Annotated in this window: 35 protein-coding genes (1 of these 35 cut by a window edge); 8 read left to right on the top strand and 27 right to left on the bottom strand. The window is 69.7% G+C overall.

All coding sequences use genetic code 11. The features are described from left to right. Together PV734_RS43410 and PV734_RS43405 are read right to left on the bottom strand one after the other, a co-directional pair. Positions 1 to 5,263 (bottom strand): polymorphic toxin-type HINT domain-containing protein (locus PV734_RS43410; protein WP_319294812.1); only part of this gene is annotated, 5,263 nt, incomplete at its 3' end. A gap of 15 nt (positions 5,264 to 5,278) precedes the next feature. Further along, the gene (locus PV734_RS43405) at positions 5,279 to 7,807 is read right to left on the bottom strand and encodes a hypothetical protein (RefSeq protein ID WP_319294811.1); all 2,529 of its coding nucleotides are present in this window, start codon (positions 7,805 to 7,807) and stop codon (positions 5,279 to 5,281) included. Between the two features lie 488 nt (positions 7,808 to 8,295). On the opposite strand from PV734_RS43405, the gene PV734_RS43400 reads away from it, so the two are divergent. After that, positions 8,296 to 11,868, top strand: coding sequence for an FG-GAP-like repeat-containing protein (locus PV734_RS43400; RefSeq protein ID WP_319294810.1), 3,573 nt, complete (start codon positions 8,296 to 8,298; stop codon positions 11,866 to 11,868). Positions 11,869 to 11,930: 62 nt separating this feature from the next. Here the strand turns inward: PV734_RS43400 and PV734_RS43395 are convergent, their stop codons facing one another. From PV734_RS43395 to leuA, 6 genes are all read right to left on the bottom strand, one after another. After that, positions 11,931 to 13,163 carry a sialidase family protein gene (locus tag PV734_RS43395; protein ID WP_319093404.1) on the bottom strand — a complete coding sequence of 411 codons (1,233 nt, stop codon included), beginning with the start codon at positions 13,161 to 13,163 and terminating at the stop codon, positions 11,931 to 11,933. Between the two features lie 169 nt (positions 13,164 to 13,332). Continuing rightward, positions 13,333 to 14,001, bottom strand: a complete 669-nt coding sequence (locus PV734_RS43390) for a response regulator transcription factor (RefSeq protein WP_319093405.1) — start codon at positions 13,999 to 14,001, stop codon at positions 13,333 to 13,335. Continuing rightward, positions 13,998 to 15,287 (bottom strand): sensor histidine kinase, encoded by a 1,290-nt coding sequence (locus tag PV734_RS43385; RefSeq protein ID WP_415924372.1) that lies wholly within the window; start codon positions 15,285 to 15,287, stop codon positions 13,998 to 14,000. Before PV734_RS43385 ends, PV734_RS43390 begins: the two co-directional genes overlap by 4 nt. Positions 15,288 to 15,355: 68 nt before the next feature. Then, positions 15,356 to 17,398, bottom strand: coding sequence for an MMPL family transporter (locus PV734_RS43380; RefSeq protein ID WP_319294815.1), 2,043 nt, complete (start codon positions 17,396 to 17,398; stop codon positions 15,356 to 15,358). Positions 17,399 to 17,653: 255 nt separating this feature from the next. Next, entirely contained in the window at positions 17,654 to 18,367 is a 714-nt protein-coding gene (locus PV734_RS43375) for a TerB family tellurite resistance protein (protein ID WP_415924371.1), read from the bottom strand. A gap of 221 nt (positions 18,368 to 18,588) precedes the next feature. Continuing rightward, entirely contained in the window at positions 18,589 to 20,319 is a 1,731-nt protein-coding gene (gene leuA, locus PV734_RS43370; protein WP_319294809.1) for a 2-isopropylmalate synthase, read from the bottom strand. Between the two features lie 360 nt (positions 20,320 to 20,679). Here leuA and PV734_RS43365 point away from each other — a divergent pair, with 360 nt between their 5' ends. The 4 genes from PV734_RS43365 (at position 20,680) to PV734_RS43350 (ending at position 24,846) form a co-directional block, all read left to right on the top strand. Then, positions 20,680 to 21,762, top strand: coding sequence for a M4 family metallopeptidase (locus PV734_RS43365; protein WP_319093408.1), 1,083 nt, complete (start codon positions 20,680 to 20,682; stop codon positions 21,760 to 21,762). Positions 21,763 to 21,846: 84 nt separating this feature from the next. Further along, positions 21,847 to 22,113 (top strand): protealysin inhibitor emfourin, encoded by a 267-nt coding sequence (locus tag PV734_RS43360; protein ID WP_319093409.1) that lies wholly within the window; start codon positions 21,847 to 21,849, stop codon positions 22,111 to 22,113. Positions 22,114 to 22,201: 88 nt separating this feature from the next. Continuing rightward, positions 22,202 to 23,575, top strand: a complete 1,374-nt coding sequence (locus PV734_RS43355) for a GH1 family beta-glucosidase (protein WP_415924370.1) — start codon at positions 22,202 to 22,204, stop codon at positions 23,573 to 23,575. Beyond that, entirely contained in the window at positions 23,572 to 24,846 is a 1,275-nt protein-coding gene (locus tag PV734_RS43350) for an MFS transporter (protein ID WP_319093411.1), read from the top strand. The genes PV734_RS43355 and PV734_RS43350 overlap by 4 nt, the downstream gene beginning before the upstream one ends. 73 nt (positions 24,847 to 24,919) lie before the next feature. On the opposite strand, the gene era is transcribed toward PV734_RS43350, so the two are convergent. Then, positions 24,920 to 25,903, bottom strand: coding sequence for a GTPase Era (gene era, locus PV734_RS43345; RefSeq protein WP_319093412.1), 984 nt, complete (start codon positions 25,901 to 25,903; stop codon positions 24,920 to 24,922). A gap of 229 nt (positions 25,904 to 26,132) precedes the next feature. Between era and PV734_RS43340 the strand changes: the two genes are divergently transcribed. Both PV734_RS43340 and PV734_RS43335 read left to right on the top strand, forming a co-directional pair. Next, entirely contained in the window at positions 26,133 to 27,452 is a 1,320-nt protein-coding gene (locus PV734_RS43340) for an ammonium transporter (RefSeq protein WP_319093480.1), read from the top strand. Then, the gene (locus PV734_RS43335) at positions 27,449 to 27,787 is read left to right on the top strand and encodes a P-II family nitrogen regulator (protein WP_319093413.1); all 339 of its coding nucleotides are present in this window, start codon (positions 27,449 to 27,451) and stop codon (positions 27,785 to 27,787) included. The genes PV734_RS43340 and PV734_RS43335 overlap by 4 nt, the downstream gene beginning before the upstream one ends. On the opposite strand, the gene PV734_RS43330 is transcribed toward PV734_RS43335, so the two are convergent. The 18 genes from PV734_RS43330 to hrcA form a co-directional block, all read right to left on the bottom strand. Then, the gene (locus tag PV734_RS43330) at positions 27,681 to 28,724 is read right to left on the bottom strand and encodes a WxL protein peptidoglycan domain-containing protein (RefSeq protein WP_319093414.1); all 1,044 of its coding nucleotides are present in this window, start codon (positions 28,722 to 28,724) and stop codon (positions 27,681 to 27,683) included. The two genes, PV734_RS43335 and PV734_RS43330, sit on opposite strands and share 107 nt — an antisense overlap. A 132-nt stretch (positions 28,725 to 28,856) precedes the next feature. Next, positions 28,857 to 30,185 (bottom strand): beta-xylosidase, encoded by a 1,329-nt coding sequence (locus PV734_RS43325; protein WP_319093481.1) that lies wholly within the window; start codon positions 30,183 to 30,185, stop codon positions 28,857 to 28,859. A 255-nt stretch (positions 30,186 to 30,440) separates the two neighbouring features. Then, on the bottom strand, positions 30,441 to 30,938 hold the full coding sequence (locus tag PV734_RS43320; protein WP_319093415.1) for a hypothetical protein: 498 nt from the start codon (positions 30,936 to 30,938) through the stop codon (positions 30,441 to 30,443). A 271-nt stretch (positions 30,939 to 31,209) separates the two neighbouring features. Next, positions 31,210 to 31,569: a cytidine deaminase gene (locus tag PV734_RS43315; RefSeq protein WP_319093416.1), complete on the bottom strand. Its 360-nt coding sequence runs from the start codon at positions 31,567 to 31,569 to the stop codon at positions 31,210 to 31,212. Positions 31,570 to 31,860: 291 nt separating this feature from the next. After that, positions 31,861 to 32,220, bottom strand: a complete 360-nt coding sequence (locus PV734_RS43310) for an MmcQ/YjbR family DNA-binding protein (protein ID WP_319093417.1) — start codon at positions 32,218 to 32,220, stop codon at positions 31,861 to 31,863. Then, positions 32,217 to 33,530, bottom strand: a complete 1,314-nt coding sequence (locus PV734_RS43305) for a hemolysin family protein (RefSeq protein ID WP_319294806.1) — start codon at positions 33,528 to 33,530, stop codon at positions 32,217 to 32,219. The genes PV734_RS43310 and PV734_RS43305 overlap by 4 nt, the downstream gene beginning before the upstream one ends. After that, a complete protein-coding gene (ybeY, locus tag PV734_RS43300; protein WP_319294805.1) occupies positions 33,527 to 34,024 on the bottom strand; it encodes an rRNA maturation RNase YbeY in 498 nt (165 codons plus the stop codon). The genes PV734_RS43305 and ybeY overlap by 4 nt, the downstream gene beginning before the upstream one ends. 13 nt (positions 34,025 to 34,037) lie before the next feature. After that, on the bottom strand, positions 34,038 to 35,105 hold the full coding sequence (locus PV734_RS43295) for a PhoH family protein (RefSeq protein WP_319093420.1): 1,068 nt from the start codon (positions 35,103 to 35,105) through the stop codon (positions 34,038 to 34,040). Positions 35,106 to 35,258: 153 nt separating this feature from the next. Then, positions 35,259 to 36,386 (bottom strand): carbohydrate kinase family protein, encoded by a 1,128-nt coding sequence (locus tag PV734_RS43290; protein WP_319093421.1) that lies wholly within the window; start codon positions 36,384 to 36,386, stop codon positions 35,259 to 35,261. A gap of 111 nt (positions 36,387 to 36,497) precedes the next feature. After that, positions 36,498 to 37,493 (bottom strand): adenosine deaminase, encoded by a 996-nt coding sequence (locus PV734_RS43285; RefSeq protein WP_319294803.1) that lies wholly within the window; start codon positions 37,491 to 37,493, stop codon positions 36,498 to 36,500. A 20-nt stretch (positions 37,494 to 37,513) separates the two neighbouring features. Next, positions 37,514 to 38,422 carry a ribonuclease Z gene (locus PV734_RS43280; RefSeq protein WP_319294801.1) on the bottom strand — a complete coding sequence of 303 codons (909 nt, stop codon included), beginning with the start codon at positions 38,420 to 38,422 and terminating at the stop codon, positions 37,514 to 37,516. Positions 38,423 to 38,428: 6 nt separating this feature from the next. Continuing rightward, positions 38,429 to 38,782: a histidine triad nucleotide-binding protein gene (locus tag PV734_RS43275; RefSeq protein ID WP_319093424.1), complete on the bottom strand. Its 354-nt coding sequence runs from the start codon at positions 38,780 to 38,782 to the stop codon at positions 38,429 to 38,431. A gap of 116 nt (positions 38,783 to 38,898) precedes the next feature. Then, the gene (locus PV734_RS43270) at positions 38,899 to 42,132 is read right to left on the bottom strand and encodes a S41 family peptidase (RefSeq protein WP_319294799.1); all 3,234 of its coding nucleotides are present in this window, start codon (positions 42,130 to 42,132) and stop codon (positions 38,899 to 38,901) included. 69 nt (positions 42,133 to 42,201) lie between these two features. Continuing rightward, positions 42,202 to 42,798, bottom strand: a complete 597-nt coding sequence (locus PV734_RS43265) for a hypothetical protein (protein ID WP_319093426.1) — start codon at positions 42,796 to 42,798, stop codon at positions 42,202 to 42,204. Positions 42,799 to 42,891: 93 nt separating this feature from the next. Beyond that, on the bottom strand, positions 42,892 to 43,635 hold the full coding sequence (locus tag PV734_RS43260; RefSeq protein WP_319093427.1) for a 16S rRNA (uracil(1498)-N(3))-methyltransferase: 744 nt from the start codon (positions 43,633 to 43,635) through the stop codon (positions 42,892 to 42,894). Then, on the bottom strand, positions 43,632 to 44,708 hold the full coding sequence (locus PV734_RS43255) for a nitronate monooxygenase (protein ID WP_319294797.1): 1,077 nt from the start codon (positions 44,706 to 44,708) through the stop codon (positions 43,632 to 43,634). The genes PV734_RS43260 and PV734_RS43255 overlap by 4 nt, the downstream gene beginning before the upstream one ends. Before the next feature lie 55 nt (positions 44,709 to 44,763). After that, the gene (dnaJ, locus tag PV734_RS43250; RefSeq protein ID WP_006376132.1) at positions 44,764 to 45,900 is read right to left on the bottom strand and encodes a molecular chaperone DnaJ; all 1,137 of its coding nucleotides are present in this window, start codon (positions 45,898 to 45,900) and stop codon (positions 44,764 to 44,766) included. Continuing rightward, a complete protein-coding gene (hrcA, locus tag PV734_RS43245; protein ID WP_319093429.1) occupies positions 45,901 to 46,917 on the bottom strand; it encodes a heat-inducible transcriptional repressor HrcA in 1,017 nt (338 codons plus the stop codon). 285 nt (positions 46,918 to 47,202) lie between these two features. Between hrcA and PV734_RS43240 the strand changes: the two genes are divergently transcribed. Beyond that, positions 47,203 to 47,367, top strand: the 5' portion of a protein-coding gene (locus tag PV734_RS43240; protein ID WP_319294796.1) for an MBL fold metallo-hydrolase. Its footprint extends 630 nt past the window's final position; 165 of the gene's 795 nt are visible here — the first part of the coding sequence; its start codon is at positions 47,203 to 47,205; the stop codon falls past the right edge of the window.

The following is a 47,367-nucleotide window of genomic DNA, read 5'->3' as shown; positions in this document are numbered from 1 at the left end:
CCTTCTGCCTCTCAGCATCAGTGAAGTCCAAACCAGCTCTGTTGCAGTTATGGACAAGAACCGGTGTGTCCTCTGCCAGCACATAGTACGTGTGCAGGTTGCTGACAGTCAGGTTGTGGACGGTGGCGTCCTGTGCCGTCCAGCGCTGGATGGCGGTGATCTGAACGAGGGTGCCAGCTCCTGTCCGGAGCCACTGACCCGTCTGGAGGTCGGTGGCGTCGATCCACTCGCCGAGTTCGGGGACCCAGAAGGGGTGACCGTCGGTCGCGGTGACTTCTGCCGTATTCGAGCCCTTCGTCCCGTCGGTATCGATGGTGACGTTGACCAGGTGTTTGAGGCCCTCGCCCTTGATCTCGGCGGTGACCGTCTCGACCTTGGTCTCGCCCGTTTCCGGGTCGGTGGCCATGACCTCGTCGCCGACCTTGACGTCCCTGATCGCCTTGGTCGAGCCGTCGGCCATCAGGACCCGGGTCTCCGGCGTGAAGCTGTTGGGCGGGGCGATCGGGCAGCTGCCACCTTCCCCTCCGCCAGAGTCACCGCCAGACCCGCCGCCCGAGTCCGCGTCGTCCCGCCCCGACCCCCCGCGTGAGCCCCCCGACTTGGACTCCGCCTTCCCGCCACCGTCCGAGCCCTTCGACTGGGAAGACTTGCGGGCCTGGACCTGCGGAGCGTTACCCCGGGCGCCCTTCGACCCCGTGTGGGCCTTCTTCTTCGCGGCCTCCGCCGCAGCCTTGGCCGCTTCCCTCGCCTTGCGTTTCGCCTCGGCCGCAGCCGCCTCCGCCGCCTTCTTCGCCCTGACCAGCGCCGCCTTCGCCGCCTTGGCCGCCTTCAGGCCCGCTTCCGCAACCACCTTCGCCGCACGCCAGGCCTTCACCGCGCCCATGGTGGACTTGAAGGCCTTCCACATCTTCTTGCCCTTGGAGAAGACGCTCGACCACGGAATCGCGTCCATCAGCAGGCTGCCGCACGCCCACAGGTCGCCCTGGGAGAAGCAGCCCACGATGTCGTCCCAGCCGACGAACTCCTTGAACACCGCCCAGCCGACCGACAGGATCACATCACCGATCGAGCGGGACAACGTCTTCTGGTACGCCGCGATCTGCGCGTCCAGCGCCGCCATCGACGCGTCGAAACTCGACGCCGATGACGTCAGACCCGACGGGTCGGAGTGCGTGACCGGGTTGTTGTTCGCGTACGAGTAACCGTTCGCCTGGAGCGGGTCGCTCTGGTCCAGGACCGGGTCCGCCGACACGAACCGGCCGGTGGCAGGGTCGTACTCACGCGCCCCCAGATGCACCAGACCCGAACCCGCGTCGTCATCACCTGTCGCGTACGCCGTGCGCGAGCGCGACGCCACACTCGACGTACGGTCCTGGCCCCACGGGTCCTTCTTCGTCACACGCACCGACTGGTCGCCGTCCAACCGCACCTCGGCCAGCGGAGTGCCGTTGTGGTCGACCGCGTTGGCGAAGACCTGCTCGTCCGCACCGGACGTGGAGGACGCCTCGCGGTAGCGCGTCACCGTGGGGGCACCGTCGTGACCGTAGGAACGCTCCGCAGAGCGCAACTTGCCCGTGGCTGTTGCCGCGACGGTCGTGTCCGGCAGGTGCAGCACCGCACCCGCATTCGAACGCTCCAGCAGGCGGTTGCCCATTCCGTCGTACACATACGTCGTCTTCGACGCCGGCTTGAACACCTGGCCCGGAGCAGATGCCGAACAGGCCGCCAGGACCAGGTCGGTGCCGTTCGTCAACGACGGTGCAGACATGCACAGTTGGCTGTCCACGTGCTTGACCAGGCCCGTGTCCAGGGTCTGCCAGCGCTGCGCCGTCACCCCCTTGTCGCATGCCTGGACCTGCACCGCCGCGCCCGCCGCCGTACCGTTCGGCTGCGCGCAGCTCCCGCCCACCACGAACTGCCCGACGGCCGCGTTCTCCACCGTGCCGTTGTTGTCGGCGTCGATGGCCTTGAGGCGGAAGTTCTGCGCCTTGGTGCCGTTGCACACGTACAGCTGGAGGGCCGTGCCCGCAGCGGTGCTGGAACTGGTGAGGTCCAGGCACATCTCCGATGCGCCCACCCACGCGCCGGAACCCTCCGGGCCGAAGCCCGTCACCGACTCGACCTGGCCGTCCCACGTCCAGGTCAGGCCCTGCGCCGTGTCACCACCCGTCGTGCGGCTGTCCAGGCTGCCAGCCTCGTTGTACTTCTGCGTGGAGAGGGTCTTGACCTCGGCACCGGCCGGAGTCGTGGACTTCGTCGTGTACGAAGTCAGCGTGTGCGGCTGGTCGTTGAGGGCCGTGTCGCTCTTGCCGTAGGCGTAGTCCGTGACGACGTCGTTCTTCGTGTCCCGCGCACCCGCCGTGGTGAAGGTCGGGTCGGCCTTGAGAACCGACTTCGTCTCGCGGTTGCCCAGCACGTCGTAGGAATACGTCTGCCAGTAACCGTCGTTGTTCGACGAGACGTTGACCTTGCCGTCCGCGTACACCGGCTCGGCCGTCGACTTGCCGGCGGCCGTGCAGCCCCCGCCGCTCGGCGTCGTCCACGCCTGCCTCAGCTGTCCCAGCGTGTCGTACGTGAAGCACTGCCTGTCGGTGGGCTTCGTACCGATCTTGTCCGCGACGGACAGAATGTTGCCAGACGGGTCGTACGCGTAGGCACGCTGGCTCACCTCATGCTCGGGAACGACGGACGTGTCCGTCTTGTTCTCCCGCAGCAGCTTGCTGGTCAGCAGTTCACCGGTCGACTCGTCGAAGGAGTTGTCCTGCCACAGGCGGTGGCCGATCTCACCCACCGTGGAGCGCAACACCTGGCCGTAGGGCGAGTAGTCGGTCTCGGTGACGTACCAGTCGTTGCCGGAGACGGTGACCGGGAGGCCGGCCTCGTTGTAGCGGGTGATCACGGACTCGGCGGTCAGGCCGCCGACCTCGGGGGTGGTGTACTTCTCCAGCTGGCCGTCTTCGTTGTACGTGTAGTCGTACGTGAAGCTGTTCTTGAAGCCGTCCACCGTTGTCCCCGACGTCGTGCCGTCGGGCATCTTCAGCGTCATCGACATCGGCTGGTAGTCGGCGGTGTAGCCACCGATCGAAGTCGTGTACGACTTGCCGCCGTCGTTATAGCGGGTCGCCGAGGCCAACTGCCCCTTGCCGCCTGGCGACGAGTCGTACACGTACGACTGGACCGTCGTGCCCGAAGCCGCGCCCGCCCCGGTGAACTTGATCTCGTTCACGCGGTGGAAGCGCTCGTAGGAGTAGGAGAGCTTCTGCCCGAGGCCGTCGGTCGCCGTGTCCACCCGGCCGTACCCGTCGTAGACGGTGTGCGTGGCGCCCGTGTCGGGGTCGGTGGTGTCGGTGACCCGGCCGAGCGCGTCGTACTTCCAGGTGCGGGTGTGGCCGACCTCGTCCGTGGACGTGGTCATGTCGCCGCGCAGGTCGTAGTCGTACGTGGTGGAGATCGCGTCGGCATCGGTGAGTGCCGTGTCGCTGTACGTGTCCTGCTGGACCGTGCGGCCCAGCGCGTCCGTCCATACCCGGGAGTCCGGAGTGCCGACGGGCTGGCGGACGATCGTGTAGTCGAGGCCGTACTCGTAGCGGGTGCGGCGGTCCTTGCTCGGCACCGCCGTCCCGCCGTTGCTGTGGGTCACGCCGTCCTGCGCGTACGAGTTGTGGAAGGGCGTGACGGTCAGCACACGACCCAGGCCGTCGTACGTGTATCTGGTCTCGTTGGGGACGAGCGAGTCCGAGGCCGGGACGATTAGGTCGGTGCCGGGGTCACCGGCCATGTAGTAGGCGTTGCGGGTCTTGTTGACCTGCCCCGAGGCGTTGTGGAAGGTGTCGGTGACCAGCTTGCCGCCGCCCACCGCCGGGGTCTGGGACTGCCGTTCACGGCCCAGGGCGTCGTAGATCGTGGTGGAGTCCGTGTAGGTGGCGTCGCCGGCCGCCTTGCTGGGGTTCCTCTCCAGCGACTCGGTGACCACGGAAACCGGCTTGTCCGCGATCGTGTTGTACGTGTAGCGCACGGTGGGATCGTCCGTGGCGAGCTGGGTCGCGTCCCAGGCGGCCGTGGTGCGGCCGAGCGGGTCGTACGTGTACGACGTGGCCCGGTTGTTGGCGTCCTTCGAGGTCAGCGTCGCGCCACGGCCGGGCTCCACGGTAGTGATCGTGGTGAGGCCGAGTTCCACACTGCCCTCGACCTTGGTGCCCTGCACTGTCTTGATCTCGTAGACCTGGCCTGAGCCCGGCATATAGGTCGTCGTGTTCGCCAGGTTCGTGGCGTCGGCGACCTTGGTCACCCTGCCGAACTCGTCGTACTCCGTGCGCGACTCGGGAGCGGCCGAGTTCCAGCCCGTGCCGTCACCGAGCGGCGTCACCGTCCTGGTCGCCTGTCCCTTGGTGGGTGTGGCGGTCAGCGAGGTGGCGTCGTCGTAGAACACACGCGAGCCGGATATCAGCGTCTTCTCGGTCGCGGCAGACAGTTCGGTGGAGCAGGTGGTGGTACCGGTCGTCGTGATCGTCTGATTGACCAGCCCGATCAGGTAGGCATCGGTGTTGTGCACGTACGACGTGCGGGTGCAGGAGTCGTCGGTGGTCTTCGCGGCGGCCTTGTCGCCGTATTCACGGACTTCGGTCGGCAGGCCGTACGAGTCGTAGTCGGTCTGCGTCTCCACCGTGCGCAGGGTCGCCGAGTCGCCGGGGCGGGAGCCCGACGACTTGGTGATAGTCCTGACCTTGCCGAGAGTGACGCGTTCGGAGACCACGTCCGGGCCGTCGGTGCGGTTGCGGGTGGCCAACCGTACCGGAGTGTCGGGGTAGTTGACCGTACGGGAGATCCAGTCGGTGGCGCCGGCACCGGAGTCGGGGTAGGCCAGGGACTCCGCGACCATGCCCGCGTACGCCTTGCGGTCGTCGGCGATGTCCGCGCCCGTGACGTCCTTGACCTTGAAGGAACGTTTGGTGTCGTCGTCGGGTATGTCGGGCGTCTCGGGGTCCACGAGGACGTCGTCGCTCATGCCCCGGAAGTAGCGGGTGACCGACTTGGAGGCGGGGTTGCCCACAGAGGTCACGGTGGGACCGGTGAGCGTGGTGATGACCGGGTAGCCCCGCCAGTCGTCCCAGGTGCGGGTCTTGGGACGGGAGAACTCCGCCTGGTTCTTGGCCCACAGGGCGCCGACCGTCCGGTCGGCCGCGTTGGTCTCGGTCTCGTACTGGTACGTCGTCGTCACATCCGACGCGTCCACCAACTGCGCGTCCTCGGTGATCGATCCCACCACGTACTTGTGGAACTAGGAGATCCGCTTGTCGGTCAGCTCACCGTCGGCGTGCCAGTAGACCGGGTAGCAGCGCAGCGTGTTCTGGTCGACCGGAGGGAAGTTCGTGCCGGTGAGACATGCACCCTCGGGTGCCTTGTACGTGACTCGCGTGCTGCCGCCGTACTCGGAGACCACCGTCTGGATGCGTAGCCGGCCGAACAGCGGATCGGTGTCACTCGCCCCCTTCTTGACCCGGTTCGGCAACGGCTTGTCATTGTGGCCGAAGCGGACCGGGCTGAGCTGCGTGGTGTCGCCCTCCACGGCGTACCCGGTACGGGTGATGGACTCCAGCCAGAGCGCGGTGTAGTTGCCGGTCAAGCCCCAGGGGAAGGACTGGGCAAGGCTCCAGGAGTCCACCTTCGAGAGGAGGGTTGTGCCGAAGACCTCGTCGCCGTCGATGCCGCATGCGTTCCGGGAACCCGAATCAGTTGTCGGGTTGTACTCGGTGAGCTTGACACCCTGCTCGCGCTGAGTGCACGCGGTGACTGTTGCCAGGCGCTTGCGCGACCAGAACGTGGGAGCGTACGTCGAGCACTTGGCGCCCGCCTCGCAGGCGAGGTCGGCCGGAGTGTCGTACCAGGCCCGGGTGAGGTAGGACTGCTTGGAGTCGAAGTTGCCCTCGGTGCAGTCCGGCGTCTTGTCACCGGGCTCTTCGAAGCAGCGTTCCCCGGCCGTGAACTTCATCCGGCCCAGCGGCTCGGCGGAGAAGAGCGTGTTCGAGCGCTGGCCGTAGTCGATGCGGGTCAGGTAGCCGGCCCGGTCGTAGGCAACCGCGCTCCCTACCTTGTTGTTCTTGGCGTAGGCGTTGGTCTCCTTGCCCCACCACAGCGACATGGCGTTGCCGTTGAGGTCGACGACGTAGTCGAGCTGGAAGCGCCAGCCCTGGTCGCAGAAGGAGTCCTCGAACTTGGTGGCGTGGCACGGGTCGTCGCTGTGGTTGCCGGCGACCGGCACCTTCAGGACCGACTTGGTCTCCTCCTTGCCGGAGGACCAGCCCGGCAGGCGGTTGAGGCCGAAATAGTACTGGGTGCCGTCGCTGGTGGTGACCCGCCAGAACTCCCCGTTGTTGTCACCGTTGTTGGAGCTGGAGATGCCGGTGATACGGGTGTAATCGGCCGAAGTCAGCAGCTCCACGCGGGTGTTGTCGCCACGGGAGGTCTTCCAGATCCCGTCGGCGTCGCTGCGCACCAGCTCGGTGGTGGTGCCGTTGAGCGTCAACACCGCGTTGTTCGAGCCCCAGCACTGGTCGCCGGTGAAGTGCTTCGCGTTGTTGGCGTTGGCCGTGTCGGCCGCGCAGCCCACGAACGTGCGGGTGATCGCGCCGGGGTTGTAGTCCCAGCCCTCCCCGATCCACGAGACCTGATTGTTCGTCGCCGACGTACGGCCGTCCGAGGACTGCGAGTTGTAGCTCAGCGTCACGTTCGGCGACGGGCCGGAGGGAACCTCCGGGCCCGCCATCGTGTACGCGTACGTGAACGCGCCTGATGAACCACCCTGCGACCAGGAACCGGCCGATGACAACGGAGTCGCGCCGAAGTCGCCGCCGGAGCCCGCGCCGTGGGAGACACCCATCAGCAACGCGCCGCCGGAGGAGTCGGCGGCCTGCCGCACGCTCCCGGCCTGCTTGTCCCCACGCCACACGGCCGAACTCACCGACGATCCCTCGCCGGTGCTCGCGGCAGTGCTCGCCCCGGTGGCCGTGGCACTCGCCACCAACTTCAGGTCGGCCGTGTCCATCGTCAGGTTGAGGAAGGTCACCTGCGCCGGCTGGGCGGTCTTGGCGCCCTCGGCAGCTTCGTCGGGGGCAGTGTCGTCGCCCGGGTCCGGCTCCGAACCGGAGGAGTCGCCAGTGTCACCCACCGGCACGATCACCTCGTTGGCGGTGCGCTCGACCTCGGTGGACACGGGGATACCCGTCGAGCACCCCTCGTCGTCGGGGGTGGTGGCATAACAGGCGGGCATCAGGGCGAAGGACAGCCGGTCCAGCCACTGCGCGCTGTACGTGTCGGCGAAACGGGTCGCGTCGATCTGGACGACCGCGTCACCGGTGGCGGTGTCGGGGGCATCGACCTCCAGCAGGAGGCCCTGCGCACCCGTGGCCACGGCATCGGCCTCGGGCTCGACGGTGACGTTCCACGCGCCCTCAAGAGAGTCGGCCTGGGCCTGCGTCGCGCCCGCGGGCGCGGTGACGCCGACGGTCAGCGTGCCGTCGGCGGAGGCGGCGACCTGCTTGGGGGCGCCGCCCGCGGTCACGTCGGCGACCGGCGCGGCCAGGTCGACGGCCGCCGGGACCGCCGCCACCGCCGGCGGGTCATAGGCACTGGCCGGCTTGGTCGAGGGGACGCCATCCAGTTTCTCGAGTTCGTCGGTCCTGGTCTCGTCGAGGGGGACCGCGTCAGTCTGCTGGAGGTCGTCGAGTTCGACCTCGGTCGTACGGGTGTTGTTGTCGGGGCCCAGCGCCAACGCGCTTGGCAGTGCGGTGATGTTGAGGGCGAGAAACACCGCGGCGACGACGGCGAGTCGAGCTCTTCGGCGTATCAGGCGTTCACGAGACGAGTTGTTCGCCAGCGAACCTCTACCGCACCACGACATGCCCCCACCCACGGTCAACCGACCTTCCCCCAGCCCGAACCACAACCATCAGAGACGCTCAGACCGTTGGCACATGGCGATCAACGATGAGGATGAAATTTGAAACTTTGTGAAGATCGTCGTCAAGGAAAAATAAGTATGTGTTAGTTAAGTCACTGTATAAATCTGAACAAAGATCGGCAAAAAAACGTGCAAAGCCTTCAGTGCCCCCACCTCACCAGTTATCCCTCTCCACAAGGGTGTTGATCTCGTAGGGGCTGCCTGCCCATACTCCAACCGCCCGAGCACAGCGCGTCGCGCGTTCACACGGTCTGTCACCAGGCCCGAGGGCAACCCCGAAAGCCGCGCCGCAGCGACAGTGCCGTGACGCGGCCCATCCCGTGTTGGAGAAGGGCCCCTTGAGCGACCTCGACAGTGCCGCCGAACCGAGCGAGGCGGCCCCCGAAGCGACGTCCCCGCAAGCTACGTCCGGCAGACGGCGCGGACATGTCGCCCTTGCCGTGACTCTCGCGCTGACCCTGCTCGCCGGTGGTGCCACCGTCCTGGCCCTACGCGACGACAGTGGCACCGAAGCGCAGTCCGAGGCAGACGCCGACACCAAGCGCGCCAGCAAACTCAGCTACGAGGACGCGGCCCAGCAGAAGGCCCGCAAGACCGGCAGGAAGACCGAAGTCGCCTCACTCGCCGACGAGTTCTCACAGACCTTCGCCAACCCCGACGGCACCTTCACCTACAAGGTTTCCGCGCAAGCCCAGCGGGCGAAAAACACCAAGGGGAAGTGGGCCCCGATCGACACCTCGCTGCGGAAGCAGAAGGACGGCTGGGCCACCGTAAACAGCCTTTACCCCGTCACTTTCGCAACCGGCGACCCCGACCGTGTCCCGGGTGCCAAGTCCCGGGCGAGCGGCGGAAGCTCCGACAGCACCGGTATCCGTACGGCGTCGTACCGCACGACCAATCGCACCTCCACCCACACTGCCGTACAGGCCGCCGATGAGGCCGAGACCTCCTGGACCCCGCTCCTGACCATGACCGCCGAGGGGCACGAGGTCCAGGTCGAGTGGCCCGGCCCGCTGCCCGAACCGGTGATCGAGGACAACAAGGCGCTGTACGAAGGCGTGTTGCCGGACGTCGACCTGATGCTGACCGCACGGGACACCGGCTACACCCACGTCCTGGTCATCCACACCCCCGAGGCGGCCGCCGCCCTGGCCGCGGACCCGCCCCGCTACCGCTTCACCTCACCCACGCTCACCTTCTCCCTCGACCCGGCCACCGACGTCATGCGCGGCACAGACAGCGCGGGCGACGAGATAACCGTCTCCCCGACGCCCTTCATGTGGGATTCCGCAGGTGCGCACGGCACCGACACCCCGGCCGCCGACCCGGATGCCGCGACCGGCACCAACGAGAATCCCGAGGTCGTCGAGGAGTGGACCGGGGACGAAGGCAGTTCGGACAGCGGCGCTTCATCAGAGGACGGGGGGACCGACGACCCCATGGCCCCCTGGAACAACGCCCCCGCCGCCGGTGACGCCGACCCTGCCGCGTACGCCGTCCCCGCAGCCGCCGACGCCAACCCGACGCTGGCGCTGCCCTCCGTGCACGGCCCCGGCGAGGGCGCACACGCCATCACCGCCGCAGCCGCCCTGAACAACAACGGTGTCCTGACCATCGCCCCGCCCAGCGGTTACCTCACCGGTGACGAGACCCCGGTCTACCCGGTGTTCCTGGACCCTTCCACCGTCGGAATACGTGCGAACTGGACGACTGTCTACAAGAAGTACCCCAACTCCAGCTTCTACGACGGCGCCAACTACAACGAGGACACCAAAGAGGCCCGGGTCGGCTTCGAGCGGGACACCTGGGGCACCGCCCGGTCCCTCTTCAAGCTGAAGTTCCAGAAGAACATCACCGGCGCAAGCGTCACCAACGCCAGGCTGGAGATCCTGGAAACCCACTCCTGGTCGTGCGCCAAGCGCACGATGCAGGTGTGGCACACCGGCCCGTTCTCCTCCGGCACCACCTGGAACAAGCAGCCCACATGGAGCCGGAAGATCACGTCCAAGTCCTTCGCCTACGGCTGGAAGTCGAACAGCGCCTGCCCCGACACCAACGTCAACTTCACTCTTACCTCGTTGACCCAAGAGGCCGCCAACAACGGCTGGAGCACGCTCAACCTGGGCCTGGTGGCTTCCAACTCCTCCGCCGCCCCGACCTCCAACGCGACCGGCCTGGAGACTGACGCCTACTCCTGGAAGAAGTTCCAGGCGGAGGGTGACGGCTCCCCCGAGCTGTACATCGACTACAACCGCAGGCCCAACACCCCGACCTCGGTCACCATGCAGCCCGGCTCCTGCGACACCAGCACCAAGCCCTACATCCGTCTCGGCAAGACCACGCCGTACATCAGCGCCAAGGCGACGGACCCCGACGGTGTCCTCACCAAGCTGGAGTTCGAGATCGGCAGGGACGGAACGGACGACGCCGACAACTACAACAACACCAAGAGGAGCGCCTTCAGCACGATCAGCAACGGTGAGACCGGCTCGACCAGCCTCTCCAGCCTGGTCAACGGCGTCACCTACCAGTGGCGGGTACGTGCCTGGGACGAACAGTCCAGCAGCAGCTGGGGGCCCGGCGGAGGCACCAAGTGGTGCCGGTTCACCTACGACACGACTCTTCCCTCCTCACCCGAGGTCAGCTCGGCGGACTTCCCCGAGGACGTAGACATCAACGGTGACAGCGAGGTCTGGTCCAAAGACCCGTTCGGAACCGCCGGCGCTTTCACCTTCAAGGTGGGTGATCCCAAGGAGAAGGACATCGTCAAGTTCGTCTACTCCATCAACTCGACGAACACCGCCAGTTGGATCTGCGCCAACGGCACGAACGGCACCACGGACGGGCTGACGAAGTCCTGCAGCGCCACAAGCACCCCCGTCACCTCGCTCACCGTCACGGGCATCAAGCCCCCTTCCGCCGGTCCCAACCTCCTCTACGTCAAGGCCGTGGACGCGGCGGGCAACATATCCCCCGAGCGCAAGTACAGCTTCTACGTCACCCCACGCACCAAGGCGGACGCCGCAGGCGACCTCAGCGGCGACGGAGCCCCTGACTTCGCCTCCCTCTCCGCCGCCGGAAACCTGCTGATCACCGCGGTGTCCCGGAGCGGTACCTGGATCTCCGGCTTCTGGGGCATCCACGACAACCGGGACCTGCTGCTGGACGGCAGAACCGCCCCCCACCTCTGGGACGGCGCCTCCACCAACCCCCAGTACTCCCTGATCACACACAACGGCGACTTCGCCCCCGCCGACGGCGCGACCGACTGGGTGATCCGCACCCCCGACGGCGGACTCTTCATCTACCCCGGCGACGGCTACGGCGGCCTCGACGTCTCCCGGCGCATCGAGGTACGGCTTCCGGTGAACGCGCCCTCCCCCGCCACCTTCACCGAGATCAAGGCAGCGGGCGACATCACCGGCGACGGCCAGCCCGAACTCTTCGTCGCCGGTGGTGCGGGCGGGGCCGAGCTGTGGGTCTTCTCCGGGTACAGCGGCGGCTACTTCACCATCGCTACCCGGATGACCACCGCCGACTGGGGCACCCGGGACTTCGTCACGATCGCCGACTTCAACGGCGACAAGGCCGCCGACATGATCTACCGGATCGCGAACGGCACCCTCTACCTCCGTAAGGGCATCCCTGACGGCGACAGCGGCACCGTCCTCACCAGCCTGGGTACGTCCGGGGCCAGTCTGGACGGCGACGACGTCTACGCCACCGGTATGACGCCCACCGCGTTCCCGCTGCTTTACGGCGGCCCGGACAACACCGGTGACGGCATCCCCGACATCTGGGCGACGAACAGCGCCGGGGCCCTGTTGCTGTACCGCGGGGGCGCCACCGACCTCGGCAGTGCCGGCACACTCCGCACCAGCGGCTACAGCACCGTGAAGCAGTTGGGCTGACAGACAACGCGCCGGCACACGAGCTCCCGGCGGCCGCCGGCCGCCGGGGGCTCACCCCCGTCTCAGCCCACCCCGTCCACCGGCATCCGCCGGAACTCGATCGACTCGTAGGTCCCGGCGGTCCCCGTCTCGTACAGCAGCCCCACCGTCTCCGCGTCCACCCGTACCAGGTCCGAGTAGGCCGCCCTCCGGTTGGACAGCGTCAGCACCTTCTCGAAGGTTTCCCCAGCGTCCTCGCTTCTCCAGACGGCCATCGAACGCCGTACCGTCGGCTCCGACGGCCCCGAGAACAGCAGGGCGCCCAAGTGGTCCGAGTCGCCCGCCAGTTGGAGCACGCTTCCCTGTACGACCGGGACCTCGTTCAGCGTCGGCTGGACGGAGTACGGGCGGTCCAGGGACTCCGCGCCGTCACTTGAGTACGAGTCCAGGCGGTTGCCCGTCATCAGGCCGTTCTGGTCCCTGGACGAGAAGTACAGCCTGCCGTCCGGGAGTTGGGCCGCGCTCGTCTCGTTGGCGTTCTCGATGCCGTCGTACGAGTCGTCCACGAAGCCCAGCTGCCAGGTGCCGCCGCCGTTGTCGCTGTAGATCGCGTGGCCGCCGTAGTACCTGGACTCCTGGCCGGTGTCCGGTGACCCCGCGGGCGGGGCCGCCGAGTGGTTGGCCGGGATGACGAGCCTGCCCGCGTGCGGACCCTCCGACAGCTGGACGGCATGCCCCGGACCCGTCGCGTACCAGCGCCAGTTCGGCAGTTTCACCTGGGCCGTGATGTCGCGCGGGGCCGTGAAGCTGCGGCCGTCGTTCGTGCCGGAGCTGCTCTGGACGAAGACCCTGCGGCTCTGTTGCGGTGTCGCCTCGCCGCGCATGATCTGGGCCTCGGTCACCGCGCCGGAGTTGTACGACGTCACCAGCACGATGCGGCCCGTCGTCCCGTCCACCACCGGCGCCGGATTGCCCCGCGTGTCACCGTTCCCGGCCGCGACCACCGACAGCGGGCCCCAGGTGCAGCCGCCGTCCGTGGAGCGGCGCAGGACCACGTCGATGTTGCCGCTGTCACCGGCGCCGTTGTGTCTGCCCTCGGCGAAGGCAAGGAGGGTGCCCTTGCCGGTGGTGACGGTGGCGGGGATGCGGTAGGTGTCGTAGCCGCCCCGGCCCGCGACGTACGGGACGGACGAGGTGCAGGAGGCCCGGGTGGCCGCCCGGGCCTCCGTCGCGGTGAGGTCGGTGCCGATTCCGGTGCCGGTGATCAGGGCCGCGCCGGTGGTCGCGGCGAGCAGGGTACGGCTCAGGGGCGTCATGGCTCTCCCTTGCGGAGTGGGGTCCGTGTGTGCGGGTGCCGGGGTGCCGGTACTACAGCGACAGGAGCGACAGTAGCTCCGCTGACGGACCGTCACCACGCGTGGCGCGTACGGAACATACGTGCCCGCACGCCCACCCATCCCCTTTGCGCCACTCGCCCTCGGCTCCTCACCCGGCCCCCGGCGTCACCATCCCCGACTCGTACGCCACGATCACCAGTTGCGCCCGGTCCCGCGCCCCCAGCTTCCCCATGATCCGGCTGACGTGGGTCTTCGCGGTCAGCGGGCTCAGGCCCAGCGTCTCCGCGATCTCCGTGTTGTTGAGGCCCCGCGCGACCAGCCTCAGCACCCCGCGCTCCCGTTCCGACAGGCACTCGGGCCCGCCCGTCGTCGTCGGCGCCTCGGCGCTGCGCAGCAGACGGGCGATCAGGCGGGCCGTCGGGCCGGGCGACAGCAGGGCCTCGCCTGCCGCCACCGTGCGGATCGCGTCCAGGAGTTCCGCGGGCCTCGTGTCCTTGACCAGGAAGGCCGAGGCGCCCGCGCGCAGCGCCTCCACCACGTGCTCGTCCGTGTCGTACGTCGTCAGGACCAGCACCTTCACGCCCGCCAGATCCTCGTCGGCGGCGATCAGCCGGGTGGCCTCGATGCCGTCGAGGTCGGGCATCCGCAGGTCCATGACGACCAGGTCGGCACGGGCGCTGCGGGCCAGCTCGACGGCCTGCCGGCCCGTACCCGCCTGCCCCACGACCTCCATGCCCGGCGCCGACTCGACGAGCATCGCGAAAGCCGCCCGTACGAGCGTCTGGTCGTCGGCGAGCAGTACGCGTATGGCGGTCATCCGGTCACCTCCCGCTCGCTCTCCCTCGCCCGGTTCACCGGCAGTGGAAGTACCGCACTCACCGTGAAGCCCCCGTCCTCTCCCGGCCCGGCGTCCAGTGTGCCGCCCACGCTGCGCGCCCGTTCCCGCATCCCCACCAGCCCGAAGCCGCAGTCCTCGGGCGGGTCCCCGGCCTTCCCCACCCCGTCGTCCGTCACCTCGACGCGCAACGCGCCCTCACCCCCGTACAGCAGCACCCGTACCGTCAGATTCTGCCGTCCCCCGTGCCGTACGGCGTTCGTGAGCGCCTCCTGGACGATCCGGTAGGCCGCCGCGCCCACGGCCGGTGGCACCTCGTCCGCCCGTACCTCCAGTTCGACCTCGGCGCCCGCCGCCCGCGCGGTCTCCGCGAGGTCGGGCAGGCCGACGATGCCGGGGAGCGGGCCCCGTCCCTCGGCGCCGCCCTGGCCCTCCCGCAGCACCTCCAGCGTCGTACGCAGTTCGGCGCGTGCCGTGCGGCAGGTGTCGGCGATGTCGTCCAGGGACCTGGCCACCGCCGCGCGGTCCAGACGGTCCGGGTCGGCGGCCAGGACGTGTGCGGCCACGGAGGTCTGGACGCCGACGAGGGTGATGGTGTGGGCCAGCAGGTCGTGCAGGTCTCGGGCGACGCGCAGCCGTTCCTCGGCGACGCGGCGGCGGGCCTCCTCCTCGCGCGTACGTTCGGCCCGTTCGGCGCGTTCGACGATGGCCGACACGTACTGGCGGTAGACGCGGACGTCGATGCCGCAGAAGAGCACCGCGACGATCCAGCCGGAGGTCTGCAGCAGTTCGGCGGCCTGGTGCATGCTCACGGTGAGCATCACGCTCAGGGCGATCCCGAGGACCACGACCCCGGTCACGATCGTGCGCAGCGGGCGGCCGGTGACGGCGACCGTGTACAGCGCGATGTACGCGGCCGGGGTCGGCGCGCTGTGGTTGTAGTCGAGCGCGTGGTACGGCACGAGGAGCGCGACCACAACCATGAGCACCAGCATCGGACGGCGCCGCCGCCACACGATCGGCACGTACGCGCCGAGCAGCAGCACCCAGCCGAGCGCGCCGGGACGGCCGCCCTCGTCGAGCACGTCCGGGTGGGTGCTTCCCTCGCCGGTGAGCAGGGCGAGAAGCGCGCCGATCAGCGCGCCGACGAGCGCCAGCAGCACGTCGTTGCGGAACGCGTGCGGGGCGCCGCGCGGGTCGCGGGTGATCGCCGCCATGATCCGCTCGCCCCACCCGACGGGGGTCTCTCTTCCGGTGGTTGGCTGCACGGGGTCATCCTCCGCCTGCGGGCGCCCCGCCGTCAGGGCAGGGCGCACGCTGGTTCGTACGACGGATGTCATACGGTTTCCGGCTGCCGTTCCGGTCGTACGGCGTCCGGGTCGGGCCTGCGGGACAGCGCGCCCGGCCACCACACCCGCCGGCCCAGCGCCACGCTCGCGCTCGTCACCAGGTACGTCCGGACGAGGAAGGTGTCCAGGAGCACGCCGACCGCGATCACGAAGCCCAGTTCGACGAGTTGGACGAGGCCCATGTTCGTCAGCACCGCGAAGGTCGCGGCGAGGACAAGCCCGGCGGAGGCGATGACACCGCCCGTGGTCCGCAGCGCCGTGAGAGCCGCCGCCACAGGTTCCGCGCCCCGGAGCGCCTCCTCGCGCATCCGGTGCATGAGGAAGATGCCGTAGTCGACGCCGAGCGCGACCAGGAACACGAAGGACAGCAGGCCGAGTCCGGGGTCCGTGCCCTCGAAGCCGAACAGCGGGCCGAACAACAGTCCGCCGATGCCCAGCGAGGCCCCCCACACCGCGACCACCGCGACCACCAGCATCAGCGGTGCGACCAGCGAGCGCAGCAGCGCGACCAGGATCAGCAGCACGGAGAGGAGCACGATCGGGACGACGACCCACACGTCCCGCGCGTTGGTGTCGACGAGGTCGATCTGCTGGGCGCTCGGCCCGCCGACGTAGGAGCCCTTCAGGCCCTTCCTCAACTTCTCGATGGTCGTGGTCTCGGCCGCCGACTGGGGCGCGTCCTTCGCGAAGACGGTGATCTCGGTCCAGCCGCCCCCCGTACGTTCCTTCCGCGCGTCGCTGATCCCGTCGGCGCCCCGGATCGTGGTCAGGGTCCTGTCGGCCTGCCCGGCCGGGGTGATGACGCTGATGGGCTGGCTGCCCCGGTCGGGATAGGCCTTGGCGAGGGTCTGCATCGCGACGACGGACTCCGGCTTGTCGACGAAGGAGTCCTCCTGCTTGCCCGGCCCTGGCAGGTTCAGCATGCCCAGGGCGAGCGCGCCGAGCAGGACCGCGCCGCTCGCGAGGACCACCAGGGGCCGACGTCCGGCGGAGCTGCCCATCGCGGCGAACAGCGACATCCTGCGCACCTTGGGCGAGCTGCCGTACGCGGGGACCAGCGGCCAGAACACCCGGCGGCCCAGCAGTACCAGGATCGCGGGGAGCAGGGTCAGCATGGCGACCAGCGCGCACAGCACGCCCACCGCGCCCAACGGGCCCATGCTGCGACTGGAGTTGAGGTCGGCGGCGAGCAGGCACAGCACACCGACGGCGACCGTGCCGGAGGAGGCGAGGACGGCGGGCCCGCAGCCGCGCAGGGCGGCCACCATGGCGTCGTACGGCCGTTCCACGCGCCGTAGTTCCTCGCGGTAGCGGGAGACGAGGAGGAGGGCGTAGTCCGTGCCCGCACCGAAGACGAGGATCGTCATGATGCCCGAGCTCTGGCCCGAGACCGTCGTGCCGAAGGCCTGGTTGAGGCCGTAGGCGACGCCCATCGACAGGAAGTCGGCGATACCCGCGACGACCAGCGGGACCAGCCACAGCACCGGGCTGCGGTAGATGAGGATCAGGAGCAGGGCGACCACGGCGACGGTGGTGTAGAGCAGCGGGCCGCCGAGTGAGTCGTAGACCTCGCCGGCGTCGGTGGCCAGCGCTGCCGGGCCGCCGACCTCGACACTCAACCCGCCCTCGCTGTGGGCGACTTCACGCACGTCGAGGACGAGGGCGTCCCGTTTCTTCTCGTCGGTGCCGGGCTCGTTGCTGGTCACCGGGTACATGAGCGTGGCGCCGTCGGCGGACGGCACGCCCCGCGGGGCGGCGGTCAGGACGTGCTCGCCGGCGATCCGGTCGACCTGGTCGGCCGCCGTCGCCTTGTCGGCCGCGGTGAGTCCGCTGTCGCGGTGGTAGACGAGGACCAGCTGGGTGGTCTCGCCGCCCGGCAACTCGTCCTGGATTTTGGCTACTTGGGTCGAGTCGGCGTTCGCGGGCAGATAGTCGGTGATCCGGTCGTGCTGGACCTCGGAGAGCTTCGCCGCGAACGGTCCCACGATCGCGAGCACCCCGACCCACAGCCCGAGCACGAGCCAGGGCACGGCTCGTCTGCGACGCCGTACGCCCGCCGCCGGCCTCTCGGCCCCCTTGGACCTGTCGGCCCCTTCGGCCCCCTTGGCCTCCATGCTGAGGCCCTCCCCTCGTCCGGATGTCTGGTGGATGGATGACGCTCACCAGAATTCCGTCGTGCGGGGGCGAATTCGTCGCGCGGGAGGGCGAGTTCGGGGTTACTCCCGGGGGTGGCCCGGGGGCCGGACTACTCCCCGGGGAGTACGGACAGGATGCGGGGGGGCGGGCTAGGAATGCGCTCGCGCCGCCGCCATCAGCCGGGTCACGTCGTCCCCGCAGATCGTCAGCGCCGCGCCGACCGTCGCGAGCACATCGCGTTCCGCCGGTGTGTACGGGCCGTCGGCCAGCGCGATACGGGCGCCCTGGAGCAGGATCGATTCGCGGCCGGGGGCGGCGAGGTGGGGGGCCAGCGGGTCCAGGGCCTCGTGGAGCTCTATGGCGAGGCCTGGGCCGCACGGAGGGCCGAAGAGACGGCCCGTGTCGGCGGCCAGGGCCTCCACCAGGGCCTCCAGCTGGTCCTCCGTACAGTCGTCGAAGCCGGCCGCGCGGACGCCGGTCGCCGCCGTCTCCAGGGTGAGGCGGGCGTGGGTGCCGCCGGCGGCGAGGACCGCGAGGGCGACCGTGTGGACCGCGTCGCGGAGCATCGCGGAGAAGCGGGTGGTGGTGGGGTGGTCGAGGACGTCCATGCCGAAGTGGCTCTGGCAGGCCGCGCATTCGACGACCGGGCCGGTCTCGCCGCGCGGCAGAATCGGTACGCCGAGAAAGGTGAAGCGGCGACGGCCCGTCAGGCGCTGGTAGTTGCGGTCTCCGCCACAGCTCGGGCAGAAGAACTCGCCGTCACCGACCCCGGCCCAGACCGTACGGGAGCCCAGGACGCGTGCCGTCCGGCCTCCGCGCACGACTCGGCCGTCTCGGCTGTCTCGCCCCTGTCCTGAGAGCACGTAGCACCTCCGGTAACTCCCCCACTGCCTGTTGCAGGGCGCGAGAGTTACCCCCACCGGCAACACTGCCGCGCTGGCGTGATGTTAGCCACATTGTTGATGCGGAGTCAGTACCCAGGACCAGACCTGCCTGTGACCGGACCTTGGTTTGGCCGGTAAACGACGGCCGCCCCGTCCGCCACAGAGGGCGGACGGGGCGTGAAACCAGTCGGTCGGGTGAGTCAGCGGGCCGCGCGGTTGACGGCGGAGACGACCGCCTTCAGGGAGGCGCGGGTGGTGTTGGCGTCGATGCCGATGCCCCACAGGACCTTGTCACCGATGGCGACCTCGATGTACGAGGCGGCCTGCGCGGAGGCACCCTCGCTCATCGTGTGCTCGGTGTAGTCCAGGAGACGGGCGTCGATGTCCAGGCCCTGCAGGGCCTGGAAGAAGGCCGAGATCGGGCCGTTGCCGGAGCCGACCAGGGTGGTCTCGACGCCGTCGACCTCGGCCTCGACGGTGAGGGTGTCCACGCCGTCCTTGTCGGTGGTCGACTGGCCGGTCCTCAGCTGGATCCGGCCCCAGGGGTTCTCGGGGTTCGGCAGGTACTCGTCCCGGAAGGCCGCCCAGATGTCCTTCGGGGTGACCTCGCCGCCCTCGGCGTCGGTCTTCGCCTGGATCAGCTTGGAGAACTCGATCTGCATCCGGCGCGGCAGGTCCAGTTTGTGGTCGTTCTTCAGGACGTACGCGATACCGCCCTTGCCCGACTGGGAGTTGACCCGGATGACGGCCTCGTAGGACCGGCCGACGTCCTTCGGGTCGATCGGCAGATAGGGAACCGCCCACTCGATGTCGTCGACGGTGACGCCCTTGGCCTTCGCGTCGGCCTCCATGGCGTCGAAGCCCTTCTTGATGGCGTCCTGGTGGGAGCCGGAGAAGGACGTGTAGACCAGGTCGCCCACGTACGGGTGGCGCGGGTGGACCTCCATCTGGTTGCAGTACTCCCACGTACGACGGATCTCGTCGATGTCGGAGAAGTCGATCTGGGGGTCGACGCCCTGCGAGAACAGGTTCATGCCCAGGGTGACCAGGTCGACGTTGCCGGTGCGCTCGCCCTGGCCGAACAGACAGCCCTCGACGCGGTCGGCGCCTGCCATCAGCGCCAGTTCGGCGGCGGCGACGGCCGTGCCGCGGTCGTTGTGGGGGTGGATGGAGAGGACGACGTGCTCGCGGCGGGTCAGGTTGCGGCCCATCCACTCGAAGCGGTCCGCGTGCGTCGACGGGGTCGAACGCTCCACCGTGGCGGGCAGGTTGAGGACGATCTCGCGGCCCGGGCCGGGCTGCCAGACGTCCATGACCGCCTCGCAGACCTCCAGCGCGAAGTCCAGCTCGGTGTCGGTGAAGATCTCCGGGCTGTACTGGTAGCCGAAGTCCGTCTCCGGGCCCAGGTGCTTCTCGGCGTACTCCATGACCAGCCGGGTGCCGTCGACGGCGATCTGCTTGATCTGGTCCTTGGAGCCGCGGAAGACCACCCGGCGGAAGACCGGCGCGGTGGCGTTGTACAGATGGACCGTGGCGTGCTTGGCGCCCTTCAGGGACTCCACGGTCCGCTCGATCAGGTCCTCGCGGGCCTGGGTCAGTACGGAGATGGTGACGTCGTCCGGGATCGCGCCCGGCTCCTCGACGATCGAGCGGACGAAGTCGAAGTCCGTCTGCCCGGAGGCCGGGAAACCGACCTCGATCTCCTTGTAGCCCATCTTCACCAGCAGGTCGAACATCGCGCGCTTGCGGGCGGGTGACATGGGGTCGATCAGGGACTGGTTGCCGTCACGCAGGTCGGTGGAGAGCCAGCGGGGGGCGACGGTGATCCGGTTTCCGGGCCAGGTGCGGTCGGGGATGTCGACCTGCTCGTAACGGCCGTACTTGTGGATCGGCATGGAACTGGGCTGCTGGCGATTGGCGCTGTGGGCCATGATGCGTGGGCTCCTCGTGGTGTCCTGAAGGACGGCCGACGGCGCAACGCCAGACTCCGCGGGGAGGGGGTCGGCCTCTACTTACAGGCCCTCGCCGCGGCAGCTAAGGAGGAGCAGCCCGATACGCATGATGCTCCGCACTGTAGCCGAGCCGCGCCGGACGCGCGGGTCTGTATCACTATGCGGGACCATCAGTATGCGGGAGGGGGAGAGCAAAAGGGGCAAAAAGTGCGCCATCCCACTCGGCGTAACCCAGCTCATACCACTCAGTCACCGAGCGAGGGGGCCCTTGTCCCGGTATTTCACCAATCATGGTTGCGGGTGGTGACAGTCGTATGACTCGGTGCAAGGGTGCCGGGCATGACGACAAACGGGGGCTTTGAGCCCGTCTTCTGCACGATCGTCCCACCGCACATCCTCAACACGCTCGCCCGCCACGAGGACCCGGCCGTCTCCGGCCCCGCACTGCACACGCTGCTGCTCGACGCCCAGAAGCGAACCGAGCGCCGCCTCACCTCCGAGTTCCGCCTGGCCGGCGCCGCGGCCGTGAAGGCGCCCTCCGACCAGCCGCTGCGCACGATCTACGACGCCGAGCACCGCACCACGCTGCCCGGCACGAAGGTGCGCGCCGAGGGCTCGGAACCCGGCCGGGACGCCACCGTCAACCGCGCCTACGCCGGCCTCGGCGCCACGTTCGACCTCTACCTCAAGGCCTACCAGCGCCACTCGATCGACGGCGACGGCCTGCCCCTCGACGCGAGCGTCCACTACGACGAGGGCTACAACAACGCCTTCTGGGACGGCAGGCAGATGGTGTTCGGCGACGGTGACGGCGAGATCTTCGTCGACTTCACCAACTCCGTCGACGTCATCGGCCACGAGCTCACCCACGGCGTCACCCAGCACACCGCGAACCTCACCTACTTCGGCCAGCCGGGCGCGCTCAACGAGTCGATGTCGGACGTCTTCGGCTCGCTCATCAAGCAGTACTCGCTCGGCCAGACCGCCGCCGAGGCCGACTGGCTGATCGGCGCGGGCCTGCTCGCCCCGAACGTCACCGGCTCCGCCCTGCGCTCCATGAAGGAACCGGGCAGCGCGTACGACGACGACGTGCTCGGCAAGGACCCGCAGCCCGCGACCATGGACGGCTATGTCCGCACCGGCCGCGACAACGGCGGCGTCCACATCAACAGCGGCATCCCCAACCACGCCTTCTACCTCGTCGCCACCGCCCTCGGCGGCAACGCGTGGGAGCGGGCCGGGCAGATCTGGTACGACGTGCTGACCGGCGGCGACCTGAAGGAGAAGGCGTTCTTCGACGACTTCGCCCAGCTGACCGTCGCCGTAGCGAGCGAGCGCTACGGCGACGGCGAGGAACTCCAGGCCGTACTGAAGGCGTGGGAGCGTGTCGGAGTGCCCATCACACCCCGGCCCCGCCTGTAGCGGTACCGGCGGCGCCACTGGCCGCACTCGACACCCGTCACTGATCGCTCGTACTCGAGCCGTTCTCGTACTAGACAGGGACCCATGCGTATTCAGGTGACACGTACGGGCGGATTCGCGGGCATCGAGCGGCACGCCGAGGTGGACACCTCGGGGCGGCCCGATGCCCCCGGGTGGCACGCCCTGGCCGACCAGGCGGTGGCCGGCGGCCAGAGCACCCCTCCGGACGGGGTTCCGGACGGCTTCGGCTACGAGATCACGGTGGACGGGAAGACGGTGTACTGCGCCGATCCCCGGCTCACCGACGAGCAACGGAGACTGATCTCAAGGGTGTTGAAAGAGGGAGCGTAAAACGCGAAACGGGTGTCGCGGGTGTCGACAAAGGGCGCGTAACGGGTTGTTCACTCCCGGCCGTTGACACCCGTTACCCCCGGTACCCATGATCCGGCGCATGGCGACCAACCCGATACCCCAGTTCCCGGCCGGCTTCCTGTGGGGCGTGTCCACCTCCGCGCACCAGATCGAGGGCGCGGCGGACCAGCGCGAACCGTCCGTGTGGGACACCTTCACGGCCGAGCCCGGGCGCGTGAAGGACGGCTCGACGGCCGAGGTGGCCTGCGACCACTTCCACCGCTACCCCGAGGACGTGGCCCTGCTGGCCGGCCTCGGCGTCGACGCGTACCGCTTCTCCGTCTCCTGGCCCCGCGTGAACTCCCCCGGCGGCCTCGACTTCTACGACCGGCTGGTGGACGAGCTGTGCTCGGCGGGCGTACGTCCAGTCCCGACCCTCTTCCACTGGGACCTGCCGGCCCGTCTCCAGGAGAAGGGCGGCTGGCTGGAGCGGGACACCGCGTCCCGGTTCGCCGAGTACGTGTCCGTCGTGGCCGAGCGGCTCGGCGACCGCGTACAGAAGTGGATCACGCTCAACGAGCCCGCCGAACACACCCTGTTCGGGCATGCGTTGGGCGCACACGCCCCGGGGAAGCAGCTGATGTTCGACGCGCTCCCGGCCGCCCACCACCAACTCCTCGGCCACGGACTGGCCGTACGGGCACTGCGCGCCGCCGGCGCCACGGACATCGGGATCGCCAACTCCCACGGACCGACCTGGCCGGCGACTCAGGAGCCGGCAGACCTGGAGGCCGCCGGGTTCTACGACCTCCTCCTCAACCGGCTGTTCGCCGACCCGATCCTCCTGGGCGAATACCCCGACGGGCTCGGCGAGTTGATGCCGGGCGACGTGGAGGCCGACCTGAAGGTGATCGGCGAGCCGCTCGACTTCTACGGCGTCAACTACTACTCCCCGACGAAGGTGGGCGCGCCGCAGGGTGCCGACATCGAGTTCGGCGGACTGACGATCCCGGCCGAACTCCCCTTCTCCGTCCAGGAGATCGAGGGCGTGCCGGTGACGGACTTCGGCTGGCCCGTCGTACCGGAGGGCCTCACGGAGCTGCTCACCACCTTCCGTGACCGTTACGGCGACCGGCTGCCGCCCGTCGTCATCACCGAGAACGGCTGCTCGTACGAGGGGCTCGACGACCAGGACCGGATCGTCTACCTGGACGGTCATGTCCGGGCGCTGCACCGGGCGGTGGAGGCGGGTGTGGACGTTCGCGGCTACTTCGTGTGGTCGCTGCTGGACAACTTCGAGTGGGCGGAGGGGTACGCGCGGCGGTTCGGGCTGGTCCACGTGGACTTCGACGACCCGGCCGCGCTGACCCGGACACCCAAGGCTTCGTACGCCTGGTTCAGGGATCTTCTCGGCGCGCAGCAGGAGGAGCGAAGAGCGGGCGGGGCGGTGACTCAGGAATGACGACGACCGAAGGGGCGGAGGAGGCCCCGGGGTCGGCGGGGGCGCTCGCCGAGCCCGTGGAGCGGGTCGGGCGGGGGTGGACCGCCTCGCTCTCGCTCGCCAACGGGGCGATCTGGGTGGGCTGGTTCGGGCCGCTGCAGATCCTGCTCGCCTCCCAGGCCGAGGACTTCGCGCCCGGCACCGGGATGTCGAAGGAGACCCTGCTGGCCTGGGTGGCGGGCGCGGGCGCCCTGGTGTCGCTGGTGGCGAACCCGTTCTTCGGCGCGCTGTCGGACCGTACGACGTCCCGGTGGGGGCGCCGTACGCCGTGGATCGTGGCCGGCGCGGCGGGCGGTGCGCTGTCGTTGCTGCTGCTGGCGGGGGCGAGCGGGCTGTGGACGATGGTGGCGGGGTGGTGCCTGGTCCAGCTGACCCTGAACGCGGCTTTCGCCGCCGTCACGGCGGCCGTGCCCGACCGCGTTCCCAGGCTTCAACGGGGCTCTGTCGGCGGCTGGTTGGGCGTCGCACAGATTCTCGGTGTGGTCGGCGGTACGGGACTGGCGACGGCGGCGGGCGGGGTGGGCGCGGGATACGTGGCGTGCGCGGCGTTCACGCTGCTGGGGGTGGCGCCGTACGTACTGCGGCACAAGGATCTACGGATCACGGCCGGGGATCTGCCGACGTGGTCCTGGCGGACCTTCCTGGCCGGATTCTGGCTGAGCCCGCGCCGGTATCCGGACCTGGCCTGGGCCTGGCTGACCCGTTTCCTGATCAATCTGAGCAACGCGCTGGTGCTGCTGTACCTGCTGTACTACCTGCGCGACCGCCTCGACTACGCCGACCCCGAGGGCGGTGTCCTGATCCTGACGGCGGTCAACAGCGTGACGCTGGTCGCCACGGTGGTCGTCGGCGGGGTCTGGTCGGACCGGGTGGGCCGGCGCAAGCCGTTCGTGATCTGGTCGGGGGTGCTGATGGCGGTGGCGACGGCCGCGCTGGCGGTGTGGCAGACCTGGCCGGGGGCGATCGTCGCGTCGGCGGTGCTCGGCATCGGGTTCGGCGTCTTCACGTCGGTCGACTTCGCCCTGATGACGGACGTGCTGCCGAAGGCCGTGGACCGGGGCAAGGACCTGGGCGTCATCAACGTGGCCAACGCCCTGCCCCAGGTGGCGGCACCGGTCCTCGCGGCGCCGATCGTGACCTATCTGGGCGGCTACCCGGTGCTGTATCTGGTGTCCGCGGTGATCGGGCTGGCGGGGGCGGTGCTGGTGGGGCGGATCAGGGGGGTCGACTGACCGACGGCCGACTGACCGACGGACGAATTCCGCAACGGCACCCAGAAAACGCCGGACCAGATAGCCCCCGCCCTCAAAACCCCAGCTTCCGCAGCTGACGCGGATCCCGCTGCCAGTCCTTCGCGACCTTCACATGAAGGTCCAGGAAGACCGGCGTACCCAGCAACGCCTCGATCTGCTTGCGGCTCTTGATGCCGACGTCCTTGAGCCGCTTGCCCTTCGGGCCGATGATGATGCCCTTCTGGCTCGGCCGCTCGATGTAGACGAACGCGTGGATGTCGAGCAGCGGCTTGTCGGCGGGGCGGTCCTCGCGGGGGATCATCTCCTCGACCACGACCGCGATCGAGTGGGGAAGCTCGTCGCGTACGCCCTCCAGCGCCGCCTCCCGGATCAGCTCCGCGATCATGATCTGCTCCGGCTCGTCCGTGAGGTCACCCTCCGGATAGAGCGCCGGCCCCTCGGGCAGCAGCGGGACGAGCAGGTCGGCCAGCAGGTCCACCTGCTTGTCGGCGACCGCCGAGACCGGCACGATCTCCGCCCACTCGAACCCCAGCTCACGGCCGAGCTGGTCGATCGCGATGAGCTGCTCGGCCAGCGCCTTGCCCTCGACCAGGTCGGTCTTCGTCACGATCGCGATCTTCGGCGTCTTCTTGATCGCCGCCAGTTCCTTCGCGATGAACCGGTCACCGGGGCCGAGCTTCTCGTTCGCCGGGAGGCAGAAGCCGATGACGTCGACCTCGGCCCACGTCGTCCGCACCACGTCGTTCAGGCGCTCGCCCAGCAGTGTGCGCGGCTTGTGCAGCCCCGGGGTGTCGACCAGGATCAGCTGCGCGTCCGGCCGGTGCACGATGCCCCGTACCGTGTGCCGCGTGGTCTGCGGCTGGTCCGCGGTGATCGCCACCTTCTGGCCGACCAGAGCGTTCGTGAGGGTGGACTTGCCCGCGTTGGGGCGGCCCACGAAGCAGGCGAAACCGGCGCGGTGCGCGGCAGAGGACTGCGACGCGCCGGACTGCTCGGACGGCTCGGATGACGGGGTACGGACACTCATGGCGCCCATTGTCCCTGATCCACGGAGACCCACCGCACGCCGAGGCCCTCCGGGCACCCCTGGGGCACCTCCAGGGCACCCGCGGGCCGCTCCGCCGGAGTGACCGGTGAGCTTCCGGAAATGCCCGCGCAACACGAAACGCGCCGGAAACACCCCCGTACGGAACCCGAAACGCACACCGGTGACCCTCTGACGAGCCCCTGCCCCCGTTGGAGAGACCGGAGACACCGTGACGACCGTGACCCTGGCCGCCGCCCGGATCGACACCGGCGACACCGCCTGGCTGCTCGCCGCCACCGCCCTCGTACTCCTCATGACCCCGGGCCTGGCGCTGTTCTACGGCGGCATGGTCCGCACGAAGAGCGTCCTCAACATGCTGATGATGAGTTTCGTGTCGATCGCCCTGGTCACAGTGGTGTGGCTGGCCGCCGGTTACTCCCTCGCCTTCGGGGACGACGTCGGCGGCGGGCTGATCGGCGGGCTGAAGCACGCCGGGATGGCCGGGCTCGGGCCCGACAGCGTGCAGGGCACCGTGCCCACCCTCCTCTTCGCCACCTTCCAGCTCACCTTCGCGATCATCACCGCCGCCCTGGTGAGCGGCGCGGTCGCCGACCGGGCGAAGTTCGGGGCGTGGCTGGTCTTCGTACCCGTGTGGGCGCTGCTCGTATACGTTCCCGTCGCGCACTGGGTGTGGGGCCCGGGCGGCTGGATTCTCGACCGTCTCGGCGCCCTCGACTTCGCCGGCGGTCTGCCCGTCGAGATCACCTCCGGCGCCTCCGGTCTCGCCCTCTGCCTGGTCCTCGGCCCGCGCCTCGGCTTCAAGCGAGACGCCATGCGGCCGCACAACCTGCCCATGGTCATGCTGGGCGCCGGTCTGCTCTGGTTCGGCTGGTTCGGGTTCAACGCGGGTTCCGCGCTCGGCGCCAACGGGCTGGCCGCCGCCGTCTTCCTCAACACCCTCACCGCCGGCTGCACCGGCCTCCTCGGCTGGCTCCTCGTCGAACAGCGCCGTGACGGTCACCCCACGACCCTGGGCGCGGCCTCCGGCGCGGTCGCCGGTCTGGTGGCCATCACGCCGTCCTGCGGGTCGGTCTCGCTCCTCGGCGCGCTGGTCGTCGGGCTGGCCGCCGGTGTCGTCTGCTCGTACGCCGTCGGATGGAAGTTCCGGCTGAACTACGACGACTCGCTCGACGTCGTCGGCGTGCACCTGGTCGGCGGAGTCATCGGCACGCTGCTGATCGGCGTGTTCGCCACCGCGTCCATGACCGGCGGGGCCGAGGGGCTGCTGTACGGGGGCGGGCTCGGGCAGTTGGGCAGGCAGGCCGTCGCCGTGGTCACCGTGGGGGCGTACGCCTTCGCCGTCACGTACGGCATCGGGAAGGCGATCGACAAGATCATGGGGTTCCGGGCGAGCGAGGACGAGGAGCACACCGGTCTCGACCTTACGGTGCACGCCGAGACGGCATACGATCACGGCGTCCTGGGCCACGGCGCCCCGGTCTCGTCCGCCGCACACTCCTCCCACTCCTCCGCGCAGAAGGTCAATAGCCAGGAATGAAGCTCATCACCGCGATCGTCAAGCCGTACCGCCTCGACGAGGTCAAGACCGCGCTCCAGGAACTCGGCGTACAGGGTCTGACCGTGACCGAGGCCAGCGGCTACGGCCGTCAGCGCGGCCACACCGAGGTGTACCGCGGCGCCGAGTACCAGGTCGACCTGGTCCCGAAGGTCCGTATCGAGGTCGTCGTCGACGACGCGGACGCCGACGCCGCGATGGACGCCATCGTCAAGGCCGCGCGAACGGGGAAGATCGGGGACGGGAAGGTGTGGGCTCTTCCGGTGGAGACGGTGGTCCGGGTTCGGACGGGCGAGCGCGGTCCCGACGCGCTCTGAACCATCTGGCCCCCAGCACCGACCCCACCGCGCCGAACACCACCACGACCAGCGCCATCAGCCACGGCAGCGCGAAGAAGGACACGCTCGCCGACTCGCGGGTGTCCTTGGCCGACGCCGTCAACGTGACGTCGCCCCAGTCGAGTTGGGGGGCGTCGTGCCAGGGTTCGGAAAGCCTGACGCGTTGGCCGGGCAGCAGCTCGGAGGGGACTCCGGCGAGGTCGCGGGCGAGCAGCGTACGGCCGAACAGGCCCTGTGCCCGCACCTCCACCCGGGGGTCGAGGGTGACGTTCCCGGTGTTGTGGAGGGTGTAGGAGATGGTGGCGGTGCTGTCGCCGATGCCAGGTACGAGGGGCTGGTGGTGGCTGATGCTGACGCCCTCGACGGCGATGGCGGAGACGGCCGGCCCGTTCACCCGCAGGTAGATACGCGCCCCGACCGCCCGCTGCACCCCGAGTGCGAGGGAACCGTCGCCGGTGTCGATCCGCTCGTCGAGGGCGACCAACGCGCCCACGTGGTCTCCGGGTTCGGCGCCTTCGGGCACCTTGAGGGTGAAGGGCACAGTGACCGACCTGTGCGGGGGCACGGTGACCCGGGACTTCACGGGCCGCGCCCAGGCGCCGACGCCGCGCTGCTTCTCGGTGAGGGTGCGTACCGCGAAACCGCCGTCGCGGACGGTGTTGTAGGCGTCGGCCGCGTACAGCCGGAAGGTGAGCGGCTCGCCGGTCTTGTTGGTGACCGCCACTTTGTCCGTGACGGACGTACCGGGATCGGCGGAGAGGTAGAAGTACGGGCGCTGCGCCACCGCGGAGGCGACGGGGAAGACCGACCAGCTGCCGTTGTCGGCGGCCCGGGCGGGGGCGGACGTCAGGAGTGACGTGCCGAGCGCTGCCAGCAGGAACATGGGGAGCGCGAGAAGGACGTACGGCTTACGCATGGGTGCGGACCCCCACGGACGAGGTAGGTGGCGGGCGGGTGCGCGCCCGGCCACCGGATGACGAACGGCCGTTCAGGTGCGGGTGGTTCAGGTGCTCTTTGATCGGCTGAGCATGGTCCGGGTGGACGTCGCTCAGGTGAGGGTGAGGGTGAGTACGCCGGCGTAGGTGCCCGGCGGGGTGAACGCCGGTACGTCCAGCGACAGTCCGGCGTCGACGGTGAACTCGCCGCCGGTGACCGTTCCGTCGGGTGTGGAGGCCAGGGTGGCCCCCGTCCCGCCCACCACACCGGGGGACCCGGGTCGGCAGGTGCTGGGGCTGCCGGCCTTGGTGGTGCAGGCCGGAGTCCAACTGAGCTTGTCGGCACCGATCTTGGCGCCCGGCCCGGTGAAGTCGGTGACCTTGCCCGTCAGGGACCAGCCCGCGGGTCCGCCGCGGAAGTCCTTGACGGTCACCGTCTGCAGCGGGGCCTTCGAGGCCCCACCCTTGCCGAAGTCGACGGACGACAGCTGGACGGAGTCCCCTGCCTGGGTCATCGACAGATCACCGGCCTTGACCGTGGTGGTGATCTTCTGGCTGTTGTCGGGAACGGGCGTGTCGTCGATGACGACATAGGCGGCCGGACCGGCCCCCTTGGTGTCGCTCCACGCGCTGCCCTCGTACGCCACGACCCCGGTCGTCGTCTTGTCGCTGACGGCGAGGGTGCCGCTGAAGCCACCCTGGGAGTTGGCGGTCACGGTCGCGGTGTCGGCGGTCTGGGAGGCCCCGGACCGGCCGGCGAGTGTGACCGTGGCACCGGCGGTGAAGTTCGCGCCGGTCACGGAGACCTCGGCCCCTGGTGCTCCGGAGGCCGAACCCAGCGTGATGGCACGGGTGTTGGCCGGGGTCCCGTCCGTCGCCGTGATCGTCTCGGAGACGGGCGCGGGCGGGGTGAGGAGCGTGCAGGGCGTGTCCAGCTCAAGGATGTAGCTGGTGTGGATGTTGTAGTCGCTGGGCGAGAGGGTGATCGCGCCGGGCGCGGTGACCGTGAAGGTGCCGGTCATCGCGAACGACGGGAAAGCGCCCTTGCCGGGCACGGGGTCGTTCTTCTTGGGCCCCGTGACGGTGATGTCGCCGTTCTGCGCTCCGCCCAGGGTTACCTTTCCGGTGGGCGTCATGATGTCGGCGGGCAGGGCGAGGTCGGTGGGATTGCTCGCGGCCGGTTTGACCACCGTGTACGTCACGGTGACGGTGTCGCCGACCTTGGGCGCGGTGTTGTCCACCGTGATCTGTCCGGTGGTGGTGCCGTCGATGGGCGGGAGGCCCGCGATCGGCGGCGGAACGCAGTGCGTGGCGTAGTCCACGGCGGCGGACGCCGTGCTGAGCGCGCCGGCCGGGACGGCCAGCGCACCGCCCGTGGTGACCGCCAGCGCGGTCGCCCCGAGCAGCGCGGCCCAGCGCCGTCTTCGGTTGGTCGAACCCATGGATGCCGAATTGGCCATGGTTGCCCCCTCTGAGGGATGCGGGCGCAGCGGCTCGTCTGCGCCGACAGGGGGCCATTGATGTGCAGGTTGTGTGAGAAGTCAATGCCATCTCACCAAATAACGGGGGCTCGCGGAAAGTGAACTGACGGCCCATCAGTTCTCGTCGGTTCCCGCCTTCCCGGACGGGAACGGCCGGCGCCGCTGCGAAGCGAGCGACGCCGGCCGCACTTCAGAAGGGTGCGGGGAGGCGGACCGTCACGCGTAGACGAACGGTCCCGGGGACTGGTTTCCGGTCGGCGTACAGGTCACGGTGATGCCGAAGAGCACCATCTTGAGGGTGCCACCGCCCGCGTCGAGGCTGTCACCGGAGGCGACGGTGCCGGTCAACGGACCGACGACGACCGGGGTTCCACTGGCCGTGGCCGGGTTCTTGGTGCCGGTGAAGGCGGTGGTCCCGCCGCCGGCCTTGCTCATGGTCAGTGTGGAGGCTATCGAGTCGGCGGCGAGGGCCAGGGGGGCGTTGATGTTCGAGGTGACGGTGATGGTGGCCGAGGTGCCGGACTGCGTGGCGGAGAGTACGGTCGAACCTCCGCCGAACAGACCGCAGTTGTACGTGACTGTCGCGCTGGTGGGGGCGACGGCCGCAGCGGCCGGCGCGAAGGCCAGACCGGTGACGGCGAGCGTGCCCGCCGCGAATACCGCACCGATACCAAGCCGCCTGCTCGCAGGCAGGCGTACTGACGTGCTTCTCATCGAGAGATTCCCTTCCCTGGTACGGGAATTGCCATGTGGGGAACTGCGATGTGGGGGGTACGGCGGCCGGGTGCGGTCAGCCGCGGGGCGGGTGCGGGGCGCCGCGCGGGGGAATCTGACGGTCCGTCGGAAGAGCGGTTCCATTGATGCGTGGGTTGCTCGCGATTACAAGGGACACATGGCGAAATCTTCCGGGTGACCGCCAAAGTGGCCGAAGACCAACCCTCGTGAGGGCTCCTCGGTCCACCTCGTCCGGCCTCCCGGTCTCACCTCATCCGGCGGACACCGTCAGCCGGACCACCCCGTCCGGCGCGGCCAGGTGCACCGGGGTCGCGGGCCCGCCCAGATCCCGTACGGCCGCCAGGTCGGCCTCGGGTACCGTCTCCGCTCCGGTCACGACCGCCGCCGCCTCCAGCGACGTCGCGCCCGACGCCACCGCCATGGCCACCGCCGTTCGCAGCGCGCTCAGTTTCAGCGAGTCGAGGGAGACCGTGCCGGCGACATACGTACGTCCCGTCTCGTCCCGTACCGCCGCCCCCTCGGGAACCCCGTTGCGGGCCCGGGCGGAGCGGGCCAGGGTGACGATCTTGCGGTCCTCGGGATCGAGGTCGAGCGCGTTACTGTCGGTCATGCCAAGAGCATACTTACGCGGTTTGTCCCCTGCTGAGGGCACCTGAGGCTTCATGACACAAGGAAGTCACACAAGAACAGGTATCAGGTGCGGGCGATCAGGGCATGACCCAGGAACCGCGAGCCATGAGGAGGCGTTATGAACCGCCAGACCCGCATCCGCGTCATCCGTCGGCCCAGCGCTCCTTCGCCCCGCGACCTCCCCATCGACCGCAGGACCCCGTCGGGCCGCATCCTGCCGTACTGAGGCCTGCACGCGGCACCTGTATCAAGCACCTGCTCGCCGTACCTGTCAGGGCCGGTCCAGCCGCAACCGCTCCGCGCGCGGCAGACCGGCCACCACCAGGTCGTACGAGTCCTCGACCAGCTCCCGCACGAGTTGCCCGGGCAACTCCCCGTCCACCGTCACCGTGTTCCAGTGCCGTTTGTTCATGTGGTACCCGGGGATGATCAGCCCCGGGTGATCGGCGCGCAGCCGGATCGCGTCCTGCGGGTCGCACTTCAGGTTGACCGTCAGGGGCCGGTTGTCCAGCCAGCACAGGGCGAACATCTTGCCCAGCACCTTGAAGACGGAGACTCCCGGACTGAACGGGAAGTCCTCGACAGCGGCGTTGAACGAGAGGCAGAGGGCACGCAGTTCCTGCGGAGTCACGACTCGCTCCCCTGCTTCTCCTCCTCCGCCGTCCCGGCGGGGTCGGTCGGCTCCACCAGCACCGTCACGATCTTGTTCCGGCGTCCGGCCGCGGCCTCCGCCGTGAGCCGCAGTTCGCGTCCGTCGGGCAGTTCGACGACAGCCGAGGCCCCGGCGATCGGTACCCTGCCCAGCGCCTTCGCCAGCAGGCCGCCCACCGTCTCCACGTCCTCGTCGTCGTACTCCTCCAGGCCGTACAGCTCCCCGAGGTCGGTGATGTCGAGGCGGGCGGTGACCCGGTGACGCTCGTCGCCCAGCTCCTCGACGGGCGGGAGTTCACGGTCGTACTCGTCGGTGATCTCGCCGACGATCTCCTCAAGGATGTCCTCGATGGTCACGATGCCGGCCGTGCCGCCGTACTCGTCGATGACGACGGCGACGTGGTTGCGGTCGCGCTGCATCTCGCGGAGCAGGTCACCGGCGTTCTTCGTGTCGGGCACGAAGGCCGCGGCCCGCATCGCCGTCGAGACGAGCTCGCTCTCCGCGTCCCGGCTGATGTGCGTCTTGCGGACGAGGTCCTTCAGATACACGATCCCGACGACGTCGTCCTCGCTCTCCCCGGTGACCGGAATGCGCGAGAACCCGGAGCGCAGCGCGAGGGTGAGGGCCTGCCGGATCGTCTTGTACCGCTCGATGACCACCAGATCCGTACGAGGGACCATGACCTCCCGTACGAGGGTGTCGCCCAGTTCGAAGACGGAGTGCACCATGCGGCGCTCGTCGTCCTCGATCAGGGACTCCTTCTCGGCCAGGTCGACCAGCGCCCGCAGCTCCGCCTCGGAGGCGAACGGGCCGCGCCTGAAGCCCTTTCCGGGCGTGAGCGCGTTGCCGATGAGGATGAGGAGGGAGGGGATGGGCCCCATGACACGGGCCAGCGGCAGCAGGACGTACGCGGCCGCCGTGGCCGTGTTGAGGGGGTGCTGACGCCCGATCGTGCGCGGCGAGACGCCGACCGCGACGTACGAGACGAGCACCATCACGCCGATGGCGACGGCGAGGGCCTGCCAGGTCCTGTCGAACCGCTGCAGGCAGGCGTAGGTGACGAGCGCGGCGGCGGCCATCTCGCAGACCACGCGCACCAGCAGTGCCACGTTGAGATAGCGGGTCGGGTCGGCGGCGATCTGCGCGAGCTTGGCGCTGCCGCGCCGACCGCCGCGGACGGCCTCCTCGGCGCGGAAGCTGGAGACCCGCGCGAGGCCCGCCTCCGCGCAGGCGGCGAGCCAGGCGACGACGACCAGCGCTATGGCACCGGTGACGAGTTGGGGGGTCATGACACCGTCGGGGCGGGCGACGGGCCGGTCATCCCCTGTTCGTCGCGCCAGCCGTCGACGATGGCGGCCTGGAGGCCGAACATCTCGGCCTTCTCGTCCGCTTCCTCGTGGTCGTAGCCGAGGAGGTGCAACACGCCGTGGACGGTGAGGAGTTGGAGTTCCTCGTCCATGGAGTGCTGCGTCTCGGCCTCCTTGCCCTGCTTCTCGGCGACCTCGGGGCAGAGCACGATGTCACCGAGAAGCCCCTGCGGCGGCTCGGTGTCGTCCTTCGACGGGGGGCGCAGCTCGTCCATGGGGAAGGACATGACGTCGGTCGGACCGGGCAGGTCCATCCACTGGATGTGCAGTTGCTCCATGGCGTCGGCGTCCACGACGATCACCGAGAGCTCGGAGAGCGGGTGGATGCGCATCCGCGCGAGCGCGTAGCGGGCGATGTCGAGGATCGCCTGCTCGTCGACCTCGGTTCCGGACTCGTTGTTGACGTCGATCGACATGGTGCTGGTCTGTCTACTTCCGTTTGTTGCGGCTGTCCCGGACACCCTTGTGGGTGCCGTTCTCCGTGCCGTTCTCGTTGTCGTACTTCTCGTACGCGTCGACGATACGGCCGACCAGCTTGTGCCGGACGACATCGTGGGAGGTGAGCCGCGAGAAGTGGACGTCTTCGATGCCTTCGAGGATGTCCTGCACCTGCCGCAGGCCGGACTTCGTCCCGGACGGGAGGTCGACCTGCGTCACGTCACCCGTGATCACGATCTTCGACTCGAAGCCGAGACGGGTGAGGAACATCTTCATCTGCTCGGCGCTGGTGTTCTGCGCCTCGTCCAGGATGATGAAGGCGTCGTTGAGCGTACGACCACGCATGTACGCCAGCGGCGCCACCTCGATCGTGCCCGAGGCCATCAGCTTCGGGATCGAGTCGGGGTCGAGCATGTCGTGCAGCGCGTCGTACAGCGGGCGCAGATACGGGTCGATCTTCTCGTACAGCGTGCCCGGGAGGAAGCCGAGCCGCTCGCCCGCCTCCACCGCCGGACGGGTCAGGATGATCCGGCTGACCTGCTTGGACTGGAGGGCCTGGACGGCCTTCGCCATGGCGAGATACGTCTTGCCGGTACCGGCCGGGCCGATGCCGAAGACGATGGTGTTCTTGTCGATGGCGTCGACGTAGCGCTTCTGGTTGAGGGTCTTGGGACGGATGGTGCGGCCCCGCGAGGACAGGATGTTCTGCGTGAGGACCTCGGCCGGGGTCTCCTGACCGTCACCCTCCCCGTTCCCGCTCGCTCTGAGCATGGCGATCGAGCGTTCCACTGCGTCCTCCGTCATCGGCTGTCCGGTGCGGAGCACCAGCATCATCTCGTCGAACAGGCGCTGGACGAGGGCGACCTCGACCGCTTCGCCCACGGCGCTGACTTCATTGCCCCGGACATGGATGTCGACCGCCGGGAAGGCCTTCTCGATCGCGCGCAGCAGACTGTCGCTGGAACCCAGCACGGTCACCATGGGGTGCGCGGCCGGGACGGTGAACTGCGCTCGTGCCTGCCCCCGCGCAGGGGGCTGAGCTGTGGGTGTCTGAGTCATGGGCCGGCCCTGTAGGCCTGCACGACCTCCTCAATGAGGCACGCTAACCACGTGGGTAGCCTTCCACTCCCAGCCTACGACGGTGCACTGACAACGCCGTAGGGCTTTTAGCTCACGGTCCGGTGTACGTACCTCAGGGCCCGCCGTACGCGCTCAGGCGGATCTGCGGAAACCGATCGTCGGGACGGCCCGTCGCAGCGGCCACGGGCGCGGTCTGGCGCTCCTGGGCACCATGTCCGCCAGGAACGCGTACCGCCGAAGGGCCGCCGGGTCCTGGTGCTCGTACGACTGGATCTCGCGCCACCATGCGCCGATCTCGGACCAGCCGGGGGCGGAGAGGGAGCCGCCGAAGTCCTGGACGGAGAGGGCGGCGGTGAGGCCGGCGAAGGCGAGGCGGTCGGCGAGCGGCCAGTTCGCGAGGGTCCCGGTGACGAAGCCCGCCACGAAGACGTCGCCGGCGCCCGTGGGATCGAGGGCCTCGACGGCGATGGCCGGCACCTCGGCGGTCTCTCCCGTACGCCCGTCCACCGCGTACGCGCCCTGCGCGCCGAGGGTGACGACGGCGAGCGGTACGTGGTCGGTGAGGGCGTGGGCGGCTTCGCGGGGGCAGTCGGTGCGCGTGTAGCGCATCGCCTCCTCGGCGTTGGGCAGGAAGGCCTCGCAGTGCTCCAGGTCGGCGAGGCCGGCGAGGTCCCAGCGGCCGGTGTCGTCCCAGCCGACGTCACCGAAGATACGGGCACCCTTGCGGGCGGCCTGGGCGATCCAGGGGGCGCGGACGCCCGGGGTGAGAGAGGCGACGGCGGCCCGGGCATGCGGCGGGCACTCGGGGGCCGGTTCCTCCGGGGGCGGCTCGTGGCCGTGGGAGACCATCGTGCGCTCGCCCTCGTACGCCATCGAGACGGTGACCGGGGAGTGCCAGCCGGGGACCGTGCGTGACGTGGACAGGTCGATGTGCTCGCCCTGTTCGAGGGCGTCCCAGCAGTACTCGCCGTAGTGGTCGTCGCCGAACGCGGCGGCGAGGGAGGTCCGCAGGCCGAGCCGGGCGAGCGCGGTGGCCATGTTGGCGACCCCGCCGGGGCTGGAACCCATCCCGCGCGCCCAGGACTCCGTGCCGCGCACCGGGGCGGTGTCGAGGCCGGTGAAGATGATGTCGAGGAAGACGGTGCCCGTCAGATACACGTCCCACGGAGGTTCGTCGGGCGCGCGCAGGGCGGCCAGGGGATCGACCTGGGCCTGACGGTCGGACGATCCCTCTCCGGTGGACGTGGTGGACGCGATCACTGTGCGCTCCCTGACGATGGTGCGGATTCAGGCCAGTCTGCACCACACCACTGACATCGGGCCGTCACTCCACTCCGGGTACGCCTCCGGAACCTCGGGCCGGACCTCGGGTCACCGGGCGAACTCGTACGCCTCCACCTCGGCGAGATACCGGGCCCGCCGCTCCTCGTCGTGGTCCAGGAACGACGCGAGGAACGAGTTGCGCGCCAGCTCCCGCAGCCGCTCCTCGCTCAGCCCCAGGGCCTCCCGTACCGCCCCGAAGTTGTCGCCGACGTATCCGCCGAAGTAGGCGGGGTCGTCGGAGTTGACGGTGCAGAGAAGACCGGCGTCGAGCATGGCGGACAGCGGGTGCTCGGCCAGTACGTCGACAGCCCGCAGCCGTACGTTGGACAGCGGGCACAGGGTCAGCGGCACCCGCTCCCGTACCAGCCGCTCCACCAGCTCCGGGTCCTCCATGCAGCGCAGCCCGTGGTCGATCCGCTCGACGCCGAGGATGTCGAGGGCCTCGGTGATGTACTCGGGCGGCCCCTCCTCTCCCGCGTGCGCGACGCGCCGCAGCCCCAGGCCGGCTGCGGCCTCGTACACCTCGCGGAACTTGACCGGCGGATGCCCGACCTCGGCGGAGTCGAGCCCGACTCCGGCGATCCGGTCGAGGTACGGCTTCGCCGCCTCCAGCGTCTCCATGGCGGACTCGGCGGACTCGTCGCGCAGGAAGCACATGATGAGCTGCGTGGAGATGCCGTGCACCGCCTCACTGTCGCCGAGCGCCCGCCACAGCCCGTCGACCACGGTCCCCATGTCCACACCACGGGCGAGGTGGGCCTGCGGATCGAAGAAGATCTCCGCGTGCCGTACACCCTGCGCGGCGGCCCGCGCGAGATAGGCGTCGGCGAGGTCCGCGAAGTCCTTTTCAGTCCGCAGGACGGCCATGAGCTCGTAGTACAGGTTCAGGAAGGACTGCAGGTCGTCGAAGAGATACGCCTTCCGCAGCTCCTCGGTGTCGGCGTACGGCAGCGACACGCCATTGCGCGCGGCGAGCGCGAAGGCCAGCTCGGGTTCGAGGGTGCCTTCGATGTGGAGGTGGAGTTCGGCTTTGGGGAGGGACATCAAAGAATCGTACGACCGGTTTACCGCCGTTTCGGAACCGGCACCCTCAGCAGGTCGTAGGCGACGGTCAGCTCCCCCTCGAACCCCGCCGCCCGCGCCTGCCGCTCGAACTCGGCGGGATCGGGGTAGCGCTGGCTGAAGTGGGTGAGGACGAGATGCCGCACTCCGGCGTCCCGGGCTACGGCCCCCGCCTGCCCTGCGGTCAAGTGCCCGTGGTCGGCGGCGAGTCGCTGATCCTCGTCGAGGAAGGTCGACTCGATGACGAGCAGGTCGCACCCCTCGGCGAGCGCGTGCACCCCCTCGCACAACCGGGTGTCCATGACGAACGCGAACCGCTGTCCGTGCCGCACCTCACTGACGTCGTCGAGGGTGACGGAACCGAGGGAGCCCTCCCGCTGCAGCCGTCCGACGTCCGGCCCCTTGATCCCGTGCTCGGCGAGCAGCTCGGGCAGCATGCGGCGCCCGTCGGGCTCGACGAGGAGATAGCCGTAGGACTCGACGGGGTGGGAGAGCTTCCGGGCTTCGAGCCGGTAACTGCCCGTGGTCGCCAGCACTCCCCCCTCCCCCGACACCGGCACCTGCCCGATCTGGACGGTCTCGCGATAGGCGGTGGCGTACCGCAGCCGGTCGAAGAACTTCTGGCCGGAGCGCGGGTAGTGCGCGGTCACCTCGTGCGGGACGCGGTCGAGGTTGATGCGCTGGACGACCCCGGCGAGCCCGAGCGAGTGGTCCCCGTGGAAGTGCGTGACGCAGATCCGGTTGATGTCGTGGGCGGCGACCCCGGCCCGCAGCATCTGACGCTGCGTGCCCTCGCCGGGGTCGAAGAGAAGCCCCTCGCCGTCCCAGTGGAGGAGGTAGCCGTTGTGGTTGCGGTGCCGGGTGGGTACCTGGCTGGCGGTGCCGAGGACCACCAGTTCACGTGCGGACATGGCCTGTTACCCGGGCGGCCACTGCAGGCCACGCCCGCCGAGGATGTGGGCGTGGGCGTGGAAGACGGTCTGACCGGCACCGCTGCCCGTGTTGAAGACGATGCGGTAGCTGTCCAGCTTCTCCTCAGCGGCGATCTCCCCCGCATCGCGCAACACGTCGGCCGCGACACCGGGTTCGGCGGCGGCGAGGGAGGCCGCGTCGGGGTGGTGGACCTTGGGAATCACCAGGATGTGCGTCGGCGCCTGGGGGTTGATGTCCCGGAAGGCGACGGTGGTGTCCGTCTCCCGGACGATCGTCGCCGGGATGAGCTTCGCGACAATCTTGCAGAACAGACAGTCGTCCTGCGGTTCCCCTGCCATGGGATGCCTCCTCGCCGATGGTTGATCCCGTACATGGGGCATCGTAACGAGGTGGTTCCGCCCCCGCCGCACTTGCCCGTCCCGCCCCTGGGAGGGGGCGAGACGAGCTCCGGCGCCTACAGCTCCGGCAGCGACGGCGCCGTCTTCGCCGGCCGCTCCTCCAGCGACTCCAGCGCCAGCCGGATCGCCTCGTCCAGCTGGACATCCCGTCCCGCCGCGTAGTCCTGCGGGGTCTGTACGACCTCGACGTCCGGATCGACGCCGTGGTTCTCGACGTCCCAGCCGTAACCCTCCAGCCAGAAGGCGTACTTGGGCTGCGTGACCCGTGTCCCGTCGACGAGCTGGTAGCGGTTGTCGATGCCGATGACGCCGCCCCACGTCCGCGTACCGACCACGGGGCCGATGCCCAGCGCCTTGATCGCCGCGTTCACGATGTCCCCGTCCGAGCCGGAGAACTCGTTGGCGACGGCGACGACGGGCCCGCGCGGCGCGTCCTCCGGGTAGCTGTACGGCCGTAGCCCGCGCGGCAGGTTCCAGCCGGCGATCCGGCGCGCCAGCTTCTCGACGATCAGCTGGGACGTGTGGCCGCCCCGGTTCTCGCGGACGTCGACGATCAGGCCCTCCTTCGCGACCTCGATCCGCAGGTCGCGGTGGATCTGGGCCCAGCCGGGCGCCTGCATGTCGGGAACGTGCAGATAGCCGAGCCGGCCGCCGGACTTCTCGGTGACGTACGCCCGTCGGTCGTTGACCCACGCGTGGTAGCGCAGCGGCTCCTCGTCGGCCAGCGGTACGACGACCACGTGCCGCGCGTCGCCGCCGCCGGACGGCGAGACGGTCAGCTCGATGGGCTTGCCCGCCGTACCGACGAGCAGGGGGCCGGGGCCGGTCACCGGGTCGACGGGCTGTCCGGCGACCGCCAGGATCGCGTCGCCCGGGCGCACGGCGACGCCGGGTGCGGCGAGCGGGGACACGCCGTCGGGGTCGGAGGTCTCGGCGGGCAGGATGCGGTCGACGCGCCAGAGCGGGGTGTCCTGGGGGCCGTCCGTGTGACGGGAGATGTCGGCGCCGAGGAGCCCCTGCCGCTCGCCGCTGCCATACCCGCCTCTCGGGGTGACGTAGGCGTGCGAGGTGCCCAACTCGCCCTGGACCTCCCAGAGCAGGTCGACGAGGTCGTCATGGGTGGCGACGCGTTCGAGGAGGGGCCGGTAGCGGTCGAGGACGCCGTCCCAGTCGGTGCCGTTCATGTCCGCGCGCCAGAAGTTGTCGCGCATGATGCGGCCGTTCTCGGCGTACATCTGCCGCCATTCGACGACCGGGTCGACGCTCTGCCGTACGCGCGAAAGGTCGACGGTGATGTTGGTGTCGCTCTCGTCGTCGTTCGAGGCACGCCGGTCGCTGGGTACGACCTTCAGCTTGCCGTCGGTCCACAGCAGAACGCGTTTGCCGTCGCCGCTGACGGCGAAGTGGTCGGCGTCCCCGGCAAGGTGTTCGATGCGCTTCTGGGCGAGGTCGTACCGCTCGAGCTCGGTCTTCGGGTCGGGGTCGTCCGGGGTGGCCCGGGAGGAGCCCAGAACCCCCCGCACGGGGTGGCGCAGCCACAGCACACCGTCCTTGGCGGCCCGGAGGTTGGAGTAGCGGGCCGCCTCGACCGGGAACGGAACGATACGGTCGGCCAGCCCGTCGAGGTCGATACGGGTCGCCGGGGCTCCCTCGCTGTCGGGCGTCTCGTCCTTGTCCGGCGCCTCGAAGGGCCGCCCGTGCCGCTGCGGCCCGAAGGGCGAGGGCGTGGTCGCGGCGAGGGTGATGAGGTGCGGGCGCGAACCGCCGACGAAGGCCAGGTCGAACACGTGCTCGTCGTAGACGGGGTCGAAGGACCGCGCCGACAGGAACACCAGGTGCTTGCCGTCGGCGGTGAACGCGGGTGAGTAGTCCCGGAACCGCAGCGGGGTCGCCTCGGTCACCGACAGGTCGGTGGTGTTGGCGAGCTTGAGCTGACGCAGCGGACTCGGCCCGGGGTGGGACCAGGCGAGCCAGGCGGAGTCGGGCGAGAAGACGAGCCCGGACGCATCACCGTCGCCACTGCTGTCGACCTCGCGCACCTCCCCCGACTCGCGCTCGACGAGCAGGACGCGCCCGTCGTGGGAGGCGACGGCGGCCCGGCTGCCGTCGGGCGCCATGGCCAGGCCGAGGACCCGGCCGAGCTGCCCGGCGGCGAGCCGGCGCGGTGTGGCCCCCGGTGCGGTGCCGGTCGCCGGGGCGAACTCCAGTGCGTCGTCGCCCTCCGCGTCCGTCACCCACACGGCCCACTCCTCGCCGTCCACGCGGAAGGCGCGGGGCAGCCGGGCCCGTACGCCGTGCCCCGAGGCGAGCACCCGGGCCGGACCGGACCGGTGGGTGACCCAGTGCACGGAGCCGCGCACGCCGATGGCGCTGCCGCGCCCGGTGTGGTCGGGCGCTCCGGACCCGAACCAGCGCGAGGCGCTCACGGGACGGGGCTGGAGATCGGCGCGCTGCCCGCCGAGCCGGATGTCGAGTCGTCGCGGCTCGGATCCGTCCAGGTCGTCGAGGAGCCACAGTTCACCTGCGGAGGAGTAGACGACACGGCTGCCGTCGCTCGCGGCGTGCCGGGCGTAGAAACTGTCGATCGGAGTGTGCCGTCGCAGGTCGGAGCCGTCGGCCAGGGAGGAGTACAGCGCCCCGACACCTTCGTGGTCGGAGAGGAACGCGATGCGCTCGCCCACCCACACCGGGTACTCCAGGTTGCCGTCCAGGTCGGCATGGAGCCGGACGAACTCCCCCGCGCCTTCGCCCTCTTGGCCATCCCCGTCGATCCACAGCTTGCCTGCCGTACCGCCCCGGTAGCGCTTCCACCAGGCGGCCTCGCGTCCCATGGGAGCGGAGAGGAGAACGGTCGCCGGCCCCTGGGCGACATCACCGACGGGCCCGTACGGCAGCACGGTTGCCGGTCCGCCGTCGAGCGGCACGGCCCGCGCCCAGGAGCGGCGCAGGCTGGCCTGTCCCTGGGTGCTGATGGCGAGGACCCGCCCGTCCGGGGTCCAGCCGCGCACCTGGGTCCGCCAACTGCCCCAGTAGGTCAGCCGTCTGCTGGATCCGCCGTCGATCGGGGCGACATGCACCTCGGGTGCGCCGTCGCGGGTGGAGGTCCAGGCGAGGCGGGTGCCGTCCGGGGAGATACGGGGATGGTTCACCGGCACGTTGTCGGCGCTGACGCGCCAGGCCCGGCCGCCGTCGAGCGGGGCGACCCAGACGTCGTCCTCGGCGGTGAAGGCGACCGAGTCGCCGTGCAGATGCGGAAACCGGAGATACGCAGGCGAAGAGGGCTGAGTCACCCGATCACCCTAAGCAACGATCAGGCCCCCGGACAGGGGTTTGATCACTTCCTTGCCCACGCGGGAGCGCTACTTGCCCTCGACGGGCAGGCAGCTCGGGTCCTTCTGGCACCAGATGGTCCTCGTCACGGTGACAGTGACGGTCGGCGCGGGCCGCCCGTTGTCCGGCGGGCGCCAGGTCGCCGACGGGGTACGGGTCGGCGTGCTGGGTGCGTCGCAGTTGCCGAGGCCGCTGACCCGGAAACGCTGCTTGCCACCGACCTTGGCGGTGAGGTCCCCGCGTACGCATCTGCCGTTGACCGCCCGTGTCACCTTGCCGGTGACGGTGATGTCCTTGCCGTCCCCGGTCTTGCCCCGGCAGTCGACGCTCGCGACGGCGTTCGCACTCGGCGACGGTGAACTCCCGGACCCGGACGCCTTGTTGCCCTTGCCGTTGCTGTTGCCGCCGTTGACCGAGGCCGTGCAGCTGAGCCACTGGACGTCGACGTCGCGCCGCTCCAGTTCGTTGGTCGCGGTCTGGTCGGTGGTGAAGGCCACGGTCGCCGATCCGAGTCCACCGGGATCACAGGCGACGACACCGCCCACGGCGGCCACCACGAGTCCGGCCGCCGCGACCACCGTGCGGCGCCTGTGTGGCCGATGCCAAATCCGCCTCAGAGCCCCCATGAAGGGCAGCCTGCCACCGCCCCGCCCCACGGGGAAGGTCGTTAACCGGACAGGAGCCACAGTAGGCAGGAGAGAGACGCCGGGAGCCAGACGCTAGGACCAGCGCCCGGTGCGGCCGAGCAGCAGCGCCGTGGCCGCCGTACCGGCGGTGGAGGTACGCAGCACACTGGCCCCGAGCCGGTACGCCTTCGCCCCCGCCTCCTCGAAGAGGGCCAACTCCTCGGGGGAGACGCCGCCTTCGGGCCCGACGACCAGCACGATGTCGCCGGTGGAGGGGAGTTCGGCGGTCGCGAGCGCCGCGCTGCCGTACTCGCGGTCCTCGTGCAGTACGGCGGCGAAGTCTGCTTTGGCGAGAAGCGCGGCAACCTGTTTGCTCGACGCGGCGTCCGCGACCTCCGGGAACCGCACCCGGCGCGACTGCTTGCCGGATTCCCGGGCGGTGGCCCGCCACTTGGCGAGCGCCTTCAGCCCACGGTCCCCCCGCCACTGGGTGACGCACCGCGAGGCGGCCCAGGGCACGATGGCGTCGACGCCGGTCTCGGTCATCGTCTCGACGGCCAACTCGCCCCGGTCACCCTTGGGAAGAGCCTGGACGACGGTGATACGAGGAGACTGGACGGCTTCCTCGACGACCGGCCCGAGCCGCAGCACCAGTTGGTCCTTGCCCTCGGCGGCGACGACCTCGCCCTCGGCCCAGCGCCCGGCGCCGTCGGTGAGGACGACGGTCTCACCGGCCCGCAGCCGCTTCACGGAGACGGCGTGGCGCCCTTCGGGCCCGTCAAGAACGTACTGGCGGACATCGGGCAACCGCTCGACGACGAACACGGGAGCGGTCACGAACGCTCGCCCCCGCTCAGCAGCGCGTCCCGCGCGGACTCGATCTCGTCCACCAGCACCCGCACCAGTTCCCCGGCCGGAAGGTCACGGGCCATCCGGTGCCCCTGTCCCGCCCACAGCGCCATGCCCTGCGCGTCGTCGGCCTCGGCGGCCTTCTTGCGGAGCGGCGAGGTGAGGTGGTGGACCTCGGGATAGGCGGCCGGCGCGTACGGGCCGTGCTCGCGCAGGAAACGGTTCACCAGGCCCCGGGCGGGCCTGCCGGAGAACGCGCGCGTGAGCTCCGTACGGACGAAGAGCGGGTTGGTCAGCGCCTGTTTGTGCAGGGCGTGGGCGCCGGACTCCGGGGTGGCGAGGAAGGCGGTGCCGAGCTGGGCGGCGCTCGCGCCCGCGGCGAGGACGGCGGTGATCTGGCTGCCTCGCATGAGCCCGCCGGCGGCGACGAGGGGGAGGTCGACGGTCTCGCGGACCAGGGCGATGAGGGCGAGCAGCCCGACAGCGGACCCGTCCGCCTCGGGGTTGTCACGATGGGTGCCCTGATGGCCACCGGCCTCGACGCCCTGCACGATCACCGCGTCGGCCCCGGCCCGCTGCACGGCAAGGGCCTCTTCGGCGGTGGTCGCGGTGACCAGGGTGAGGGTGCCCGCTCGCCGCAGGGATTCCAGTACGTCGCTGCTGGGCACCCCGAAGTGGAAGGAGACGACCGGGACCGGGTTGTCGAGAAGCACCGCGAGCTTGGCGTCGTAGCCGTCGTCACGTCCGCTGTCCGGGTCGCCCAGCTCGGTGTCGTACCAGGTCGCCTCACCGGCGAGCTGATGGGCGTAGACCTCGACGGCGGCGGGGTCGGCACAGTCCGGCTGCGGCATGAAGAGGTTCACGCCGAAGGGGCGTCCGGTGAGCTTGCGCAGCTGCTGGATCTCCTTGTACATGCCGTCCGCGGTCTTGTACCCGGCGGCGAGGAACCCGAGCCCACCCGCATCCGCGACGGCGCTGGCGAGCCGCGGGACGGAGACGCCGCCCGCCATGGGCGCCTGCACGATCGGATGAGGGAAGAGATCGGTCAGTGCGGAGGACATGACGGCATGTTGTCACGTCCTCCGCACAAGTCCGAATCAGCCCTTCGGCCCTCGCTCAGCGGCCGTTGAAGGCGTCCTTCAACCGCGAGAACAGCCCCTGCTGCCCAGGCTGGAACTGCCCCGTGGGCCGCTCCTCGCCCCGCAGCAGCGCCAGCTCGCGCAGCAACCGCTCCTGCTCGGGATCAAGCTTCGAAGGGGTCATGACCTCGACATGGACGATGAGGTCACCGCGTCCCCCGCCCCGCAGGTGCGTGACACCCCGGCCGTGCAGCGGAATCGACTGCCCGGACTGCGTGCCCGGACGGATGTCGACCTCCTCCAGCCCGTCGAGCGTCTCCAGCGGCACCTTCGTGCCCAGTGACGCCGCCGTCATCGGAAGGGTCACCGTGCAGTGCAGGTCGTCCCCGCGCCGCTGGAACTGCGAGTGCGGCAGCTCATGGATCTCGACGTACAGGTCACCGGCGGGACCACCACCGGGCCCCACCTCACCCTCGCCGGCGAGCTGGATCCGCGTACCGTTGTCGACACCTGCGGGGATCTTCACGGTCAGGGTCCGACGCGACCGCACCCGCCCGTCGCCCGCGCACTCGGGGCACGGGGTCGGAACGACCGTCCCGAACCCCTGGCACTGCGGGCAGGGCCGCGAGGTCATGACCTGGCCCAGGAAGGACCGCGTCACCTGGGAGACCTCACCGCGCCCGCGACACATGTCGCAGGTCTGGGCCGAGGTCCCCGGCGCCGCGCCCTCACCGCTACAGGTGGCGCACACCACGGCCGTGTCGACCTGGATGTCCTTGGTGGTCCCGAAGGCGGCCTCGTCCAGCTCGATGTCGAGCCGGATCATCGCGTCCTGGCCGCGCCGCGTACGCGACCTCGGCCCCCGCTGGGACGCCGTTCCGAAGAACGCGTCCATGATGTCCGAGAAGTTCCCGAAGCCACCGGCGCCGAAGCCGCCCGCGCCTCCGCCGCCCGCCTGCGAGAGGGGGTCGCCGCCGAGGTCGTAGACCTGCTTCTTCTGCGGGTCCGACAACACCTCGTACGCGGCGTTGATCTCCTTGAACCGCTCCTGCGTCTTCGGATCGGGGTTGACGTCCGGGTGCAGCTCGCGGGCGAGCCTCCTGAACGCCTTCTTGATCTCGTCCTGGGACGCGTCGCGGCGCACGCCGAGTACGGCGTAGTAGTCCGTGGCCACTTAAGACTCCGCCAGGATCTGTCCGACGTACCGTGCCACTGCGCGTACCGCTCCCATCGTTCCCGGGTAGTCCATGCGGGTCGGTCCGACCACGCCGAGCTTGGCCACTGCCTCGCCGCCCGAACCGTAACCGACCGACACGACGGACGTGGAGTTGAGTCCCTCGTATTTGTTCTCGTGACCGATTCGTACGGTCATGCTCGAATCCCCGGCCTCACCAAGGAGTTTGAGAAGTACGACCTGTTCCTCCAGGGCTTCCAGAACGGGTCGGATAGTGAGGGGAAAGTCATGTCCGAAGCGGGTCAGATTGGGCGTTCCGCCGATCATCAGCCGCTCCTCGGTCTCCTCGACGAGCGTCTCCAGAAGGGTGGAGAGCACCGTCGCGACCGTCCCCCGGTCCTCCGCCTCGAAGGCGTCCGGGAGATCCTGCACGAGCTGCGGCACGTCCGCGAACCGACGGCCCGCGACCCGGCTGTTGAGCCGCGCGCGCAGATCCGCCAGGGACACCTCCCCGAAGGGCACCCGGCAGTCGATCATCCGCTGCTCCACCCGGCCCGTGTCCGTGATCAGCACGAGCATCACGCGCGCGGGAGCGAGCGAGAGGAGTTCCACGTGCCGCACGGTCGAGCGGGTGAGCGACGGATACTGCACGACGGCGACCTGCCGCGTCAGCTGGGCGAGCAACCGGACGGTCCGCCCGACCACGTCGTCGAGATCGACGGCGCCGTCCAGGAAGTTCTGGATGGCACGCCGCTCGGGCGCGGTCATGGGCTTGACGCCGGCGAGCTTGTCGACGAAGAGCCGGTAGCCCTTGTCGGTCGGGATGCGCCCGGCGCTGGTGTGGGGTTGGGCGATGAAGCCCTCGTCCTCCAGCGCCGCCATGTCGTTGCGGACGGTCGCCGGTGAGACCCCGAGGTTGTGCCGCTCGGTGAGCGCCTTGGACCCGACCGGCTCCTCGGTGCCGACATAGTCCTGGACGATGGCGCGCAGCACTTCGAGCCTGCGTTCACTGAGCATCGCGCACACCTCCAGCTGTCGTCCCCTGAGTGCCTACCCCGGTAACCGGGCTTCCGCACCGACCTGCACTGCTCTTCGGCTCTCCATTGGCCTTCCCTGGCACTCTTCGTGCCCGAGTGCCAGACTTCCCCGGCCCAGTGTACGGCTGTCGGGTACGCCCCCGGCAAGGGCGGCCCGCGCCGACCTGCCGACCTGTACCGACCTGTCCTGCGATGTCGTGTCCTCGGCAACCCTCTCGGCCCCACGACTCGCACCGCTTCCGCCCGCTGCGGCTAGCGTCGCCGTATGAAGGTGACTTGGGAAGAGCCGAGGTGGGGCGACCTGGGATGGGAGCGCCTGGCGGCCGGGGTGGGGCGATGCCGGCTGCCGGTCTGGGACTGCACGGTGGGGCTGGTGACCGGGCCGGCCGGCGCCCTGCTGATCGACGCCGGATCGAGCCTCGCGGAGGGC

It is taken from the genome of Streptomyces sp. AK08-02 (genome assembly GCF_033795085.1).
Lineage (GTDB): Bacteria > Actinomycetota > Actinomycetes > Streptomycetales > Streptomycetaceae > Streptomyces > Streptomyces echiniscabiei.
The sequence above is the reverse complement of the archived record's forward strand: the minus strand, read 5'-3'. Positions and strand labels throughout refer to the sequence as shown.

Coding starts and splice junctions, on each gene's coding strand:
- PV734_RS43395 (WP_319093404.1), bottom strand. CDS start 13,163: ATGACGCCCCTGAGCCGTACCCTGCTCGCCGCGACCACCGGCGCGGCC.
- PV734_RS43390 (WP_319093405.1), bottom strand. CDS start 14,001: ATGACCGCCATACGCGTACTGCTCGCCGACGACCAGACGCTCGTACGG.
- leuA (WP_319294809.1), bottom strand. CDS start 20,319: ATGGCCCACAGCGCCAATCGCCAGCAGCCCAGTTCCATGCCGATCCAC.
- PV734_RS43365 (WP_319093408.1), top strand. CDS start 20,680: ATGACGACAAACGGGGGCTTTGAGCCCGTCTTCTGCACGATCGTCCCA.
- PV734_RS43360 (WP_319093409.1), top strand. CDS start 21,847: ATGCGTATTCAGGTGACACGTACGGGCGGATTCGCGGGCATCGAGCGG.
- PV734_RS43355 (WP_415924370.1), top strand. CDS start 22,202: ATGATCCGGCGCATGGCGACCAACCCGATACCCCAGTTCCCGGCCGGC.
- PV734_RS43350 (WP_319093411.1), top strand. CDS start 23,572: ATGACGACGACCGAAGGGGCGGAGGAGGCCCCGGGGTCGGCGGGGGCG.
- era (WP_319093412.1), bottom strand. CDS start 25,903: ATGGGCGCCATGAGTGTCCGTACCCCGTCATCCGAGCCGTCCGAGCAG.
- PV734_RS43335 (WP_319093413.1), top strand. CDS start 27,449: ATGAAGCTCATCACCGCGATCGTCAAGCCGTACCGCCTCGACGAGGTC.
- PV734_RS43330 (WP_319093414.1), bottom strand. CDS start 28,724: ATGCGTAAGCCGTACGTCCTTCTCGCGCTCCCCATGTTCCTGCTGGCA.
- PV734_RS43325 (WP_319093481.1), bottom strand. CDS start 30,185: ATGGGTTCGACCAACCGAAGACGGCGCTGGGCCGCGCTGCTCGGGGCG.
- PV734_RS43320 (WP_319093415.1), bottom strand. CDS start 30,938: ATGAGAAGCACGTCAGTACGCCTGCCTGCGAGCAGGCGGCTTGGTATC.
- PV734_RS43315 (WP_319093416.1), bottom strand. CDS start 31,569: ATGACCGACAGTAACGCGCTCGACCTCGATCCCGAGGACCGCAAGATC.
- PV734_RS43305 (WP_319294806.1), bottom strand. CDS start 33,530: ATGACCCCCCAACTCGTCACCGGTGCCATAGCGCTGGTCGTCGTCGCC.
- ybeY (WP_319294805.1), bottom strand. CDS start 34,024: ATGTCGATCGACGTCAACAACGAGTCCGGAACCGAGGTCGACGAGCAG.
- PV734_RS43295 (WP_319093420.1), bottom strand. CDS start 35,105: ATGACTCAGACACCCACAGCTCAGCCCCCTGCGCGGGGGCAGGCACGA.
- PV734_RS43285 (WP_319294803.1), bottom strand. CDS start 37,493: ATGTCCCTCCCCAAAGCCGAACTCCACCTCCACATCGAAGGCACCCTC.
- PV734_RS43280 (WP_319294801.1), bottom strand. CDS start 38,422: ATGTCCGCACGTGAACTGGTGGTCCTCGGCACCGCCAGCCAGGTACCC.
- PV734_RS43275 (WP_319093424.1), bottom strand. CDS start 38,782: ATGGCAGGGGAACCGCAGGACGACTGTCTGTTCTGCAAGATTGTCGCG.
- PV734_RS43265 (WP_319093426.1), bottom strand. CDS start 42,798: ATGGGGGCTCTGAGGCGGATTTGGCATCGGCCACACAGGCGCCGCACG.
- PV734_RS43255 (WP_319294797.1), bottom strand. CDS start 44,708: ATGTCCTCCGCACTGACCGATCTCTTCCCTCATCCGATCGTGCAGGCG.
- hrcA (WP_319093429.1), bottom strand. CDS start 46,917: ATGCTCAGTGAACGCAGGCTCGAAGTGCTGCGCGCCATCGTCCAGGAC.